The sequence below is a fragment of the Rhodococcus sp. p52 genome, from assembly GCF_000763325.2.
Taxonomy (GTDB): Bacteria; Actinomycetota; Actinomycetes; order Mycobacteriales; family Mycobacteriaceae; genus Rhodococcus; species Rhodococcus pyridinivorans.
Genome location: NZ_CP016819.1, coordinates 1,429,071 through 1,486,741, shown reverse-complemented (window position 1 = coordinate 1,486,741; position 57,671 = coordinate 1,429,071). Strand labels below are relative to the sequence as shown.

Genomic DNA, 57,671 nt, shown 5'->3' with positions numbered 1-57,671 from the left:
TGCGTCACGATGGTGGGGTGACCTCTCGGATCGCCCAGATACGCCGCTGGCGCGCCGGCGCTGCACTACGCAGCCGCCTGCGCGACCTGACCGGCGCCCTCGTCGTCGTCACCGGTGGTGGTAGCGGGATCGGCCGGGCCTCGGCGATCGCCTTCGCCGCCGAAGGTGCCATCGTCGTCGTGGCAGACAAGGATCTCGACAGCGCCCGCGAGACGGTGGCGCTCGTGAACGTCCCGGCTCCCGGTGCCGGAGGTTCCGAGGCCGTCTTCGGCGGCGCCGCTCACGCCTACGAACTCGACGTCTCCGACGAACAGCAGGTCCGGAAGTTCGCGCAGACCGTTCGCGAGCGGCACGGCGTCGCCGACGTGCTCGTCAACAACGCGGGCATCGGTGTCATCGGTGCCTTCGCCGACACTCCGCAGAGCGTCTTCCAGAACGTGATGGACGTGAACTTCTGGGGAGTGGTCTACGGCTGCCGCGCCTTCACGGAGCAGATGATCGAGGCCGGCACGGGCGGGCAGATCGTCAACGTCTCGTCGGCCGCGGCGTACATGCCGCAACGCAACCTCGCCGCCTACACGACGAGCAAGGCCGGGGTGTTCATGCTGTCGGAGTGCCTGCGCGCCGAACTGCTCGAACACGGGATCGGCGTGACCGTCGTGTGTCCCGACCTGGTGGACACCAACCTCACCCGGGCGACGGAGTACGTCGCGCCGAACAAGGAACTACGAGCAGCACGACGCACCCGCACCCTCGCGATGTACCGGCGCCTGCACATCGCGCCGGAGAAGGTGGCCAAGGCGATCGTCGGGGCGGTCCGTCACAACAAGCCTGTGGTGACGGTCGCCCCGGGCGCGAAGGTCCGCAAGTGGCTGATGCGCTTCGCGCCCCGTGTCATGCGTGTGGGCGCACGATTCGACATCGATTGATGGTCAGGCCTTCGAGGCGATCCAGTCGTGCAGCCACCGCGTGGCCGTCGTTCCGCGACCGTCGACCACGTAGTTCGAGTAGTCCTGGTGGATCTGCGACTCGTAGAAGGTTCGGATCTTCTGCTCGCGCAGCTCGTTCGCCTCGGGCGTGAGCTGTAGCTGCAGCATCGGGATGCCCCCGGCGGTCATGATGTCGTCGTAGAGCGCCGTCGCCTCGTCGCGGTAGTTCTCGAGTTGCTCGAACGGGCTGCCCGCCGAGATCGCGAGGAAGCCGGCCAGTCGCGTGACGAAGTCCTCCGGCGGCGTCGAGCAGTAGAGGTCGCCCACCGCGCAGATGGTGCGCACGTTGGGCGTTACGAATCCGAAGCCTCCCGCGCGGGCACCTCCCGCACCGGTGCCGGCGACGGGCGGACCGACGAACGGGTCGAGTTCGGAGCGGCGCGGATCGGACAGCAGACCCACCGCGACGAGGCGGTGCGGACCGATCACTCCCAGCCCGGTGCCGATCTCGGCGGCGAGATCGCCTGCGGCATCGGCACCCTGGCTGTAGCCGACGAGGGCGAAGTTCGTGAGGGGGCACCGCTCGGCGGTGGCCGCGATGATGCCGCGCGCGTTGTCGACGGCGCGATTGCGGGAGGCCGCGTACACGTCGCCCTCCCACGGAAAGGCCGTGGCGGGATACGCGACGTAGTCGACGCGGGCCCCGGCGGGAAGATTGGACGTGACCTGGGCGAGCATGCCGTTCCCACGGCCGGGGTCGGGGGTGTTCGAGGTCTCCCATGTTCCAGGCACAGCGACCACGTTCAGGGTCGGACATCCGGGCGGATTGGCTTTCGCCGCAGGCATTGCGGCGAATACTGCTGCACATGCCGCCACTGCGGCCACCGTTGCCGCCCACACTCTTCTCATAGCCATGTCCCCGCCCCGCTACTGTCCTGGTGCCGCGTCCCTCCCCGGCAGTATCGAGTAGAAGGATGACATATTCGTGAACCGGATGTGATGTATCCGAGTCCGGAACGTTGTCGGGAAACGACGGGGCCGGCGGATCAGCCGCGGACGACGGTCACCTGTCCCCCACCGATGTTCGTCACGAAGACGTTGCCCGTCCCGTAGTCGACCGCCGTTCCCGGAACCGGCCGCTCGACGACGCTCCCTTCGGCGGTCGAGGCGGGGTCCGCGACGACGATGTCGGGCCCGAAAAGGTTTGTCACATAAATGTTTCCGCTGAACGGATCGGTGACCACCGCGCCCGGCGGAGGCGGTGGCGGGGCCGGGAGCTCCGCCGGCGCGACGGCACGGTCGACGACCGTGACACCGCCCGTACCGACATTCGTGACGAAGACGCCGTCGGTTCCCGCGTCGAGGATCAGCTCCGGCATCCCGGGGAGCGGAGCCTGTGCAGGCCCCGCAACGGGCTCGGGCGTGACCTCCGTCCGGTGCACCGTGACCGCACCGGTACCGACATTGGTGACGGCGACGTTGCCGAGCCCGCCGTCGACCCGCATCTCCACGAGCGCGGTGGACACCTCGGTGCGTCCCGGGACACGCCCCTCGGGATGCGTGACGGTCACGGCGCCGGGACCCACGTTGGTGATGCATGCGTTGCCGACGCCGCCCTGGAGTCCGAGCAGGCGCGGACCGTCGAATCCGAAAACCGGTGGGACGGGCTCGGCGCCGTCGATCGTCACGAGCCCGCCACCGTTGCGGATGCACGCGTCCGCAGGGTCCGCGGTCGCGGCCGGAGCCGCCGCGACGGCAGCCACGACGGCACCCGCACCCATCACGACCGTCGCCAGTGCCCGTCTCGTAGCCGTCATGCGCAGAACCATAACGGGTGCGACGCCCGGCGACACGGAAATATCACAAGCGCAGCGCGTCCGGTGGTCCCTGTTGAGCGGATTTCTGTGGATCCACCCCCGGAAAGCAGGGGCAGCTCCACCGAAACCCGAGGAACGATGACCAAGCACCCCGCATGTAAGGGTAGGCATGCTTTACTTCCGCACGTGATGAACTCAGTGCGCCATTGGCCGGACCGTTTCGGCGATCACGCCGTCGCCGCCTTCCGCATCGCCGTCGGTTTCCTGTTCCTCTGCCACGGCACCACGAGCCTGTGGGCGTGGCCGGCGGAACCCTACGGCGGAACCACCGCACAACTCGGCGCATGGCCCGGCTGGTGGGGTGCGATCATCCAGGTCGTGTGCGGCACCGCCCTGATCGTCGGTCTCGGTACCCGGCTCGCGGCCTTCCTCGGCTCCGGATCGATGGCGTACGCCTACTTCTGGGGTCACCAGGCCGACGGCGCACTGCCCATCCAGAACGACGGTGAATCCGCCGCGCTGTTCTGCTGGGCGATGTTCGTCCTGATCTTCCTCGGCTCCGGATCGTGGGCCGTGGATCGCCTCCTCGCGCGGCGGCGCGAGGAGGCCACACCCGAACCGGCGCCGGCCACCGCAACCGACACCGATCCCGCGTCGCTCGTCGACGCCTGACCCCACCCACGAACGCCGCTCCCCGAACGCCACTGGGCCGCACACCTTCCGGTGTGCGGCCCAGTGGTCGTACCTCGTTCAGCGCTGCGGCATCGTGGTGGTCGCGATCGGCGCCGGCAACGCCGTCTCACCCTCGAGGAAGCGGTCCACCGCAGCGGCGCACGCGCGACCCTCGGCGATCGCCCAGACGATGAGCGACTGTCCGCGACCCATGTCGCCGGCGACGAAGACACCGTCGACGTTGGTGGACCACTCCGACGAACGGGCGACGTTGCCACGCTGGTCGAAGTCGACCCCGAGATCGGTGAGCAGACCCGGCTTCTCGGCACCGGTGAAGCCCATCGCGAGCAGCACCAGATCGGCCTCGAGTTCGAAGTCGCTTCCTTCGACCTTCTCGAAGCGACCGTCGACCATCTGTACCTCGTGCGCCTTCAGCGCGGTGACCTTGCCGTCCTTGCCGATGAATTCCTCGGTGTTGACGGAGAAGACGCGCTCGCCGCCCTCCTCGTGCGCCGACGAGACGCGGTACATGAGGGGGTAGGTCGGCCACGGGGTGGACTCGGCGCGCTGCTCCGGCGGCCGCGGCATGATCTCGAACTGGTGGACGCTCTCCGCACCCTGACGGTGCGAGGTGCCCAGGCAGTCGGCGCCGGTGTCACCACCGCCGATGATGACGACCTTCTTACCCTCGGCCGTGATGGTAGGGGCCGGCAGATCGCCGAGCTGCACGCGGTTGGCGATCGGCAGGAACTCCATCGCCTGGTGGATGCCGTCGAGCTCGCGTCCGGGGATCTGCAGGTCGCGGGCGACGGTCGCGCCGCCGGCGAGCACCACGGCGTCGAACTGCTCGCGCAGCTCATCGGCGGTGATGTCGACACCCACGTTCACGCCCGGCTTGAAGACGGTGCCCTCGGCCTCCATCTGCGCGAGACGGCGGTCGATGAAGCGCTTCTCCATCTTGAACTCGGGGATGCCGTAACGGAGAAGACCACCGATGCGGTCGGCCCGCTCGAACACCGTCACCGAGTGACCGGCACGCGTGAGCTGCTGTGCCGCAGCGAGACCGGCAGGCCCGGAGCCGACTACCGCGACCTTGCGGCCGGTGAGCTTCGACGGCGGAACCGGCTTGACGCGGCCGTCGTCGAAGGCCTTCTCGACCAGCTCGACCTCGACCTGCTTGATGGTCACCGGGTCCTGGTTGATGCCGAGCACGCACGACGCCTCACAGGGCGCCGGGCAGAGCCGGCCGGTGAACTCGGGGAAGTTGTTCGTGGCGTGGAGACGCTCGATCCCGTCCTCCCACTTACCCTTGTAGGCGAGGTCGTTCCACTCGGGGATGAGATTCCCGAGCGGGCAACCGTTGTGGCAAAAGGGGATACCGCAGTCCATGCAACGGCTTGCCTGGGTCCGGAGGGTGTCGAGCGGGAACGGCTCGTAGACCTCCTTCCAGTCGAGGAGTCGCAGCGGGACAGGCCGGCGGACCGGCGTCTCGCGGGAACCGTGCTTGAGGAAACCGGTGGGATCAGCCACGAGCAGCCTCCATGATCGCCTCGTCCACGTTCGCACCACGGATGGTGGCGTCCTTGATAGCCATGAGTACCTTCTTGTAATCGCGAGGCATGACCTTCGCGAAGTGGCTGACCTGTTGTGACCAGTCGGCCAGGATGCGGGCTGCGACCTCGGAGCCCGTTTCGTCACGATGCCGTTCGACGGCGCCCTTGAGCCACGCGAAGTCCTCGCCCTCGAGATCCTCGAGGTCGACCAGCTCGGTGTTCAGGTTGTTCTCGAAGTCCTTGTCCGGGTTGTACACGAACGCGACGCCACCGGACATGCCCGCACCGAAGTTGCGGCCGGTCTTGCCGAGGATGACGACCTTGCCACCCGTCATGTACTCGCAGCCGTGGTCGCCGACGCCTTCGACGACGGCCGTGGCTCCGGAGTTGCGGACCGCGAAGCGCTCACCCGCGATGCCACGGATGAGGACCTCACCCGAGGTGGCACCGAACAGGATGACGTTGCCGGCGATGATGTTGTCCTCGGGCACGAAACCCTCGGCCGCATTGTGCGGCGGGCGCACGATGATGCGACCACCCGACAGGCCCTTGCCGACGAAGTCGTTCGCGTCGCCGTTGAGCCGCATCGTGATGCCGCGCGGGACGAACGCACCGAAGCTGTTGCCGGCCGAACCTGCGAAGGTGATGTCGATCGTGTTGTCCGGCAACCCTTCCGCACCGTACTTCTTGGTGAGCTCGTGGCCGAGCATCGTGCCGACGGTGCGGTTGACGTTGGTGATCGGAGTGTCGAACGAGACCGACGTACCCGACTCGAGAGCGGGCTGCGCTTTCGCGATCAGCTCGTTGTCGAGTGCCTTGTCGAGAGCGTGGTACTGCTCCTTGGTGCAGTGCATGTCCTGCTCCCCGAAGATCGGGGAGGTGACCTTCTCGAGCAGCGGCGACAGGTCGAGCTTCGACGCGCGGTAGTGCTCGACGGCCTTGCGGGTGTCGAGGACGTCCACCTGGCCGATGGCCTCGTCGAGACTGCGGAAACCGAGTTCGGCGAGGTACTCGCGCACCTCTTCGGCGATGTACAGCATGAAGTTCTCGACGAACTCCGGCTTGCCGGTGAACCGCTTGCGCAGCACCGGGTTCTGCGTCGCGACACCCACGGGGCAGGTGTCGAGGTGGCACACACGCATCATGATGCAGCCCGAGACCACGAGCGGCGCGGTCGCGAAACCGTACTCCTCGGCGCCGAGGAGAGCGGCGACCACGACGTCGCGGCCGGTCTTCATCTGGCCGTCGACCTGCACGACGATGCGGTCGCGCAGACCGTTGAGCATCAGCGTCTGCTGGGTCTCGGCGAGACCGATCTCCCAGGGAGCACCCGCGTGCTTGAGGGAGGTCAGCGGCGACGCGCCGGTACCACCGTCGTGACCCGAGATGAGCACGACGTCGGCGTGTGCCTTCGACACACCCGCGGCGACCGTGCCGACACCGAGCTCGGAGACCAGCTTCACGTGGATGCGGGCCTTCGGGTTGGCGTTCTTCAGGTCGTGGATCAGCTGCGCGAGATCCTCGATCGAGTAGATGTCGTGGTGCGGCGGCGGCGAGATCAGGCCGACGCCGGGCGTCGAACCACGGACCTCGGCGACCCACGGGTACACCTTGTGCGGCGGCAGCTGGCCGCCCTCACCGGGCTTAGCGCCCTGCGCCATCTTGATCTGGATGTCGGTGCAGTTGCTCAGGTAGTGCGCGGTCACACCGAAGCGACCCGAGGCGACCTGCTTGATCGCCGAGCGCCGCCAGTCGCCGTTCTCGTCCGGGGTGAAACGGCTCGGATGCTCGCCGCCCTCACCGGAGTTCGAGCGGCCACCGAGACGGTTCATCGCGATCGCGAGGGTCTCGTGCGCCTCGGCCGAGATGGAGCCGTAGCTCATCGCACCGGTCGAGAAGCGCTTGACGATCTCGCTCGCCGGCTCGACCTCGTCGAGCGGCACCGGCGGGGGCACGCCCTTCTTGAACTCGAACAGACCGCGCAGCGACGCGAGTCGCTCCGACTGGTCGTCGACGAGCTTCGTGTACTCCTTGAAGATCGAGTACTGGCCGGTGCGGGTCGCGTGCTGGAGCTTGAACACCGTGTCCGGGTTGAACAGGTGGTACTCGCCCTCACGACGCCACTGGTACTCGCCACCCACCTCGAGCTCGCGGTGCGCGCGCTCGGACTGGCGGTCGAGGAAGGCCGTGCGGTGACGGGCCGCGACGTCCGCGGCGATCTCGTCGAGACCGACACCGCCGAGCTGCGACTGCAGACCGGTGAAGTACTCGTCGACGAGTTCCTGCGACAGGCCGATGACCTGGAACAACTGCGCACCGGTGTAGGAGGCGAGCGTGGAGATGCCCATCTTGGACATCACCTTGAGCACGCCCTTAGAGGCCGCCTTGATGTAGTTGGCGATGGCCTTGTCGAGGGTCATGCCCTCGGGCAGGTCGCCGTTCTGCAACAGCTCGTCGATGCTCTCGAACGCCATGTACGGGTTGACCACGGCCGCACCGAAACCGCACAGGGCGGCGATGTGGTGGACCTCGCGGGCGTCGCCGGCCTCGACGAGCAGACCGACCTTGGTGCGGGTCTTCTCGCGGACGAGGTGGTGGTGCACCGCGGAGGTGAGCAGCAGCGACGGGATCGGCGCCAGCTTCTCGTCGGACTCGCGGTCGGACAGCACGATCAGGCGTGCGCCCTTCTCGATGGCCTGCGAGACCTGCTCGCGGATCGAGGCGAGGGCGCGACGCAGACCCTCACCGCCCTCCGCGACCGGGTACAGGCCGCGGATGATGACGCTGTTGAAGCCGGGGAACTGCTTCTCGTCGTTGACGTGGATGAGCTTCTGCAGGTCGTCGTTGTCGATGACCGGCGCACCGATGAGAATCTGCCGGCACGACGCCTCGGTCGGGTTCAGCAGGTCGCCCTCGGGGCCGAGCATGCCGCCCATGCTGGTGACGATCTCCTCGCGGATCGCGTCGAGCGGCGGGTTGGTGACCTGGGCGAACAGCTGCGAGAAGAAGTCGAACAGCTGACGCGGACGCGACGACAGCACGGCGATCGGCGTGTCGGTGCCCATCGAGCCGAGCGCCTCGGCTCCGGAGGCCGCCATCGGCTTGACGAGGAGGGCGACCTCTTCGCGGGTGTAGCCGAATACCTGCTGCCGCAGCACGACACGCTCGTGCGACATGTAGGTGTACTTGCTCTCGGGCAGATCCTCGAGACGGGTGACGCCGCCTGCGACCCACTCCTCGTAGGGATGCTCGGCGGCGAGCTCGCGCTTGATCTCCTCGTCCTCGACGATGCGGCCCTTGGCCGTGTCGACGAGGAACATGCGGCCCGGCTGCAGGCGACGCTTGCTGACGATCTTCTCGGTGGGGATGTCGAGCACACCCACCTCGGAGGCCATGACGACGAGGCCGTCGTCGGTGACCCAGGCACGTGAGGGGCGCAGGCCGTTGCGGTCGAGCACGGCGCCGATGACGGTGCCGTCGGTGAAGCACACCGAGGCCGGTCCGTCCCACGGCTCCATGAGGGCCGCGTGGTACTCGTAGAACGCGCGACGGGCCGGATCCATCGAGTCGTGGCGCTCCCACGCCTCGGGGATCATCATGAGCACGGCGTGCGGCAGGCTGCGACCACCGAGGTGCAGCAGTTCGAGCACCTCGTCGAAACGCGCGGTGTCGGACGCACCCGGCGTGCAGACCGGGAAGATCTTCTCGAGCTTGTCGCGACCGCCGAAGACCTCGGTGTCGATGAGTGCCTCACGGGCGCGCATCCAGTTGGCATTGCCCGTGACGGTGTTGATCTCGCCGTTGTGCGCCACGCGGCGGAAGGGATGCGCGAGCGGCCACGACGGGAACGTGTTGGTGGAGAACCGCGAGTGCACGAGACCGAGGGCCGAGACGACGCGCTCGTCCTGCAGGTCGCGGTAGAAGCCCTTCATCTGGGGCGTGGTGAGCATGCCCTTGTAGACGAAGGTCGACGCCGACAGGCTCGGGAAGTAGACGGTCTCGCTGCCGGGACCGTCCTCGCCCGCGCCGTGGTGGCCGAGCTCGTGCTCGGTGCGCTTGCGCACGACGTACGCGCGGCGCTCGAGTTCGAGGCCGGTGAGCGCGCGGGCGCCGGAGGCGATGAAGATCTGCCGGAAGGTGGGCATGGCGTCCTTGGCCATGGAACCCAGCTCGGACTCGTCGATCGGCACCTCGCGCCAGCCGAGGACCTCGAGGCCCTCTTCGGCGACGATGCGGTCGACCTCGGCGGCCGCGGCGTCGGCCTTGGCGGTGTCCTTGGGCAGGAACGCGATACCGGTCGCGTATGCGCCTTCGGCGGGAAGATCGAAGTCGACGACCTCACGGAAGTAGGCGTCGGGGACCTGGATCAGGATGCCGGCGCCGTCGCCGGTGTTCTGTTCCGCTCCCGCTGCACCGCGGTGTTCGAGATTCACCAGGGCGGTGATCGCCTTCTCCACGATGTCGCGACTGCGACGACCATGCATGTCGACGACGAACGCGACGCCACAGGAGTCGTGCTCGTTCGCCGGGTGGTAGAGCCCTCGAGGCCCGGGGAGATGAGTCATACCTAGCCTTCGTTGATGCGATAGCACCGACGACCAGCAGCGCTGATGGCCATCTACTGCCGTAGACGGGTATCGGCCGGGTGCCCGATACCTTCGACATCGCCAGTATCCGCTCATCCGCGACGGTGCGGGTGCCTTTTCGGCAGCGCGAGCGTGGACCCGGCGACCGGTGGGACGTCGTGGTCCCACCGTCTTCGAAACGAACGATATGCCAGGTGGCGGGGGGTAATGCAAGCAAGCCTGCCCTATTCTTCCGCCCACCTGCGGAAACGCAGCCGTAACGCACCGGAATCGCGGGCGTCACCCTGCCGTGGAAAGCAGCATTCGCACCATTCGGGACACGCCGTCGCGCGGGTCCGGCCCGTCGTCCTGCGAGGTGCAGCGATGCAGGATCAGTCCGTCCAGGTAGTCGATGAGAACCCGCGCGGCGGTGGCGGAATCGTCGACGCCGAGGCCCGCGAGCACGGTCCCGATCCATCCGCGCAGTTCGCTGCGGCGGGGTTCGACCCCGGCACGCAGTTCGGGCGTCGCCATCGCCTCGACGAACATCGCGAAGCGTGCGCGGGTCCGCACGAGGTCGTCCCCCGTCACGAACATCACATATCCGTGCGCCAGGTCTTCGAGCTCACGTGCGTCCCCCGGCAACGCGGCGCCGATCGCCTCGAGCTGGACCCGGTCCCGCTCGAGGAGCCTGTCGAGCACCCCTTCGACGAGAGCCTGGCGGGTGCGGAAGTAGTTCGACGTGGAGCCGGCCGGCACACCGGCGATGGCATCCACGCGGCGGTGGGTGAGGGCGCGCAATCCTTCGGTCCCCACGAGTTCGATTGCGGCGTCGAGGACGGTGGCGCGTTTGTCGGTCACGAGAGACATTCTACGAGGATCACTACAGGGGTAGTGACTGTCCACTACATACGTAGTACCGTCATGACATGACCGTGAAGCCAGGCAGTGCGGCGATCCTCGGCGGCGGAATCGGAGGGTTCACCGCCGCGAACACCCTCCTCCGCCACGGATGGCACATCGACGTGTTCGAACGATCTCCGGAGCCTCCGCGCACCGGCACCGCGCTCGGGATGTGGCCTCCTGCCCTGGCCGCACTCGAAGTTGCCGGCGTCGGCGGACGGGTGGAACAACTCGGCGTGCCACAGCGCTCCGCGACGCTCAGACGCTGGGACGGTGTGGTGCTCGCCCACGTCGGGGACCTTCGCCGGGCACCGGTCATGGTTTCCCGGCCCGCCCTCCTCGACATCCTGCTGTCCGGCCTCCCCGACCACATCGTGAAGTTCGACGCCCCCGCGCCACCGCTCACGGCCCTCGCCGGATACGACGTGATGATCGGCGCGGACGGAATCGGCAGTGCGGTACGTGACGAGGTGTTCGGTCCGGCCTACCGGCCCGTGCACACCGGGTACGGAGCGTGGCGCGGCTGGGTCGGCGGCTCCACCACGAACCATGGAGAAACCTGGGGTCCCGGCGCGCTCTTCGGAATCACCGACCGCGACGGCGACCTCACCAACTGGTTCGCCGCCGTCCGCACCACCGAAGGCACCGGCGGCACCCTCGACGACCTGTACGGCCGCTTCCACGACTGGCACCCCGGCGTACGCGACATCCTCGGCCGCCTCGACCCCGACGACGTCATGTACCACGACCTGTACGAATCCCCCCGTCTCCCGTCGTACGTCCGCGGCAACACCGCACTGATCGGCGACGCGGCGCATGCGATGGCACCGAATCTCGGCCGCGGCGCATGCGAAGCAATCGTCGACGCCACGACACTCGCGACGCTGTTGTCCGAGCATCCGGTACCGATCGCTCTGCAGCGCTATGACCGTGCCCGTCGACGCCGCACCCAGCTCCTCGTGCCCGCGTCACGGGCGGTCGCCAGGATCGCGACCGCGTCCCGGCTGACATCTCTCCGCGACTCCTCCATCACAGCATTCGGCCGCATCGCCTGAAACGTTCCGAAAATCACCCGGTCGAGGGAACCGATCGTCACGCTGCTGCGTCCAACCCTGATGGAACGTCTGCCGGACAGGAGTTGGTGAGCTGATGTCAGCGCTGAAGGTCGACCCGGACTCGTTGAAGAGCCTGGCCCATGCCCTGGAGGGAGAAGCCGAGACCATCTACGCGTTGGAACCGTCCGCGGCGCTCGAGTCGGTAGCGGGCGCGATGCCATCCTCAGCGGTTGGTGGTGTCGCCGGACGCGCGGGAGCACCACTCGACACCGCCTACCGCGCTATGGCCAACTGCCTGCGACGCATGGCCGAGGCCACCGAAGCGGCCGCACGGAACTACGAGGTGGCCGAGGAGGAATTCAGCCGCCAACTCGCGGCCGTCGGATCCGACTTCGAAGGAACGGCCCGTAGGTGTTGTCTCCTTCCGCGATCCGCTCGCTCGATCCGGCTGCGCTCACCACGGCTGCCGACGCGGTCGAGTCCGCAAACAACACATTCCGGGAGTCGACCCACCGCGTCGACCGGAATGTGGACTCCGCATTCGGTGGATGGGACGGTGAAGGCGGGGCGGCCGCCGCGGCACGTGCGTGGAGTGACCGGGTGGCCGGCCAAGGCATCAGCCGCGCTGTCGACGAGCAGGTCGACGCCCTCCGCGACGCTGCGAACACGCTCATTCCCGCCCGCGCCACCGTCGTCGGAATCGTCGACAACGCGGTTGCAGCCGGCTTCACCGTCCACGACGACGCGCGGGTCGAGGCACCCCGAACCCACACGGGCGACGCGCAGACCGACCTCGTCGTGCAAGCGGGTCTCGACGACACCGCCATGAACTTCGAGGTCCAACTGAAATCGGCGGTGCGCACATTCGACGAACTGGATCGAGACGCCGCCGTCCGACTCGAGCAGGTCAGCATCCGGCTCTCCACGTTCGGCGGTGAATTCCGTTCCCAGAACACACATTCCATCGATGCTCCGGACGGTGCTGCCGACGCTGCGCTCCTAGCATCCGGGGCTGCACGCGATACCGATCTCGAACGCATCGGACGCACCCTGTCGCTACCGTCGGGTGCGAGCATCGAGTACCTCGACGCCTTCTACAACAGCCTCGACGAGGACGAACTGGCGAACCTGCACGAGACGTACAAGACATGGGAAGCCGAAGGCAACCCCGACGCGGCGCGCTGGGCCGACGGTCTCGGCAACGGTCTGCTCATCCTGTCGAATCCCGAATACGGCGGGTCGTGGGAGTCGGTGCCGCAGGACATCCGAGACACCATTCGATACGGCTACGAACCCGACCCGAACGCCGAGCACCCCGGTGAACCACTGGACCGGCTGGATCGACTCGGCGCGATACTCGGCGAGGCCAACCCTCAGTATCGACCCGGAACCGAGATGGGCATCGAGATGAGCCGGGTCGCCGGATATATGGCGGGCATCCCCACCTACGCCGATCCCCACATCATTCCCACCCCCGACCCTTCCTATTACGACCACACGGCAAGCACATTCCTCGACATCGCCACCCGGAACACCGACACGTCGTATCACCTGCTCACCGGCACCGACGTCGACGGCAGCCCTGCGGACTTCAGTAGGGACGAGGTGCTCGTTCCGCTGCTCACCCGCGAATGGGCCGACGACGGAGCAACTCTGGCCGGCCTTACGGATTGGATCGCTGCCGACGCGTTGCCCGCCGACCCGGGTGACCCCGTCGCAGTAATCCGAGCCGAACGTGCGGGCGAGGCAGCATTCGGTTTGGCCGAGGTGTTGTCTGCGCCGGAATCGGAGTGGAACTCCGACAACAACTTCAACCGTTTCCTCCATATGCCGGGTGCCTTCCGGGAGGAAACCGACCTGACCATAGGTGAAGTCAATCCTGTTGCTGTCCGTTCCTTCGCGACCGCCCTGTCACCGTTCGTCGGCGACATGGTCGGTTCCGTCGACGACGCCACCGCCACCAGCGGCTTCGGTGAACTCGGCCCCGTCCCGGCGACGCGCGTATTCACCCTCATGAACACCGACCCTGCGGCAGGGGCCCTTCTCAACGGTGCAGCAATCGCGCAGGCCACCGATTTCGACCGCCGGTTCGCTCTCGAACAACTCGACGGTGTGAACAAGTACAGCTACGGAACGTATTCGGGCCGGTTGCAAAGCCTCGTCGAGGTCGGTTTGAGCAGCACCTACGAGAACGAGAAGCTGGTCGAGCAGGCGGCGATCGACAACCGGAACCAGTCCAGAGCAGACGCGTATGCCGTGGCCCAAACCCTCGTCACCGGTGCGGTGACGGCGTTGCCGGGTGGCGTGGTCACGGGTCCGCTCGTGTACTCGACAGGGGTTCTGCTGCAATCCGAAATCGTCGATGCTGAAGGGCGATACGTGGGGCATCCGTCGGGGGTCGAGGGGTTCGATTCCGAAATGTATCTGACGGAGACGGGTGCTGAGAATACTCGGAGATACAACATGATCGGCGCGTTGGTCGATTCTGGCACAGTCGATCCGGCGAACCTCCCATTGGCATGGCACGAGAACGGCGTCCTCAAAGATCGCAACAACATCGGGGACGCTGCCTTGGCGAATATCGGGGATAACACGCTGGTCGAGTCAGGGATAGAACGGCATGCTATCGACGGCTATCTCCGTAGTTCCTTCTTGGGTCAGGGCGACCTCCGGAACATTGTCTACGCAGATCAAAGAGACGGTGAGGACAGTTTCCGCGACATTGTCGTGAACGATGTCGTTCCGCACGGAGGCGAACGCTGGAACTACGGTGCGTGATTTCGTGGCTGTATCTTCGTCGTCATCTTCACGAATACACGTTATCGAAAGGTCCGCAATGAATTATCCGCCGAGGCTATTCGTAGCGGTAATGAGTGCTCTTGCAATCGCTGCAACGGCATGTACAACCAACGAGATCACACCGGTCGAGACCAGCCGGCCTCCCGCCACGCCGACGATCTATCAGCCACCCGGACAGGTCCGAAACTCCACCTTCGTGTGGTCCGCAGAACCGGGAATCGACCTTGCGGATCAACGCAGCATCCTCACCCGAGCCGCGTACGAATCCATGATCATCGCCCACTACGGCGGACTCGATACCACCTATCCCGGGTTCGCCGGAGCACTCGTCCCTTCCTACGCACGCAAAGTCCCAACTGCGCTGGAAACGTCCCTCGTCGGAACATTTCGGGCGCACATCCTCCAGGTGCTCGATACGGCGGCTGGGGTCAAAGCAACCGTGTGCACCCAATGGTCGAAGGTGGGCATCAGGGTCCGAGACGGCGACTATCGCATCAACCAATTTTCCGGGCAGGAGGAATTTGTCGAGTTCACCCGTGACACCGAGGAACATCGGCTCGAAGGGCAACTCCACAGGCACGACCCGGAACCACCGACACCAAGCGATCAGTACCTGACTTCTCTCCCCACCACCGAGCACCAATGGTCCGCTCCTACGGAAGATCTGTTCACCGATACCGGACTCAGAATCGACTTCGGGGGCGACTTGGGCGAAACGATGTATCGATGCGAAGCATGGGGTCGCAGCATCGAACCCAGCTTGCCGCCCTACAGAAGTTCCGAAACCATCATCTCCCCCACCCCACCCGAAACCCTGCCCGCCTACCCGGGCTGGTGAGCACATGAACCGAATTATCTGCGCTGCAATAGCATTCCTTGTCGGATCATCCCTCCTTGCAAGCTGCACACCCGATCGAGCGCCGGCACCGGTTGCGCCCCAGACCATCATCACCGCCGAGTACGAACCACCCGGACAGGTCCGAAATACCACGTTCGTGTGGTCCGCAGAACCCGACGTCGACCTGTTCGATGAACGCGGCAGGCTGATTCGCGCAGCACAGGAATCGAAGATTATCGCCTACTACGCAGGAATCGATGTCACATACCCGGGCTTCGCCGAGGCGCTCGATCCACACTACGCAATCGGGATCAGTACAACACTGCAGACATCTCTCGCTGGCACCATCCGCGCACATATCCTCGAAATCAACGACATACACGAGGGATTCAAAGCGACCATCTGCAGTCAAGAATCGAATTTGGCCACACGAGTACGCGATGAGGACTATCGGATAAAGGTTTTCTCCGGCCGTGAAGAGTTTGTGGAATTCGGCCCGACAACCGAAGCGCACCGCCACGAAAAATGGATGCAACGGCACGAACCACCGCGCCCCGCGCCGGAAACACAATACTTGTCGGCGCTCCCCACCTCTGAGCATCGATGGTCTGCCCCAACGGAAGATCTGTTCACCGGAACGGGACTGACAGTCACCTTCGGCTCCGACCTCGGCGAGACGATGCATCGCTGCGAGGAGTGGGGTCGCAGTATCGAACCCGATGTGCCGGACAGAGGGTCCGAGCTCATCATCTCCCCCACCCCACCCGAAACTCTCCCCGCCTACCCGGGCTGGTGAGAAAGGAACCGTGTTGACGTATCCAGAAGAACTCTCTGTCACCGTCAGGCGTGTGCAGGACACGATCGAACGGATAGTAGGTAACGGATCGGTCCACGACATCCGTATCAGCGTCACCCCGACCGGCCGCATCGTCGCCCTCGAGATCCCGCCCGAGGCGTACAACTGGTCGCCGGACGTGCTCGCGACTCGCATTACCGCCGCCCACGACCTCGCATCCGCGGACGCCGACGAGCAGGCCCGCTACGCGCGCGTCGAGTTGGCCGGCGACCCGCGTATCCGGCGCATCGTCTCTGGGATCGGGCAGCGCTGACCTCGAGGTCAACGGCCCGTAAATAACAACTGGCCGCAGCGATAAGAATCAGCTGCGGCCAGAGGTAACGAAAGAATAACTTGGGGCACCCGAAACCGTAAGCCCGTCTCAGGTGAGGTCTGTCACAAAGTGTCTCGTTCCCACACCCGGTGGGTACCGAGCAGATCGAGCACCTGCGTAACCGCCGTCTGGGGATCGTCCGCGACGACGACACCCGGTGCCGCCAGACCCTCGAGTGCCGCAGCTCCCGGACCCCACGCCGCCAGCGTTTTCTGGTGGCGGAACGTCTCGTCCACGAGGATCTGCACCCTCTTATCTGCGGGTGCAGCGGCCAGAATGACCGCGTCGAACTCGATCGAGCGGGCCGTGAGGAAGGTGCGCGAGATCGGCACGACTCCCCCGAGCATCCCGCCGTGCGGGGCGACGACCAGCGGGACGCAGTCGGCCGCGTCCACGGCCTGCACGGCCGCGAGCACCTGATCGACGTCGGTGGTGTCGTCGGCGACGATGCCGATCAACCGGCCCTGCACGGGCCACGTCTTGCCGACCTGCGCCAGCGCGGGGCTCTGCGGGAGATCGGAGACCTCGACGGTCGGCTTCGGAGCGGGCAGACCGAGACCGGCCGCCACCTTCTCGCACAACCCGGTGTCGATGTTCGCCAGGATCTGCAGCTGCCGCTCCTTGATGGACTGCTCGTAGCACTTGCCCAGCTCGAAGGTGTAGGCGTAGGCCACGTGGTCCTGCTCTATCTCCGACAGGCTCAGGTAGAACTGGCGGACCTGCGTGTAGTGGTCGTCGAACGACCGGGAGACCTCACGCTCCTTCTTCGCCGCCGGTACCTCCACCGGCAGGTCGACGAAGGCACCCTCGGTGACACCGGCCATGAACGGGCATCCCGCGTCGAGCGAGTTCGGCTTGTACGGAGCGACACCGGTGTGGACGGCGTGCTGGTGGAAGCCGTCGCGGAACATGTCGTTGACGGGTGCGTGCGGACGGTTGATCGGGATCTGCCCGAAGTTCGGTCCACCGAGTCGCGTCAGCTGGGTGTCGAGGTACGAGAACAGGCGGCCCTGCAGCAGCGGATCGTCGGTGACGTCGATGCCCGGGACGAGATGGCCCGGGTGGAAGGCGACCTGCTCGGTCTCGGCGAAGAAATTGGTGGGGTTGGCATTGAGGACCATCGTGCCGATGATCTGCACGGGCGCGAGTTCCTCGGGGACGATCTTGGTGGGATCGAGCAGGTCGATGCCTTCGAAGACCTGCTCCGGGGTGTCCGGGAAGACCTGTACGCCGAGATCCCATTCGGGGTAGGCACCGGCCTCGATCGCGTCGGCGAGGTCGCGGCGGTGGAAGTCGGGATCGAAGCCGTTGATGAGCTGGGCTTCCTCCCACACCAGCGAATGCACGCCGAGCCGCGGCTTCCAGTGGAACTTCACCAGCGCGGTATCACCCTCGGCGTTGACCACACGGAAGGTGTGGACGCCGAAGCCCTCCATCATGCGGTAGGAGCGCGGGATGCCGCGGTCGGACATGTTCCACATCGTGTGCGCCGTGGCCTCGGTGTGGAGCGAGACGAAATCCCAGAACGTGTCGTGAGCGCTCTGTGCCTGCGGGATCTCGCGATCCGGGTGCGGTTTGGCCGCGTGGACGACGTCCGGGAACTTGATGGCGTCCTGGATGAAGAACACCGGGATGTTGTTGCCGACGAGGTCGAAAGTGCCTTCCTCGGTGTAGAACTTCGTCGCGAAGCCACGAGTGTCGCGCACCGTGTCGGCCGAGCCACGGGAACCGAGCACCGTCGAGAACCGCACGAACACCGGTGTCTCCACGTCCTTCTGGAGGAACTGGGCACGCGTGATCGAGCTTGCGGCACCCGTCGCGCGGAAGACGCCGTGGGCACCGGCGCCGCGGGCGTGCACCACGCGCTCCGGGATGCGTTCGTGGTCGAAGTGGGTGATCTTCTCGCGGAAGTGATGATCCTGCAACAGGATCGGCCCGCGCCGACCGGCCTTGAGCGAGTGGTCGGTATCCGTCAGCCGCGCCCCCTGAGCCGTCGTCAGGTACTCGCCCTGCTGGGCACGGCCGCGCGGCAGATCCGCGGGAGTGCCGGTGGCCGTCCTGACCTCGGGCTCCGCCTGATCGGGCTTGGGCTCGGGCGGAGTCGTGGGCGTCGTGGGTTCCTCCACGGGTGGCACGGTGGACGAGGGAACACCGGGGATCTTCGGGGTGTCGGCGGGCATGGGAACTCCGATTCGTGTGCTGTCGTCGGGGCTGGACACGTCTTTCCCACGGCTACCCGGAAGGACGGCGGCCAAACGCGGCGGCGGGGCCGTCGGGTCAGAAGTCCTCGTCGATGCAGGCGAGCCGGTCGCCGGCCTGTCCGGCCTCACCCGGTGCGGTCTTGGTGTGCTGTGCGTGGAGCACCACCGAGTTGGCTTCGCCGTCGCGGAACTCCCAGTCGACGGTCGTGGACGCCTCGGCGTTGCCCTGCGCGTCGGTGGTGATGTCGAGCCAGATCTCGTTCTGCGGATTGGCGTAGGCGGGATCGGTGGACGGGGAGTCGGGGTTCGCCGCCGGGTCGACCCGGTTCTGGTAGTGCGGCCCCGAATCGGACGGGTTCGGCCCGCACGGCCGGGTGTGGACGTGCGCCCCGAAGTCCCGATCGGGTTGCAGACCCATCACCCTGAGGGTGACGGTGGTCCGGCCGTTCTCCTCTTCGGATTCGACGTCGAAGGTCGCGCCGACCGGCACGGCCGCTTCGTCGTAGGTGAAGGCATTGTCGTCGTCGCCTCCCTCGTTCGGGAGCCCGAAGGCGTCGCCACTCATCCCGGGCAGTGGCGTGGGCATGGAATCGGTGGTGGTGGTCGTGAGCGAAGTGGGTGGGGTCTCGACGGTGGTCTCGGTGTCGGTGGACGAGTCGTCGCTGCTGCACCCGGCAGCCACGAGCGTGGCGACGGAGAAGCCCGCGACGAGACATGCGTGACGTGTGTTCATGACTTCGACGTACCCCGAGGGGCCGTCGGCGAACCTGACCGCAGGGAACGTGCCCGCGCCGGGGGCGCGCAGGTCCTGCCCGGTGTTACGACCCGGCCTCGCCGTCCTCGGCCTTCTGTGCCTCGACGATCGCGGCGAGATCCTCCGCGACCTTCTTCTCCACGGCGCTCTTGTTCACGCCGGCCGCCGAGAGCACGCCGTCGCCGTTCTCGAGTTCGAGGAGCGCGAGGAGGATGTGCTCGGTGCCGATGTAGTTGTGCCCGATTCGCAGGGCTTCGCGGAAGGTCAGCTCGAGGGCCTTGCGGGCACCCGCGTCGTACGGGATGAGTTCGGGGACGTCGCTCGACGGTTCGGGGAGCGTCGCCACGGCGGCCGAGCGCAGCGCCGCGAAGTCGACATCCTGGGCCGCGAGTGCGCGGGCGGCGAGCGACTCGGTGTCGACGAGCAGACCGAGAATCAGATGGACGGGCGTGATCTCGGGGCTTCCCGTGGCACGCGCTTCCTTCATCGACGCCATCACGGTGTTCTGCGCGCGCGGGGTGAATCGCGAGAACCCCTGCTCGGGGTCGAGGTCGTTGTCGCTCTTCGAGACGAACCGTTTCTGGGCTGCCTGCTTGGACACGCCCATGCTCTGCCCGATCTCGGACCACGACTTGCCGGACCGTCGGGCCTGGTCGACGAAGTGGCCGATCAGGTGATCGGCAACCTCACCGAGGTGGTCGGCCGCGATGACGGCATCGGAGAGTTGTTCGAGCGGATCGTCGTGGACCTTTTCGATCGCATCGATGAGGTCGTCGAGCCGGATGGGATGGGACGGCCGAATGGGTTCCATGCGTCAACTCTAAGTTGACGCATGGTTTCCGTCAACCTTGGGTTGACGATCAGGTTTGCGCGGTCGTCGTAGCGGAGAGCGAGACCTCGATGCGCGTGCCCTCGCCTCCCACGGCGAGCACGTCGCCGAAGCCCTCCACCAGCGACTCGACGAGGACGGGCAGGTCGGGGACGGCGGCGGAGTCTGCGTTGATTCCGATGCAGCAGTGGCTCGTGTGCGACATCAGCGTGATGTTGACGGCCGAACCGACGGTGGGAGCGAACGGGTAGTACCTCAGCACCTCCGCCCCGGCCATGTACAGCGGGATCGGGGAACCCGGAACGTTCGACGCGAGAAAGTCGATGTGCTCGAGGATCCCACCCAGCACACCGGCCGGGAGCACGTTCAGCACACCTGCGATGGCGGACGAGAGCGGCACGGCCGGTTCGTCCCGCCACGACCGGACGATCCGGTCCACCCGGTGCATCGACGCGACCGGATCGGCGACATCGAGGGGAAGAGCGAACCGCGCCAGGGTGATCCGGTTTCCCCCGATCGCGTCACTCTCGCGCCGGAGACTGATCGGCAGCGTCGCCCTCAGTTCGGCGACCTGCGCGCCGTGCCGGGAATGGTAGTGCTTCAGCCCCAACAGGATTCCGGCCAGGAAAGCGTCGTTGAGCGAGGAGTTCGCTGCCCGTCCGGCCTGTCGCAGAGCGTCGAGCGGCAGATCGAGGGCTGCGACCTCCCGGACGGTGCTGCGGCCGACCATCACCGGGGACAGCGTCGTGAACACCGGTTGCACGAACCGGGCCGTCGAGCGGGTCGTGTCCACCACGCTGCGCAGCGCCGCGACCGGATTCGTCACCGACCTCAGACCGGAACGCACGAGCCACGGCACACCCCTCCCCACCATCTCGCCGGCCGTCGAGAGGTACCAACCCACGGAATCGGCGAGGGCCGACGCCGGAGCCGAGGTCGGCGGATCCTCGGGCAGTGGCCCGCGGTCGGTACCGTCGCGCTCGAAGTCGACCATCTCGTTCGCGATCTGAATGCCGCCGATGCCGTCGGTGAGCGAGTGGTGCACCTTGAGAACGATCGCGGCGCGACCGTCGGCGAGGCCGTCGACGATCGTCGCCTCCCAGAGGGGACGGTCCTTGTCGAAGGCCGACATCGCCGCGGCGCGCACGAGCGGGAGCACGGCGTCCAGTCCCCCGGGATGCGGGAGCGCGATGCGCCGCAGATGCCAGGACAGGTCGAAGTCGGGGTCGTCCACCCATCGCGGTGGGGTCCGCCCGAACGGGGATTCGACGAGCTTGCGGCGGAAGCTCGGCACCGCACGTGTTCCGCGCTCCATCATCCGGACGAAGCGCTCCTGGTCGGGTGACCGGTCGAGCAGAGCCACCGCGACGATCGTGGACCGCAGGACGGGGTTCTTCTCCATCCGCCACGACATCAGATCCGGCTGCGACATGTGCCGACCGTCCGCACCCATGCGCACCACCTCCCGCCTCCGGTTCTCCTCGCACGGTAACCACCGCGATGTGCGGATACCGGCGCTATCGGCCCGCGAACAGCACCGATGGGCCGGATCGAGGACCTTTCGCTCATGCTGACGCAAACCCTGGTCCCCCGCCGACGGATCGCACAGGATCGGTGACGACTTCGACGCCGTCGAAGTTCGCTCCCCCATCGCCAGTACCGTGAGGAAGTCCATGCCCCGTCTACGTCGTGCCGGATCGACGGCCGTCATCGCGCTCCTTCTGACCGCGGTCGCGGCATGTAGCTCCGGTTCCTCGGGCGACGGCCTCGCTTCCGACAGCGCGCTGCCCACGGAGATCCCGGCGGGCACCAAGCTCGTCATCGCCGACCAGGGTGAGCGACAGCTGTCCCTCCTCACCGGTTCCGGACAACTCGACGCCCTGCCGTTCGAGTACGAGTTCGCGACCTTCCAGGGCGCGCCCGCGATCCTCGAGGCCTTCCGCGCCGACGCGGTCGACGTCGCGTGGGCCGGCGAGATCATGACCGTCCAGTCGCTGGTCGCCGGTGACGACGTGCAGGTCGTCGCGGCCATGCAGACGAACAACAGCCTCAACATGGGCATCGCCCCGAACGCTTCGGACATCACGACGCTCGCGGACCTGAAGGGCAAGCGCATCGGCTACGCCGAGGGCACCTCGCAGCAGGCCTTCGTGCTCCGCGGTCTCGACAAGGCCGGCCTGTCGGTCGACGACGTCGAGCTCGTGTCGATGTCACTGCCGGACTTCCCGGATGCACTGCGCTCCAACCAGATCGACGCCGCCCCGATGAGCGAGCCGGTCTTCTCCCGGTACATGCAGACCCCGGGTGCGACGTCGCTGCCGCGCCCCGAGATCGAGGACCTCAGCGAAGGCATCTCGTACCTCTACTCGAGCAAGAAGGCCCTGTCCGACCCGGCGACCGCCGCAGCGGTCCGCGCCTACGTCACCGCGTACATCACGTCCGTCGACTGGGCCGACAACAACCGCGACGCGTACATCGACACCTACTTCGTGAAGAGCCAGGGCCTGACGGCCGAGGCCGGCGAGCGCATCCTCGATACCTCCGGGATCACCACCTTCCCACACCTCGACGAGGAGCTCATCGCGACCCAGCAGCACACCATCGACGTGATCAATGCCGCCGGTGAACTGCCCAAGCCCGTCGACGCCGCCGACGCCTTCGATCTGCGCTTCGACGAGGTCGTCACCGAAGCGGTCGCCGAGACCGGCGCCTCCCACACCCGCAGCTGACCTTCCGAGGGGAATCCGACATGACGAACCGCCAACTCAACCTCAACGCCTTCATCTACCCGACCGGCCACCACGAGGCCTCGTGGCGCCATTCCGGCAGCGTGCCCGAGCGTCTCTACGACGTCACCTACTTCCAGGAACTCGCCCGCCTCGCGGAGAGCGCGAAACTCGACGCGGTGTTCTTCGCCGACGGTCCGGCTCTGCGCACCGAGGTGAAATACCGTCCGGACTACGGCCTCGAACCGATCACCACGCTGGTCGCGATGGCCACGGTCACCACGCATCTCGGGCTGATCGCCACGGCGTCGACCACCTACTACGAGCCCTACAACCTCGCCCGGTTGTTCTCCTCGCTCGATCACATCTCCGGTGGCCGCGCCGCCTGGAACATCGTCACCACCGCGACCGACGCAGCGGCAGCGAACTTCGGGTACACCGAACACCCTGACGTGCACGAACGATACGCCCGGGCACGCGAATTCGTCGACGCCGCGATCAAGCTGTGGGATTCGTGGGAGGACGACGCACTCGTCCTCGACAAGACCGCCGGCGTCTACGCCGACCCGGACAAGATCCACCGCATCGACGTCGAGGGTGACTACGTCAAGGTGCGCGGCCCGTTCGGTTCGGCCCGCTCGCCGCAAGGGCGCCCGGTGCTCGTGCAGGCCGGATCCTCCAACGACGGCCGCGATTTCGCGTCGACCTACGCCGAGGCGATCTTCACCGCGCACCAGCGCATCGAGGACGCCCAGGCCTTCTACACCGACATCAAGACCCGCGCAGCAGCATTCGGACGCAACCCCGATCACGTGAAGATCCTTCCCGGCCTGAGCCCGTTCATCGGCGCAACCGAGGCCGAAGCGAAGGAACTGCATCGCGAGTTCAACGAACTCACCATCGTCGAATACGGTCTCGGGCAGCTCCAGAAGATGGGCCGCATCGACGTGTCCCGGCTCGAGTTGGACGAGAAGGTGCCGGTCGATTTGTTCGCCGGCGCAGGCGACATCACCGACAACAACAACAGCCGCCGCCTGGTCTTCGCGAAGATCGTCGAGCGCGAACAGCCGACCCTGCGTCAGCTGCTGCACAAGCTCGCCGGCGCACGCGGCCACAACGTCGTCGCGGGCACGCCGGTGCAGATCGCCGACATCATCGAGGAGTGGTTCACCAACGGCGCCGCCGACGGCTTCAACATCATGCCGCCGCAGTACCCGCAGGGCCTCGAGGCGTTCGCTTCCCAGGTGGTGCCGATCCTGCAGGAGCGCAGCCTGTTCCGGACCGAGTACACCGGCACCACCCTGCGCGACCACTACGGCTTGCCGCGTCCGAAGAGCCAGTACGCACACGAACTCGCCCTGTCCGGTGCCACCGGTGATTTCGCACCGGGCGGCGCCACCGGCGACTTCGCACTGTCCGGCGTCTGATCGAACCGACGAAAGGACTGGAGCCATGAGCGTCTCCGTCGAACCCCGGCGTTTCGGCAGTGGCCTGGCCGGTGACGCCGACACCGACCAGAAGCCCGACTCCGGCGCGACGGCCGACCTGTCGCCGCGCACGACCCGCAGCCGCCTCGCTCCCGGCAAGCCGATCAAGTTCGGCCTGGCGATCGGCCCGGCGCTGCTGCTGGTGGCATGGATCGTCACCTCGGCCACCGGGGTACTCGATCCGAAGACCCTCTCGGCGCCGTGGACGGTCGTCACCACCGCATGGGAACTGATCGGCGACGGGCGACTGCAGTCGAACCTGTGGACCTCCGTCCAGCGCGCCCTGATCGGCGGGGGCATCGGCGTCGTCCTCGGACTGGTGCTCGCACTGGCCGCCGGCCTGTCGCGCATCGGTGAGGCGCTGATCGACGGACCGGTGCAGATCAAGCGCTCCATCCCCACCCTGGCGTTGATGCCGCTGGCGATCCTGTGGTTCGGCATCGGCGAGGAGATGAAGATCCTGCTCATCGCCCTATCGGTCTTCGTCCCCGTCTACATCAACACCTACTCGGCGCTGCGCGGCATCGACGCCCGCTACGTCGAACTGGCCGAGACGCTGGATCTGTCCCGCGCCCAGTTCGTCCGGCGCATCGCCCTGCCGGGGGCGCTGCCCGGTTTCTTCACCGGCCTGCGCCTGGCGGTGACCATCTCGTGGCTGGCCCTGGTGGTCGTCGAGCAGGTCAACGCTTCGAGCGGTATCGGCTACTTGATGTACCAGGCCCGCAATTACGGCATGACCGAGATCATCATCGTCGGACTGGTGGTCTACGCGATCCTCGGATTCGGCAGCGACCTGCTGGTCCGTGCGGCAGAGAGGAAGGCGCTGGCATGGCGCAGGACGATCGGCAACTGACCGTACGCACCCGGGGACTGAGCCGCGGCTTCGACGGACGCGCGGTGCTGAACAACATCGACCTCGAGATCGCCCCCGGCGAGTTCGTGGCACTGCTCGGCCGCAGCGGCTCGGGCAAGAGCACCCTGTTGCGTGCCCTGGCCGAACTCGACCACGGCGTGCCCGGTTCTGGCACCCTCGAGGTGCCGCAGAAGCGGGCGGTGGTCTTCCAGGACTCGCGACTGCTGCCCTGGGCGCGGGTGCTCGACAACGTGATCCTCGGCCTCGACGGCGACGACGCCGCCGAGCGCGGCCGCACGGCCCTGGCGGAGGTCGGGCTCGCCGGACGCGAGAAGGCCTGGCCCACCGAGCTGTCCGGGGGTGAACAGCAGCGGGTGTCGCTGGCGCGGTCGCTCGTGCGCGAACCCGAACTGTTGCTCGCCGACGAACCGTTCGGTGCCCTCGACGCACTGACGAAGATCAGGATGCACGGACTGCTGCAGGAACTGTGCGCCAAGCACCGGCCCGCGGTCCTGCTCGTCACCCACGACGTGGACGAGGCCATCGCTCTCGCCGACCGCGTGCTCGTGCTCGACCACGGCTCGTTCGCCGTCGAACTGACCATCGACCTGCCGCATCCGCGAGCCGATCACGTCGTCGAGATCGCGGAGTACCGCCGCACCCTGCTCGAGGCACTGGGGGTCGAGGTCGCCGTCTGAGCGATCCACGCTGTCTCCGATGGAGCGACCCCCCGCTCCGTCTCCGTCCGAGCGATCCGCTCCGGAGCGATCGATGAGAGAGAATCGAATCGTCGCTCCGGAGTCGCCGACGGGAGATGCATCGTGTGTGGACGCTATGCCAGCACCAGTACCCGTGGGGATCTGCTCGCGGCCTACGACGCCGTCGAGGCAGTGGGTGAGGAACTGCCCCCGTCGTACAACATCGCCCCCACCCAGCGCGTGAACGTCGTGCTCGAGCGGGCGCCACGCGAGGACCCGGATGCCGAGCCGATCCGCATCGTGTCCTCGCAGATCAAGTGGGGGCTCGTGCCGTTCTGGGCGAAGGACCCGAAGATCGGGTCGCGGATGATCAACGCCCGGTCCGAGACCATCACCCAGAAGCCGGCCTTCAAGGCGGCCGCGGCGAAGCGGCGGTGCGTGCTGCCGGCCGACGGATACTACGAGTGGATGAAGGGTGAGGACGGGAAGAAGATCCCGTTCTTCCTGCACGCGGACGGGCCGATCTCGATGGCCGGGCTCTACGAGCTGTGGCCGGACCCGGAGCTGCCGGAGGACCATCCCGACCGCTGGTTGTGGACGTGCACCGTGCTGACCCGTCCGGCGACCGACGCCGCCGGGCACATCCACGAACGGTCGCCGGTGATCCTGCCCGACACCTTCGTCGATCCGTGGCTCGATCCCGACCTGAAGAACCGCGACGACGTCGACGCCCTGCTGAATTCGATTCCCGAACCGACCCTCGAACCCTACGAGGTGAGCACGGCGGTCAATTCGCCGCGGAACAACAACCCCGACCTGCTGCGTCCTGTCGATTCGTGATATTTCGGCCGTATGGCGTTCCCCACGTCGGACCGGAACGAATATCGGAATTGACTAAAGTTGCCGGGTGCGACAATCACGGCTGACTCCGACCGGTTCGACGACGCCTCCGTTCCTCACCGGATCTCGCGGTATCGCCGTCGCGGTGATCGCGTCGCTCGTCTCCGCGGGTGTGCTCATCGCGATCCTCGTCAGAAGCGAACTCATCGACTTCCTGGTCTACCGGATGGGCGCGCGGGTCCTGCTCGACGGCGCCGACATCTACGGGCAGATGCCTCCGGTGACCGATGACTTCGCGTTGCCGTTCACCTACCCGCCGCTGTCGGCGATGCTCTTCGCTCCCCTGGCGCTGATCCCCGTGACGTTCGGCAAGATCGTCTTCACCCTCGTCTCGGTCGCCGCGCTCGTCGTCACCCTACGGGTCGTGCTGGACCGGCTCCGTCCGGACTTCGAGGCGCGGACGGCGTGGATCGTCACCGCGGTCGCGGTCGCCGGAGCACTGTTGCTCGAACCCGTGCGTGAGACGATCTCGTTCGGGCAGATCAACCTCGTCCTGATGGCGCTCGTCGCCCTCGACGTCCTGGTGAAGACCCCGAAGTGGCCGCGCGGAATGCTGATCGGACTGGCCGCCGCCGTCAAGCTCACGCCCATCGCGTTCCTGCTGCTGTTCCTGCTGCGGCGCGACCGGCGGACCAGTGCCATCATCATCGCGTCGACCTTCGGGTTCACCGCCCTCGCATTCGCCGTGATGCCCGCGACCTCCGCGAAGTACTGGCTGGACACCCTGCCCGACACCGGCCGGATCGGCGCGGCGTACTTCGCCACCAACCAGTCCTTCAAGGCCGTGATCTCCCGCTTCGGGCCGCCCGAACTCATGGCTTCCGTGCTGTGGCTGCTGGCCGTCGCGGTGATGCTGCTGGTCGCGGTGGTGGCCATCCGCCGTGCCCTCGAGCAGGGCGATCTCGTGCTCGCCCTGTTGGCGAACGCGACGGCCGTGCTGCTGGCGTCGCCGGTGTCGTGGTCGCACCACTGGGTGTGGGTCGCGCCGGCACTGCTGGCCCTCGCACTAGCGGCGGGGCGCGCAACCGATGCGCAGAGACTCACCGCGATCGCCGTCGGCGTCACGCTCGTTTTCCTGATCGGCCCGCACCACCTGTTCCCCACGGGAGGCGATCTCGAACTCGGCTGGGCCGCATGGCAGCACCTGCTCGGCACGCTCTACGTCACGGCCGGATTCGGATTCCTGCTCTGGCTCGCCTTCGGTCGGCGGACCGATCCGGACTCCGCCTCACCGAAACAACTGCCGAACGCGGAGACCGCGAGTTGATCGTGTAGACGGTGCGCCGGTTGTCGGGCATCCGGGTTGTTGTTCGCGAAAGGCCGACGAGAGCCCGGAAAGAACGTAATAGTGAGAGGATGTCGCCGCCGCACAGGACGGTCGACAACTCGATTACGAGAAAGCCCATCAACTGCATCCGAGGGGAGAACACCGTGACCGATGTTTCGTCGCAGGGCCCGGCCCGGAGAGACGACCGACGTGTGTTGACGAACCGCCAGGGCCATCCCGTATACGACAACCAGAATCAGAGGACGGTGGGCCCACGCGGACCCGCGACGCTGGAGAACTATCAGTTCCTCGAAAAGATCAGCCATTTCGATCGAGAACGCATTCCGGAAAGAGTGGTGCACGCGCGCGGTTTCGTCGCCTACGGATATTTCGAAGCCACCGGGAAATGGGGCGATGAACCCATCACGAACTACACGCGCGCAAAACTCTTCGCCGAGCCGGGGAAGCGGACCGACGTCGCCATCCGGCTCTCCACGGTCATCGGTGGACGCGACTCGTCGGAAACCGCCCGCGATCCACGAGGTTTCGCGGTCAAGTTCTACACCGAGGACGGTAACTGGGATCTTGTCGGAAACAACCTCGCGGTCTTCTTCATTCGCGACGCGATCAAGTTCCCCGACGTCATCCATTCGCTGAAGCCCGACCCCGTCACTTTCCGGCAGGAACCCGCACGCATCTTCGACTTCATGTCGCAGACCCCCGAAGCAATGCACATGCTGGTGAATCTGTTCAGTCCCCGGGGCATTCCGGCCAACTACCGGACTCAGCAGGGCTTCGGGGTCAACACCTACAAGTGGGTCAACGCCGAGGGCGTGACACACCTCGTGAAATACCATTGGATTCCGAAGATCGGTGTCAAGAGCCTGACCGAGGACGACGCGGCGGCCATTCAGGCGCACGATCTCGGGCATGCCAGCAAGGACATGTACGAGGCCATCGAGCGCGGTGACCATCCCGAATGGGAACTGCGCGTACAGATGATGAGCGACGACGACCATCCGGAGTTGAACTTCGACCCCCTGGACGACACGAAGGTCTGGCCGGAGAACGAATTCCCCGCCATGTCGGTCGGCAGGATGGTGATCGACCGCAACGTCGAGAACCACTTCCTCGAGAACGAACAGATCTCCTTCGGCACCGGCGTCCTCGTCGACGGACTCGACTTTTCCGACGACAAGATGCTCGTAGGACGCACGTTCTCCTATTCCGACACGCAGCGTTACCGGGTGGGTCCCAATTACCTGCAACTTCCGGTCAACTCGGCGAAGAACGCCCACGTGGCCACCAATCAGCAGGGCGGACCGATGGCATACGGCGTCGACGATGTCGGCGACAACCCGCACGTGAACTACGAACCGTCCATCACCGGCGGTCTGCGCGAGGCCGAGTTCCCGACCCACGACGATCAGGGGCCGGAGATCCGGGGTCGTCTCACGCGCAAACGTATTCCGCGTACCAACGACTACGAGCAGGCCGGTCAGCGCTACCAGCTCATGGAGCAGTGGGAGAAGGACGACCTGGTGAAGAACCTCGTCGACGGTATCGGTCAGGCCGTCCGCGACGTGCAGGAGCGGATGGTGTGGCACTTCTTCATGTGCGACGACGAGCTCGGACAACGCGTCGGCGACGGACTCGGTATCAGTGCCGACGACGTACGGGATCTACCTCCGTTGCAGAGCCAGACCCTCGACGAGGACGAACTGCAACGCGCAGCGAATCTCGGCAAGAACGGTCCCCGTGATGTGACCGGATTACAGATGACGCATTGCGTGCCCAACGAGCGCGAGGTCCACGCGTCCTCGTAGCGTCCGTCCGTCTCGGCCCGGTGGGCAGTCACTTGTCGAAGTGGCTGCCCACCGGTCGTTCTCCGGAACCGTTCTCAGGCAGTGACGTCGACGACCACCCGGCCGCGCACCTTGCCCGCGAGGATCTCCTCGGCTAGTCGTGGGACGTCCGAGAGCGGTTCGACCCGCGACAGCGAATCCAGGGTGCTCGCAGGCAGATCGCGGGCGAGACGATCCCATGCCGACCGGCGCAGCGGAGCCGGCGCCATCACCGAGTCGACGCCCAGCAAGGCGACGCCGCGCAGGATGTGCGGCATCACCGTGGCATCGGGCATCGACGGCGACTCCGTGAGACCGCACGCGGCGACGGCACCGCCGTAGCGGATCTGCGACAGCACGTTCACGAGCGTCGAACCGCCCACCGCGTCCACCGCGGCATCCCAGCGTTCCTTGCCCAGGGGCCGGCCCTTGCCCTGCAGTTCGGCGCGGTCGACGAACGACGACGCACCGAGTTCGCTCAGGAAGTCGTGGGTCTCGGGACGGCCGGTCGCGGCGACGACCGTGTGTCCCGCGGCAGCGGCGAGGGCGACGGCGATCGACCCGACGCCACCGGCCGCGCCGGTGACGAGCAGTTCCGCGTCCGATGCGATCCCGTACCGCTCGAGCGCGTCGAGGCACAGGGCGGACGTGTAGCCGGCGGTGCCGATGGCCATGGCGTCGCGGGTGGAGAAGGCGTCGGGGATGCGCACGAGCCATTCGGGCTTCACACGCTGGCGCCGGGTGTACCCGCCAGACTGGGTCTCGGACAGACCCCAGCCGTTGACGACGACGCGGTCGCCCGGCTTCCAGTCGGGATTGCTGCTCTCGAGGACGGTCCCGGCGAGATCGGCTCCGGCGACCAGCGGGGTGCGTCGCGCCATCTTCTGCGGTCCCGCGACCACGAGACCATCCTTGTAGTTCAGCGAGGAGTACTCGACCTCGACGAGGACGTCGTGGTCGGGAAGGTCGGTGTCGGTCAGTTCGCGGAACTGTGCCACCTGGCCGTCGTCGGTGTCGTCGACGACCAGGGCACGGAAGGAGGACTGCTGTGTCATGGATCCGATCCTGACAGGCCGTCCTCCTCCCTGCAGCCGAAAGCGGTCAGGCCGCGTGTGCGCGGAACCGTCGCAGTCGCAGGCTGTTGGAGACCACGAAGACCGACGAGAACGCCATCGCGGCACCGGCGAGCATCGGGTTCAGCAGGCCCGCGGCCGCCAGCGGCAGTGCCGCGACGTTGTATGCGAACGCCCAGAACAGGTTGCCCTTGATCGTCGTCAGCGTCCGGCGCGACAACCGGATGGCGTCGACCGCGACCATGAGGTCGCCGCGGACCAACGTCAGGTCGCTCGCCTCGATCGCGACGTCGGTGCCCGTGCCCATCGCCAGGCCCAGGTCGGCGCGGGCGAGCGCCGCGGCGTCGTTGACACCGTCGCCGACCATCGCGACCACCGCGCCTTCGCGCTGGAGTCGCTCGACCACGTCGACCTTGTCGGTGGGCAGCACGTCGGCGATCACGTCGGCCTCGTCGATGCCGACCTCGGCCGCCACGGTGTGCGCGACGGAGGCGTTGTCGCCGGTGAGCAGGATCGGACGCAGGCCGAGTTCCCGCAGTTCGGCGACGGCCTTCGCGGAGGTCGGCTTGACTGCGTCCGCCACGACGACGATGCCGCGGGCCTTTCCGTTCCAGCCGACGGCGATGGCCGTGCCACCGGACTTCTGGGCCTGCTCGAACGCCTGCTGCAGCTTCTCGGAGAGGTGCTGCGACCAGTCGGCCAGCAGCTTCGGGCGTCCCACCAGCACCGCGCGGCTGGTGTCGCCCTCGACGAGCACTCCCTGGACACCGAGACCCTCGACGTTCGTGAAGTCCTCGACCTGGGGCAGGCCGCCGAACCTGTCCGCAGCAGCATCGCTGACGGCACGTGCGATCGGGTGTTCCGACGCCGACTCGAGTGCCCCGGCGTACCGCAGCACCTCGTCGGCGTTCTCACCGTCGTCGGCGACGACCTCGCGCAGGGTCATCCGGCCGGTGGTGACCGTGCCGGTCTTGTCGAGGACCACGGTGTCGACCGAGCGGGTCGATTCGAGGACCTCGGGGCCCTTGATGAGGATGCCGAGCTGAGCGCCGCGACCGGTACCGACCATCAGCGCGGTCGGGGTGGCCAGGCCGAGGGCGCAGGGGCAGGCGATGATCAGCACGGCGACCGCCGCGGTGAAGGCCGCCGCGGGCCCGTTGCCGGTGCCGAGCCAGAAACCGAGGGTGCCGGCCGCGATCAGCAGGACGATCGGCACGAAGATGCCGGAGATCCGGTCGGCCAGACGCTGCACCTGGGCCTTGCCGTTCTGGGCGTCCTCCACCAGCTTCGCCATCTGCGCGAGCTGGGTGTCGGAGCCCACGCGGGTCGCGCGCACCACAAGTCGTCCACCGACGTCGACCGTTCCGCCGACGACACTGTCGCCCACACCGACCTCGACGGGAACCGATTCACCGGTCAGCATCGACGCGTCGACCGCCGACGTGCCCCGTTCGATCACACCGTCGGTGGCGATCTTCTCGCCCGGGCGCACGACGAACAGATCTCCGACCGCCAACTGATCCAACGGAATTCGGGTCTCGGTGGTCCCGTCCGGTCCGAGGACCGCGACGTCCTTGGCTCCGAGTTCGAGCAGGGCACGCAAGGCGGCGCCGGCACGTCGCTTCGACCGTTGCTCGAAGTAGCGCCCGGCGAGGATGAACGTCGTGACACCGGCCGCGGCCTCGAGATAGATGTTGCCGCTGCCGTCGCCCCGCGCGATGGTGAACTCGAACGGGTGGACCATCCCCGGTTCACCCGCCGTTCCCCAGAACAGGGCGTAGACCGACCACCCTAGGGCGGCAAGGGTTCCCAGCGACACGAGCGTGTCCATGGTGGACGTGCCATGACGCAGGTTGATCCACGCCGCCCGGTGGAAGGGCCAGGCACCCCACACCACGACCGGCGCGGCGAGGGTGAGCGAAAGCCACTGCCAGTTGGTGAACTGCAGAGCCGGGATCATCGCCATCGCGATCACCGGCACCGTCAGGATCGCCGAAACGACGAGCCTGTGACGAAGCGGCGCAACGGGATCGGATTCGGGCACGTCACCGGTCCGGCCGGTCGCCTGCGCGGACGGCGGCGGCAGTGCGGCGCCGTAGCCGGCCTGCTCGACGACCGTGACGAGATCCTCGGGTGTCACGTCGTCGGGGTAGCTGACCTTCGCCTTCTCCGTGGCGTAGTTGACGGTCGCGGTGACGCCGTCGAGCTTGTTGAGCTTGCGCTCGATGCGATTGGCGCAGGATGCGCAGGTCATGCCGGTGATGGCGAGCTCGATCGATTCGGCGGCGACCGGCTGACTCTGCGTGGTCATGTGCGTCTCCTCGGAAGAATGGGCCGTCAGCGGCCGGAATGGCTGTGGTCACCGTGTGCGCCGGACCCCGGCTGCACCTCGCCGGTGCCTCCGGCGGTGAGGGTGAAGGCCGCGGTGCGAACCACTCCGTCGTGCTGGAAGTCGAGATAGAGGTGATAGGTGCCGGCACTCGGGACGGAGGTGTGGAAGACGACCTCGGGACCGGGTCGTGTGGTGCCGTCGCCGGGTGTCCCGTCCGGATGGACGTGCAGATAGGCGAGGTCGCCGCCGCGCAGTGCCACCAGGTGTCCGTAGGCACCGAGATAGGGCTGCAGGTCGGTGAGCGGCCGTCCGTCCTTGCTCACCGTGAGGGTGAGCATCGCGTCGCTGCCCGACGACAGGTCGCCGTCGAGGGTGACCTCGTAGTCGTCGACGGTTGCGGTGCGGTTGTCGGCCTGCGGTGCGGCAGGAACGAATTCGCCTGCCACCGCGAGGTCGGTGCCCAACGTGAGCGGCTCTCCCCCGGTGGGTGTGAAGTCGGTGAAGACCCTCCACGTGCCGGGCGTGAGGTCGACGGCGACGGACCAGATGCCGGTGTTCTCGTCGAGCACGGGATGGACGTGCTGGAAACCGGTGAAGTCGCGTCGCACGGCGATCAGATGCAGCTCTTTGTCGTGGGTGACGTCGAAGTCGGTCACCGGCGCGCCGCCGGGACCGTTGATCGCGAATGTCAGGTTCCTGTCCTCGCCCGACCCGAGGTCGGTCTCGGCGAGTGCGAGGGCATAACCGTTCCGATACGTCATCAGTCCTCCCGGGATTTCTTCCACAGCAGGTGTTTCCGCGGCGTCGCCGCTGGCGGTGTCGTCACCGTGACCGGCATCGTGGGCGCTCGCGGCAGGATCCTCGGTCTGCTCCTCCACCGGGCCGACGGTCGCGCCGACGAGCAGCGCGATACCGAAGACCGCGGCTACGGCGGCGACGAAGCCGGTGAGCTTGGCCGGGGTGTTCATGTGAGGCTGTAACCGGCCTCCTCGACGGCGGCCGCGACGGCGGCATCGTCGAGGGACTCGGCGCTCGTGACGGTGACGGCACCGGTGGCCAGATCGACCGCGACGTTCTCGACGCCCGGGATCTCCTGGACCTCTTCGGTGACCGACGCGACGCAGTGCTCGCAGGTCATGCCGGTGACGGTGTAGGTGCTGGTCCGGCTCATGGGAACTCCTCGGATACGGGTCTGGACGATCAGGAACGGACGAGTCGCGCGATGGCGTCGCCGGCTTCCTTCAACTTGAGGTCGGCCTCGTCGCCGCCGGCGCGCACGGCACCGGCCACGCAGTGCGCCATGTGCTCGTCGAGCAGACCGAGCGCGACGGCCTCGAGGGCCTTCTTCATCGCCGCGATCTGCGTGAGGATGTCGATGCAGTACTTCTCTTCCTCGACCATCCGCTGCAGGCCGCGGGCCTGCCCCTCGATGCGACGCAGTCGCTTGAGGTAGTCGGCCTTGGTGTTGTTGGCGATATAGCTGTGCTGATGCGCGTCGTCGTGTGCGACGGCATCGGTGTGCACGGTCTCGCTCGGGGTATTCGGCATCGGAATCGTCCTTGTCGCGTCGGTCGTCCTGCTAGATACCATACCCCCCTAGGGTATGCACGGCAACCAACAGACTGCGCAGGCTATTTGCGCAGGTAGAGGCGCATGACATCGTGATGGCTGCAAGAGTGCCCAGCATCCCTCGAAAATGCGGGGCCGCTCCGAAGAGGTTCCGTAGCCGGTGGACGACATGCCCGAGCGCCTCACGAGGCGATCGAGCGCCTCGTAGCCGATTCGTCGCGGGACGTCACGGCACGTGCATCATCTTCCCGGCGAGGGTGAACAGCCGGCGGGAGAGCCGGATGACAGGGATACCCAGTGGGATCAGCAGGATCGTCACGCACAACACCGCACCCAGGAGCATCACCACGGCGGCGACGATCCCCAGAACGGTGCCGAGCAGGGCGGTGAGAAGTCCGAGCACGACATTCAGTAGGCCACTCAGAGCACGCATGACGACCTCCTACCCCCATCTCCCATTGTGCGCCGGTCTCGCGCTGTATCTCACCGGACCGCAACTCGCCGGCGCGCACGGCAATCGACGGACACGAGTACCCACCGGAGTGCCGGTACCGCGGAGTTGGTCGAGTGAGTAGCCGGATCGGGAAGGGCGCGGCCACCCTGCGCCCTTCCTTTCGCTCAGGGAAACCCGGTGCGGCGGCACACCAGCATGTGGTGGGCGCCCTTCTGGAATCGGTAGTCGACCTCCACGACCTCACCGTCGATGCCGTGTTCCCGGAGATCGGTGAGCAGTTCGTCCAGGTAGGGGCAGAGGACCGAGGTTCCGGACTCCACGAGCGGGAAGATGCGCAGTTCGTCCCGGGCGACACGCATCAGTTCCCGGATCGCGTCGAGGTGGAAGGTGCGGTCGAGTCGGTCGGCGTAGCTGAACAGCAGGTGCGAACTGAGCACGAGATCGAATGCCGCATCGGGGAACGGCAGGGACGGCAACCACCCGGCGACATATCGGTGCGGATGCCGACGGATGTCCTCGGCGAAATCCCGGACCGCCTGCCGCCGCACCCGTGCGTGTTCGTCGGGGTCGGCGAAGAACGTCCAGTCGTAGTTCTCGGCGTGGTCCCGGATGTACCGGTTCCCGCGCTCGGCCTCAGCAGCGGCAACGACGGTGAGGTGCTCAGCGTCGGAGTCGGAGTAGGCCGTGTCGCAGGCCGTCACGTCACCACCGAGGCGGTTCACCACGGCGGTGAAGCCCGCCGCGCCGGCCGGGCAGTCCAGGATCCTCCGCGACAGATCGTCGTCGGAGAGGTCGAACATCGACCGGTACTCGTCCAGGGAGCGCGAGCTGATGAGGATTGCGCCAATATCTGCCGTGTTGGGAGTCACCGGGCCATCACCGCCCCAGTAAAGCACGGCCGAAAAGGCATCGGATCGGGGCCGGACAAACGAAAACGAGGTCACGATCTCCGAAGAGTTCGTGACCTCGTCCGTCGCAGTTCGTGGAACTGCACACTGTGGGCGAAGGGGGACTTGAACCCCCACGTCCCGAAGGACACTGGCACCTGAAGCCAGCGCGTCTGCCATTCCGCCACTCGCCCGAGCAACGCCGAAAACAGTAACACACACCGGAGCCGAACAACTATTCGCCTGGTCAGAGGGCCGCGAACACTTCCGGCTCGATCGCCGAGCACATCCGGGCGAGACGTGCCGCATGCCTCAGGGTCGAATCCGGGGAAAAGTGGATACCATGCAGTGACGAGATCTGCATTGCGACACGCTGAGTACGGAAAGGGGGTCGCCATGGGCATCGCCCAGCGCTTCGAGCGCAAACTCCAGGCCGCGATCGGCGACGCTTTCGCCCGCGTGTTCGGCGGCGGCGTCGTGCCCCAGGAAGTCGAGGCGGCGCTGCAGCAGGAGGCAACGGACGGCGTCCGACAGCTCGATCGGGGCCACATGCTCGCCCCCAATCACTACGTCATCACGATCAGCGAAACCGATCACGACGCCCTCGCAGCGGATCGGGACTTGACTGTGAAGGCATTCTCCCGTCACCTTGAGGACTTCATCCGAGAACAGGGATGGCAGACATACGGTGAGATCCAAGTCGTCTTCGAGTCGTCGTCGGCACTGCACACCGGGCAGTTCCGGACTCGCGGCTCGGTAGATCCCGATGCGGGGCGCTCAGCGACGCGTGCTCCGTCACCGCGGAACCCGCAGAACCGCCCACCCGTGACCTCTGAACCAGGAGCTGGCCCAATGACGCAGACCCCCGGCTACGACCCCAGCCGTGACCCCGCCGAGGCGGAACCGCAGTACGCACGCAACGGTCACGCGCACGTCGGCCAGGAGCAGCGCTACAACCAGGGCTACGGCAACGCCGGCTACGACCAGGCTCCCGGCGGTTACGACCAGCAGGGCGGTTACGACCAGCAGGGCGGTTACGACCAGCAGGCGTACGGCCAGGCCTACAGCGAGCAGGACTACCAGCAGGGCGGTTACGACCAGCAGGGCGGTTACGACCAGCAGGGTGGCTACGACCAGCAGGCCTACGGCGCTCGAGGCGCCCAGCCGCAGGCGTACGGCCAGGACTACCCGCAGCAGGGCGGGTACGACCAGCAGGCGTACGGCCAGCAGGGTTACGCACAGCCCGGTTACGACCAGGCCTACCAGGACCAGGGCTACCAGCAGGGCGGCTACGACCAGCAGGCCTACGGCCAGCAGAGCTACGCACAGCCGGGTTACGACCAGCAGTACGGCGCGCAGCAGGGCGGTTACGACCAGGGCTACGCCGCCGCGGCCCCCGGCTACGACCAGGGTTACCAGCAGGCCGGCTACCAGTCCCCCGCCGCCGGCCGGGTGCTGACCGCAACGCTCCAGCTCGAGGACGGCAGCGGCCGCTACTACCAGCTCCGCGAGGGCAGCAACATCATCGGCCGCGGCCAGGACGCACAGTTCCGCTTGCCCGACACCGGCGTCTCGCGTCGCCACATCGACATCCGCTGGGACGGCCAGGTCGCGATGCTCTCCGATCTCGGGTCGACGAACGGCACGACGGTCAACGGCGCCTCGGTGCAGGACTGGCAGCTCGCCGATGGTGACGTGATTCGCGCCGGGCACTCCGAAATCCTCGTGCGCATCCTCTGATCAGCCGGTATCGAAAGACCTACCGGACCCGTTCATACCGTCCGACGCGTGTGACAGCGCGTCGGACGCTGCATGGAGTCGTCCGGTGTCCGTATTGTGAGTGACCGCACGACCTGGAATACGACCGGTCGACTACCCCGAAGGAGGATGCACCGTGCAGGGGCTGATTCTGCAGCTGACCCGAGCGGGATTCCTCCTCCTGCTGTGGTTGTTCGTATGGGCGGTGTTGCGCACGCTCCGGTCCGACATCTACGCCGGTGCCGCGCGACCGCTCCCGCGTTACTCGCCCAAGCAGTCGGTGCTGCCGACGCTGAGCCGTAACAAGACCGCCAAGTACCTGGTGGTCACGCAGGGCGCGCTGGCCGGCACGAGGATCACGCTCGGCACCCAGCCGGTTCTCATCGGCCGTGCCGACGACTCCACACTCGTGCTGACCGACGACTACGCATCCACGCGCCACGCACGCCTGTCGCCACGAGGTTCCGACTGGTACGTCGAAGACCTGGGGTCGACGAACGGCACGTATCTCGACCGCGCGAAGGTCACCACCGCTGTCCGTGTCCCGCTCGGAACCCCGGTCCGGGTGGGCAAGACCGTGATCGAGCTCCGCCCGTGACCCTCGTACTCCGATATGCCGCCCGCAGCGATCGCGGCCTCGTGCGCTCCAACAACGAGGACTCCGTCTACGCCGGTGCCCGCCTGCTCGCCCTCGCCGACGGCATGGGCGGCCACGCGGCCGGTGAGGTCGCCTCACAGCTGATGATCGCGGCGCTCGCCCACCTCGACGACGACGAGCCGGGCGGCGACCTCCTCGGTAAGCTCGCCGCGGCCGTCCGCGAAGGCAACGCCTCCATCGCCGACCAGGTCGAGGAAGAACCCGAGCTCGACGGCATGGGCACGACGCTCACGGCCATCCTGTTCGCAGGCAGCAAACTCGGACTCGCCCACATCGGCGATTCCCGCGCCTATCTGCTGCGCGACGACCAGCTCACCCAGATCACCCGCGACGACACCTTCGTGCAGTCGCTCGTGGACGAGGGCCGCATCACCCCCGAGCAGGCGCACACGCACCCGCAGCGGTCGTTGATCATGCGCGCCCTGACGGGCAGCGAGGTCGAACCGACCCTCACCGTGCGCGAGGCCCGCGCCGGCGACCGCTACCTCGTGTGCTCCGACGGTCTGTCCGACGTCGTCAGCGACGAGACGATCGCCGACACCATGCGGCAGGGCACGCACGACGAGTGCGCCGACCGGCTCATCGAGCTGGCGCTGCGCAGCGGCGGCCCCGACAACGTCACCGTGGTCGTCGCCGACGTGATCGATCTCGACTACGGCCAGTCGCATCCCATCGTCGCCGGAGCGGCATCCGCGGACGACGACGAGGACACTCCCCCGCCGAACACCGCAGCGGGTCGCGCCGCCGCGATGCGGCCACCGCGCGCCACCCCGAAGCGGGTCATCAACAAGGCCCCGGAACCGGCGCCGAAGAAGAAGCGCAGCCGCCTGTGGTGGCCGGTCGCCGCCGTCGTGATCATCGCGGTGCTGGTCGGTGGCCTGTTCGTCGGCCGCCAGCTGATCCGCAACAACTACTACGTCGGCGCCGACGACGGTCGCGTGACCGTGCTGCGCGGTATCCCCGGCGACGTCTTCGGTTACTCGCTGCAGGAGGCCGCGCGCGTCGGGTGCGTCACCGACGAGGGCGACCTCACGCTCGTCGATCCGAACAGCGCGTCGTGCCGGGTCATGCTCGTCGACGACCTGTGGCCCGCCGCTCGCGAGCAGGTCCGTGCCGGGCTTCCGTCGGGGTCGCTCGACGACACCCGCGAGCAGATGCAGCGGCTCGCCGAACTGGACCTGCTGCCGGTGTGCACCCCGGAGGAACCCGAGCCCGCTCCCGCACCGGCCCCCGGCCCGGGAGAGCCGACGCCGACGCCCGGACCGAACGGCACCCCGCCCACCGAGACACCCACGGTGCAGCCGCCGGCGTCCGGTGAGCCGCAGCCGGGCCAACCGGCACCGGCCTCCCAGCCCGGCGAACTGCTTCCCGGCGAACCGACTCCCGGCGAACCCGCTCCGAACACGGAGCCGGCTCCCGAGCCCGCGCCCCAGATCCCCGGTCAGAACTGCAGGGTGGGCGCCTGATGTCGGTGTCCCATGGTGTGGGGGACTTCCCGAGCCCTCCGGGAGGTTTCGCCCCGGCGCCCGTCCAGTCGACCCGGCGCAACACCGAACTGGCCCTGATCGTCGCGGCCATCGGTGTCACGACGGTGTCGCTCATGCTCGTCGAGGTCTCGATGGAGCAGGCGCTGACCCTCGACCTGCTCAAGTACGGGGTGACCTTCGCTGCGCTGTTCCTCGCCGCGCACCTCGCGGTCCGGCGCTTCGCGAAGTACGCCGATCCCCTGCTGTTGCCGATAGTCGCGCTGCTCAACGGTCTCGGACTCGTGCTCATCCACCGGCTCGACCTGTCCGATCAGGAGAACGCCCGTTACATGGGCCTGCCGCCGCCGTCGCCCGATGCGACGCAGCAGGTGCTGTGGACGGCGCTCGGCATCGCACTGTTCATCGTCGTGCTCGTGTTCCTGCACGATTACCGTCTGCTCGCGCGGTTCAGCTACACGCTCGGTCTCATCGGCCTGATCGCACTCGCGATCCCGGCCCTGCTGCCGAGCAGGTTCTCCGAGGTCAACGGCGCCAAGATCTGGATCCGGCTGCCCGGTTTCAGCATCCAGCCCGGCGAGTTCGCGAAGATCCTGCTGATCATCTTCTTCGCATCGGTCCTGGTGGCGAAGCGCGACCTGTTCACCACCGCAGGCAAGCACTTCCTGGGGATGGACTTCCCCCGCGCCCGCGATCTCGGCCCGATCCTGGCGGCCTGGATCATCTCGATCGGTGTGATGGTCTTCGAGAAGGACCTCGGCACGTCGCTGCTGCTGTTCACCACCGTGCTGGTGATGCTCTACATCGCGACCGAACGTGTCGGCTGGCTGATCATCGGATTCTCGTTGCTCGCCGTCGGCTTCTACGCGGCGTACCAGATGTTCGGTCACGTGCGGGTGCGCGTGGAGACCTGGCTCGATCCGCTCGCCGACTACAACAACACCGGCTACCAGATCTCCCAGTCGCTGTTCGGTCTCGCGACCGGCGGAGTCGCCGGCACCGGCCTGGGCAGCGGACGGCCGGGGCAGGTGCCGTTCGCGAAGACCGACTTCATCGTCGCCGCGATCGGTGAGGAACTCGGCCTGATCGGCCTGGCCGCCATCCTGCTGTTGTTCCTGATCCTCGTCGTCCGCGGCATGCGCACGGCGCTGGCGGTGCGCGACAGCTTCGGCAAGCTGCTCGCCGCCGGCCTGTCGTTCACCCTCGCCGTCCAACTTTTCGTGGTGGTCGGCGGTGTCACGAAGTTGATCCCCCTGACCGGCCTGACCACACCGTTCGTGTCCTACGGTGGTTCGTCGCTGCTCGCAAACTATCTGCTCCTGGCTCTGTTGATGAAGATCTCGCACGCTGCCCGCCAACCCGCGATCCCCCGTAAGAAAGCGCCCACGCCGATCGCCGAGGCCAAGACGGAAATGATGGGGCGCGAATGAACGGTCCGCTCCGCAAGGTCGCGATGGCCGTGATGTTCATGGTCGTCGCGCTGCTCGCAAACGCCACCTACGTGCAGGTCATCAAGGCCGACGATCTCCGTACCGATCCGCGCAACTCGCGTGTGCTGATCGACGAGTACTCCCGTCAGCGCGGACAGATCGTCGCGGCCGGTCAGGCTCTCGCGGTGTCGGTGCCCACCGACAGCCGCTACAAGTACCTGCGCGAATCCCCGGCGCCGCCGACCCAGCCGATGAGCCCGCTGGCCTACGCGCCGGTGACCGGCTTCTACTCGATGCAATACGGCAGCACCGGACTCGAACGGTCCGAGGATTCGCTGCTCAACGGTTCCGACAACCTGCTGTTCGGACGTCGACTGTTCGACCTGGTGTCGGGCCGCAACCCGCGCGGCGGAAACGTCGTGTCCACGATCGATCCGGTCGTTCAGCAGGTGGCCTACGACGAGCTGACCTCGAAGGGTTACACGGGCTCGGTGGTCGCGATCGAACCGAGCACCGGCAGGATCCTCGGGATGGTGAGCACGCCGAGTTACGACCCCAACCGGTTGTCGGGACACGACGGCGCCGCGACCTCGCAGGCCTGGGACGAGCTCAACGCCGATCCCGAGAAGCCGATGCTCAACCGCGCGATCTCCCAGACCTACCCTCCGGGCTCGACCTTCAAGGTCGTCGTGACGGCGGCCGCGCTCGAGAACGGCGTCACCCCCGACACGCAGTTCACCGCAGCGCCGCAGATCACCCTGCCCGACACCGCGACGACCCTCGAGAACTACGGCGGGGCCGCGTGCGGCGACGCATCGACGGTGACGCTGCGGGAGGCGTTCGCGCGGTCGTGCAACACGGCCTTCGTCGAGATGGGCATCGACGACGGACGCGAGGCCCTGGTCTCGCAGGCGGAGAAGCTCGGCATCGGCGAGACCCTCGACGTCCCGCTGCCCGTCGCGGCGAGCACCGTCGGCCCCATCCCGGACGGCGCGGCACTCGGCCAGTCGAGCATCGGCCAGCGGGATGTGGCCCTTACTCCGTTGCAGAACGCGTCGATCGCCGCGACCATCGCCAACGGCGGGGGGCGCATGAAGCCGTATCTCGTCGACCGTCGGCAGGGGCCCGACCTGACGGTGCTCGAGGAGACCAAGCCCGAATCGCTGGGCCAGGCGATCTCGCCGGAGGTCTCGGCGACCCTCACCGACCTGATGATCGGTGCCGAGAACAACGCCGGCGGTGGCGGTGCCATCCAGGGTGTGCAGATCGCGTCGAAGACGGGCACCGCGGAACACGGCAACGATCCGCGGAACACCCCGCCGCACACCTGGTACATCGCATTCGCACCTGCACAACAACCCCGCATCGCCGTCGCGGTGATCGTGGAGGACGGCGGCGACCGAGCACTCGCCGCGACCGGCGGTTCGGTGGCCGCCCCGATCGGACGGGCCGTCATCTCGGCCGGATTACAGGGAGGCTGACATGGCTCTGAGCAGCGGCGCCATGATCGCCGACCGTTACCGTCTCCAGCGACTCATCGCGACCGGCGGAATGGGTCAGGTGTGGGAAGGACTCGACACCCGGCTCGACCGGCGGGGCGCGGTGAAGGTCCTCAAGGCCGAGTTGTCCGGCGACGAGGACTTCCTCGCCCGGTTCCGTTTCGAGGCCCGCACCACCGCCCAGCTCAACCATCCCGGCATCGCCGGGGTGTTCGACTACGGCGAGACCACCGACGCCGAGGGCCAGTCCATCGCCTATCTCGTGATGGAACTCGTACACGGCGAACCGCTCAACGCCGTCCTGTCGCGGCTCGGACGCCTGTCGCTGCCGCACGCGCTCGACATGCTCGAGCAGACCGGACGCGCCCTGCAGGCGGCCCACAACGCCGGCGTGGTGCACCGCGACGTCAAGCCCGGCAACATCCTCATCACCCCGACGGGCCAGGTGAAGATCACCGACTTCGGTATCGCGAAGGCAGTCGACGCCTCCCCGGTCACCCGCACCGGCATGGTGATGGGCACCGCACAGTACATCGCTCCCGAGCAGGCACTGGGTCAGGAGGCGACGTCCGCGAGCGACGTGTACTCGCTGGCCGTCGTCGGCTACGAGGTGCTGTCGGGACGCCGTCCGTTCCTCGGCGACAGCGTCGTGACCGTCGCGATGAAGCATGTCCAGGAGACCCCGGCGCCGCTGCCGACGGATCTTCCGCCCGAGGTGCGCGAACTCATCGAGATCGCGATGTCGAAGGACCCGGCCTACCGCTATTCGAACGGTGGCGAATTCGCCAACGCCGTCGCTGCGGTGCGGTCCGGACGGCCCGTGCCCCCGCCCGGCAACGTGCCGCCGGTGACCAGCGCCAACCGCGTGCTTCCGCCCGGCGTGCCCGGCACGACGGCCCACACTTCTTCGACCCGTGCCCTGCACCCGACGCAGTACGACCAGACGGCCTATTCGTCGGTTCCCCGCTCGGCTCAGCCGCCGCCCGCCGGCCGTCCGCCGGTGGCAGGTCCGCCGACTACGGGAGTGCCCGCCGACGATGACGGACGACGGTCCCCGAGTCCCACAGCGCTGGCCTGGGCCGCAGGTGCGGCAGTGGTGCTCGCCCTCGTGACGCTGGGAATCGTGCTGTTGGGTGGCGACGACGAGGAGACCCCGCGCGCTCCGTCTCCGACGACGCAACTCACCACGACCCGCGCGACCACCACGACGACCCGTCCGCCGCTGACCACCACGACGACGTTCGTGCCGCTGCCGCCGCCCGTCGAGACGGAGACCTTCACGCCTCCTCCGACCACGACGACGACGCAGCCGCCGACGACCACGGTGGAGCCGACGACCGAGCCGACCACGACGCAACCGCCCACCACCACGACCGCCCCGACCACGACGACGACCACCACCACAGCGGAGGACACGGGTGGCGGCGACGGCGGCACGGGCGGCGCGGAGGGTAACGGCGACGACGAGACCGACCCCGAGGCCGCCGGTGGAGGGGACGACAATTCATCCGAAACCAGCAACGGTACGAACAACCAAGGAACGTCATGACCACACCCCGCAAGCTCTCCTCCCGCTACGAGCTGGGTGAGATCCTCGGCTTCGGCGGTATGTCCGAGGTGCACCTCGCGCGGGATCTGCGGCTCGGCCGGGATGTGGCCATCAAGGTGTTGCGCGCCGACCTCGCACGCGACCCCACGTTCTACCTGCGCTTTCGGCGCGAAGCGCAGAATGCCGCTGCGCTGAACCATCCGGCGATCGTCGCCGTCTACGACACCGGTGAGGCCGAGACCGAGGCCGGGTCGCTCCCGTACATCGTCATGGAGTACGTCGAGGGCGACACGCTGCGCGACATCGTGCGCGCCGACGGGCCGATGACCCCCAAGCGGGCGATGGAGATCATCGCCGACGTGTGCGCGGCCCTGGACTTCAGCCACCGCAACATGATCGTGCACCGCGACGTGAAGCCGGCCAACGTCATGATCAACAAGGCCGGCGCGGTGAAGGTCATGGACTTCGGCATCGCCCGGGCCATCTCCGACGCCGCGAGCCCGATGACGCAGACCGCCGCGGTGATCGGCACCGCGCAGTACCTCTCCCCGGAGCAGGCGCGCGGTGAACAGGTCGACGCCCGGTCCGACGTGTACTCGGTGGGCTGCGTCCTGTTCGAGATCCTCACCGGCGAGCCCCCCTTCAAAGGCGACTCGCCCGTCGCGGTGGCCTACCAGCACGTGCGGGAGGATCCGCCGCTGCCGTCATCGGTGAATTCGTCGGTGCCGCCCGAGCTCGACTCGGTGATCCTCAAGGCGATGGCGAAGAACCCCGCGAACCGCTACCAGTCGGCCGCGGAGATGCGCAGCGACCTGATCCGCGTGCTGAGCGGGCAGCGTCCGAGTGCGCCGATGGTGATGACCGACGAGGACCGCACGACGCTGATCGACTCCGTCGACAACAACACGGGGCGGCACGGCCGCGTCGCGGCCGCCGGTGCCGCCGGGGCACCCGCCGAGGATTCCGGCGGCGGCTCAGTTCTCAAAAAGGTGCTGCTCGGCATCGCCGCGCTCGCCGTGGTCGGTATCGTCGGCGTCTTCCTGTGGTCGCTCGGACCCGGTTCGACGGCCGCCCAGGTCACGGTGCCCGACGTCCGCAACGTCTCCGCCGAGCTCGCCGAGAGCCAGCTGCAGAACGCCGGCTTCCGGGTCTCGATCCAGCAGAAGAGCGATCCGGTCGTCGCGAACGGCAACGTCATCAACACCCGTCCCGTGCCCGGGAGCCAGGCCGAGGAGGGTTCGACCGTCACCCTCGAGGTCTCGACAGGACCGGAACAGGTGCAGATCCCGCGGCTCGAAGGCATGACGCAGGAACGCGCAGCCCAGGAGCTGTCCGCCGCCGGTCTCCGGCTCGACCCGAACGTCGGACGTGCTCCGTCGAATGCCGACGACGAGGACCTCGTCGTCGACCAGAGCCCCGGTGCGGGAGCCAGCGTCGACCGCGACAGCCCCATCACCATCACTTTGGGATCCGGCCCCGAACTGGTGCGCGTCCCCAACGTCGTGGGCCAAACCGTCGAGGTGGCGAGCGACAACATCGAGGGTGCCGGTTTCGAGGTCGTCGTCGAGAACATCGACTCCAGCGAGACCGAGGGCACCGTCGTGTCGACGAGTCCGGCCGGTGGCGCCTCCACCGAACAGGGGTCGACGGTGACGGTGCGGGTGTCCAACGGCGACCGCATCGAGATGCCCGTCGTCACCAACCGGTCGGTGTCGGATGCACTCGCCGCTCTGCGCGGCGCCGGCTGGACGGGCAACGCCTCTCAGCTCCAGCAGACGCGTGAGGCGACACTCGATGTCGATCTCGTCGGCACCGTGATCACGCAGGCCCAGCCGCCGGGTTCGGAGATCTCGAAAAACCAGCCCCTCACCGTGGGCGTCGGTGTGCTCGGCATCCGCTGAACGAGCTTTCGACGAAAGGCGCCGATCCTCGAAGGACCGGCGCCTTTCTCGTCGGAAATGGGTGCGTCAGGCGGCTCCGCCGTCGAGCGCGCGTGCCATCTGCGCCTCGAGGCGCGCGACGAGCGTCTCGTCCGGTGCCTCGCCGCAGGCCGGGAGCCAGTTCGCGAGCATGCGGTGACCGCCCTGGGTGAGCACCGATTCGGGGTGGAACTGCACACCGTGGATCGGCAGCTCGGCGTGACGCAGGGCCATGACGATGCCGGTCTCCGTGTGGCCGGTGGGCTCGAGTTCGGCGGGCATCGTCTCGGGCAGCACGGTCAGCGAGTGGTAGCGGGTCGCGGTGAACGGATCGGGCAGGCCCGCGAGCACACCGGCACCATTGTGACGAACCAGGCTGGTCTTGCCGTGCAGCAGCTCGGGGGCGCGATCGACGGTCGCGCCGAACGCGACACCGATGGACTGGTGGCCGAGGCACACACCGAGCAGCGGAGTGCTGCTGTCGGCACATGCCTTGACCAGATCGATGCTCGCCCCGGCGCGTTCGGGTGTGCCCGGCCCTGGGCTGAGGAGGATGCCGTCGTACTCCTTCGCGACCCGCGCGAGAGCACCCGGTGCGGTGAGCCGCTCGTCATCGTTGCGCCACACGTCGGCCGTCGTTCCGAGCTGCCCCAGATACTGGACCAGGTTGAAGACGAAGCTGTCGTAGTTGTCGACGACGAGAATGCGCATGAGACGAGGGTACTCAGTGGCCGGCAGAGGGCGACCCGCCCGGTGGCCGGTAGAGGGCGACCCGCCCGGTGGCCGGCAGAGGGCGACCCGCCCGGTGGCCGGCAGAGGGCGACCCGCCCGGTGGCCGGCAGAGGGCGACCCGCCCGGTGGCCGGCAGAGGGCGACCCGCCCGGTGGCCGGCAGAGGGCGACCCGCCCGGTGGCCCGATTCGGACAGTGCTCCCGGGCACCGCTCAGCGCGCGGACGAACTACCGGTGTAGGCGGGGACCGACAGATCCTCCGACGCCTGCTGCGTGTAGCCGAGTTGATAGCGGGCCGCGTACTGCTTGTAGATGCGGATACCGGGCTCGGCGTCGAGCGCGGCCTGCAGCCGTGCCGGGTCGCCGAGCGCGGTGACGACATAGGGCGGTGAGTAGGTGCGTCCGTGCAGCAGCAGCGTGTTGCCGATGCAGCGTGGTGCCGACGTCGCGACGATCCGCTGATCCTGCATGGCCACGGCCTCGGCACCGCCGGCCCACATCGCGTTGAGCACGCTCTGCACGTCCTGCTGGTGCACGACGAGATCGTCGGGTGAGGCACCGGACGGATAGCGCCCGTTGGCGTCGCGGGGTGCGTCGGTGAGAGTGACGGTCACACCCGGACCGCGGCGGGCCACGAGTCCGGCCGGGTCCTCGATCGCGGACAGGTCGTCGAGCACCGCGGCGACGTCCTCGTCGTTCACCGCGGCACGGTCCTGGAGTTCGTCGATGCGGGTAGTGAGATCGTCTCGGGTGGCGGCCAGTTCGTCGGCCTTCTCCTGCGCGGCCCGGACCAGATCGGACAGTCGCGGGGAGTCGCCGGCGCGCAGTTCGTCGCCTTCGGACACTCCGCGGGTGGTACCCACGAGCAGACCGGCCACGAGGCAGACGACGAGGGTCGCGACACCCCACACGGGCGCGCGCAGTCGTCGTTCCGACACGTCGTACCTCCGATCCTGGCCTTACGTTAGCGTGATCTCAACAGGTAGTTGACCGACCACTCCATCCGTGTACGACGGGTGGAGACGTGAGAACGAGGACACCATGCCCAAGTCGAAGGTTCGCAAGAAGGACGTCTCCGCGACCCGGACGGTGAGCCGCACACCGGTGAAGGTCAAGGGCACGCCGTCGAGCACGTTGTACGTGACGGTGATGCTCGCCCTGATGGTCATCGGGTTGCTGTGGCTGATCGTCTACTACCTCGCGGCCGAGCAGATCACATGGATGAACGATCTCGGTGCCTGGAACTTCCTGATCGGTTTCGGGTTCATGGTGGTCGGTCTGATCATGACGATGAACTGGCGCTGACCTCCACCCCGCTCGGGTTACACCGATGTTATTCATCCCCACCTGGGGATAACACTGTGCACAACCGGTGAGAGGTCCCCGGGGAACGGATCGGAAGAGGACGCAGATGCCCGACGAGACACCGCTGCGGTGGGCGACGCCGCCCGCCGCGATAGCGGCGTTGTCGGCCGCCGGTATCGCCTTGGCCGTGACCGCAGCGGTTGCGGTTCCCGACGCGGCCGGTCGCGTACTGGTGGGTTTCGCGGCGGTGCTCGTCCTCGTGATGGTCGCGCTCGCGCTGCGGCAGCGTCCGCGTCTCGAAGTGCTCCCCGGAGGAATGGGGATCGCGACGATGCGGTTGACGGGTCGTCGCGAGTTCCCGCGCGCGGCCCTGCACCGCGTGCGGATCGTCGAGTACCCGCGCTTCGGGCGGCGCGTGCCGATGCTCGAGATCGACACGATCGACCCCGCGACCGGCACGGAGAACCTGATGATCTTCGGCCGGTGGGATCTGGGCACCGACCCGCGGAACGTGCACGCCGCGCTGGCGATGCGCGATCTCGCGCCCGATCAGACACCCAGTTGATCGCGTAGCCGCACGACGGCGAGCACGATCGCGACCAGCGTCACCGCGACGACCGCGACCAGCGCGATCCATCCGGTGCGCACGATGCGGTCCCGGTCGGTGCCGGCACCGAGATACTGCGGGGCGTAGAGCAGGGCCGCTGTCGCGGCGGCACCGGCGACGAGACCGCCCAGGTGACCCCACAGGGAGATGCCCGGGACGGTGATGCTGATGATCACGTTGAGGCCGACGATGGTCAGCACGGGTGCCGGGCTGCGACGCAGGCGCAGCAGGATGACGGCCTGCGCGCCGAGCAGACCGAAGACCGCTCCCGACGCTCCGGCGGTGACCGCTCCGGTCTCCATGAACATCACTGCGGCGGACCCGCCGAGGATCGACACGAGGTAGACCGAGAGGTACCGGGCGCGTCCGAGCACGAGTTCGGTGTCGCGCCCGATCACCCACAGGGCGAACATGTTGACGGCCAGATGGAGCAGGCCGAAGTGCAGGAATCCGCTGCCGAGGATCCGGATGTACTCGCCGTGCGCGGCGATGATGGGCGGCCACAACGCCCAGTCGAGGAACAGCGCCGAGCCCTGCTCGTTGGTCATCACGCTGCCCGACTGCGCGGCGGTGATGCCGAAGACGAGCACATTCAGCGCGATGAGCACGTACGTCACGATCGGCGAGGGCCGATCGGAACGGACGGGTGCGCCGGCGATGGTGCGGGCCTGCGGTGTCGACCGTTCGGCCGCGGCGACGCAGTCGACGCAGTGCTGACCGACCGAGGCGGGACGCAGGCACTCGGGGCACGCGGGCCGGCCGCATCGGGAGCAGGCGAGAAGGGTCGGGCGGTCGGGATGGCGAACGCACCGCGGCTGGGGTTGCGGGCCACCACCCTCGGCCGCGGAGCCCCAGCCGGGGTTCGTCATGGGAACTCTCTCAGGAGATGGTGATGCTGTTGATCACGACGTCGTCGACCGGGCGATCGGCGCGGTCGGTGGCGGTGGTCGCGATCGCGTCGACGACCTTCTTCGACTCGGCGTCGACGACCTCACCGAAGATGGTGTGGCGACGGTTGAGGTGCGGGGTCGGGCCGACGGTGATGAAGAACTGCGAGCCGTTGGTGCCCGGGCCGGCGTTCGCCATCGCGAGCAGGTAGCCGCGGTCGAACTGCAGCTCGGGGTGGAACTCGTCGGCGAACTGGTAGCCCGGGCCGCCGCGGCCGGTGCCGGTGGGATCGCCACCCTGGATCATGAAGCCGTCGATGACGCGGTGGAAGACCGCGCCGTCGTAGAACGGACCGCTGGTCTCGCCCTTGGCGTTCTGGGTCTTGTACTCCTTGGTGCCCTGGGCCAGGCCGACGAAGTTCTCGACGGTCTTCGGCGCGTGGTTGCCGAAAAGCGCAATCGCGATGTCGCCGCGGTTCGTGTGGAGCGTGGCCGTTGCTGTCTGATGCGGTGAAGTCACCCCACCATGGTGCCATTGCCCGCTTCCCGGGCAGGACAGGCGGCGCGGGACACGCTCTCCGGTCACGACCACAGGTCCGGGCGGTATGGAAGAGTGGACGCATGAGCAAGCTGATTCATGCCGAGACCGACGACGTGTGGCTTCCGGCATTCGTGCGACGCCACGACGAATCCGGCAATCTCGCGGGTGCTCTCCGCGTGGCCGGCGAGGGCGCGGTAGCTCTCGCGCAGGGCTCGAGTGCGGCCGGACTGTTCGCAGCACGCAAGGGTCTGGACGTCGCGGGCGAACTGCTCTCGGTGGCCCGGCGGGGCGCGGCCGAGCGGGGTGCCGCGAAGTCGTCCTCTCGTCCGGAGCGCACGGGCAGGCGGTTCGGTCTCGTCGTCGCCGGCGCGGTTGCCGTCGTGGCCGCAGGCGGGGGCGTGTTCTACCGGCGACGACGGCCGGATCCCCCTCCGATCGCTCCGGAACCGCCGCGCGTGCGGCCCGCGGAGTCCGCCGAGACGACGACCGACGAGGCCGCCTCGACGCCGGTCTCCCCCGAGTCCACCGACACCTCGGAGGCCTGATCGCCGTCCGCGGTGCCGAATTCTCGTTCCGCCGATCGGATCTCGCGGTCGACGATGAGGCACGCCGCGAAGTAGAGCGCGCCGAGGAAAGTGAGCAGGACGGGGACGAAGGCCAGGAATTCCATGGCCACCTCCGTTCCGATCCGCGATGGGGATCGGCGAGTGACGGGCGGGGCACGTCGTCGGTGACGATTCGAGCGTAGGCGCGTCCGGGAGTCCCCGCACGTCCCCGCCGACTTCCGCGGTAGTGATCTAGTTCACATCCGACTGCTTCATGATCGACTCGGCCGAACCTGTGATAAGAGGCACATCCGGGTGCATACTCACCAGTAGGCACGCGACCCGGAGGCAGTCATGGCAGAGAGCGCCGATGCCCGAACCCCACAGGTCACCGAGCGGCAGGCTCGTGAAGTAGCGGAGCAGGCGCGCGAATCCGAGTGGAACAAGCCGTCCTTCGCGAAGGAACTGTTCCTCGGACGGCTCACCCTCGACCTCGTCCACCCCTTCCCGCGACCGACACCCGACGAGGACTCCCGTACCGAGGAGTTCCTCGCACGCCTGCGCGCCGCGTGCAGTTCGATGGACGGCGGCCGCATCGAACGCGACGCGCGGATACCCGACGAATACGTCCGCGAGCTGGCCGAACTCGGCTGCTTCGGCATGAAGATCCCGCAGGAGTACGGCGGCCTCGGGCTGTCGCAGGTCGCCTACAACCGGGCCCTGACGGTCGTCGCCTGCGTGCATCCCAGCATCGGCGCGCTGCTGTCGGCCCATCAGTCGATCGGTGTGCCGGAACCGCTCAAGCTCGCCGGCACCCCTGAGCAGAAGCAGCGCTTCCTGCCGCGATGCGCGCGCGGCGCCATCTCGGCTTTCCTGCTCACCGAACCCGACGTCGGGTCCGACCCCGCCCGACTCGCGTCCACCGCCATCCCGGTCGAGGACGGCAGTGCCTACGAACTCGAGGGCGTCAAGCTGTGGACGACCAACGGGGTGGTCGCCGAACTGCTCGTCGTCATGGCCCGCGTACCGAAGAGCGAGGGCCATCGCGGCGGGATCTCCGCCTTCGTCGTGGAAGCGGATTCACCCGGCATCACCGTCGAACGCCGCAACTCCTTCATGGGCCTGCGCGGCATCGAGAACGGCGTGACCCGACTGCACAAGGTGCGGGTTCCGAAGGAGAACCTCATCGGACGTGAGGGCGACGGGCTGAAGATCGCGTTGACGACGCTCAACGCCGGTCGCCTCGCCATCCCCGCGATGTGCTCGGGTGCCGGCAAGTGGGCGCTGAAGATCGCCCGCGAATGGTCGTCGGAGCGGGTGCAGTGGGGCAAGCCGGTCGGTGAGCACGAGGCCGTCGCCGCGAAGATCTCGTTCATCGCCGCGACCACCTACGCACTCGAGTCCGTCGTCGAACTGTCGGGCCAGATGAACGACGAACAGCGCAACGACATCCGCATCGAGGCGGCACTGGCGAAGTTGTGGGCGAGCGAGATGGGATGCCTCATCGCCGACGAACTCGTGCAGATCCGCGGCGGACGCGGCTACGAGACCGCCGAGTCGCTGGCGGCGCGCGGCGAACGGGCCGTTCCCGCAGAGCAACTCGTCCGCGACCTGCGGATCAACCGCATCTTCGAGGGGTCGAGCGAGATCATGCGTCTCCTCGTCGCCCGCGAGGCGGTCGACGCCCACCTGCGCGCAGCCGGCGAACTCGCCGACCCCGATTCGACGGGCAAGGAGAAGGCGCAGGCCGCGGTACGGGCGAGCGGGTTCTACGCCCGATGGCTCCCGAAACTCGTCACCGGCAAGGGACAGCTACCGCGGACCTACAACGAATTCGGTTTTCTGGCAACACATCTGAGGTACATCGAACGCAGCTCGCGCAAGCTCGCCCGCTCGACCTTCTACGGGATGGCCCGCTGGCAGGCCGGACTCGAGAAGCGGGAGAACTTCCTCGGACGGATCGTCGACATCGGAGCCGAGCTGTTCGCCGCGACCGCCGTGTGCGTGCGCGCCGAACGGCAACGCGTCGACGGGCACCCGGGAGCCGACACGGCTTTCGAACTGGCCGACGCGTTCTGCAAGCAGTCGCGGCTGCGCGTGGAGAAGTTGTTCGACGCCCTGTGGACGAACACCGACGCCGAGGATCGTCGCACCGCGGCCGGCGTTCTCGAGGGCAGATACGAGTGGCTCGAGCGCGGTGTGCTCGATCCGAGCGAGGGCACCGGTCCGTGGATCTCCCGCTGGGAACCGGGCCCGTCGACCGAGACGAACGTCGCGCGCCGGATCATCGACACCCGTCACTCGGTGTAGACCCCGCACACGAATCCGGCCCGCACCCCCGGAAGGGAGTGCGGGCCGGATCGATTGCGGATTCGAAGGAGCGTCAGAAGGCTCCACAGTTCGACGGTGCGGGCTCACCGCGCAGTCGCGCTTCGATGTACGCGACGGAGTCGGGCAGTCCGCCGATCATGGGCACCGCATGGTTGATGATGAAGCCGGGCAGGATCGGCGGCGTCGTGTTGGGCAGGAACTGCACCGTCGCGCCCTGATCGCACCAGTCCAGCGCCAGCTGACGGCCCTGACCGTAGGGGACCGTGTCGTCCTGCGTGCCGTGCTGGAGGAGGACGGGCACGGCAGGCGTGCGGTTGCCGATGCGCTGCTCCGCGAGGATCTTCTGGACCTGGGGCAGGCGGTCGAGCACGACATCGAGGGGCTCACCCGTGCGGGTGTAGTCGCCGGTGCGCTGGAATGCGAAATTCGCCACCGTCTCCGGGACGCACTGGTTCGCCACGGCCGCGAGCATCTTGCGGCCGCGATCACTGATCTCGGCGTCGATCTCGTCGCGGATCTCCGGGTAGGCGTCGGCCAGACCGTTGATCGTGTACCCGATGGCACCGGTGAGCAGCGTGCCGTCGATCTGCTTCAACGTGGCCACGAGGTCGGCGGGCGGAGCACCCACGTAGGCGCCGACGAGGTTCAGTTCGGGGGCGTACTCGGGAGCGAGCTCGGCCGCAGCGCCCGACGCGCCGCCGCCCTGCGAGTAACCGAAGAGGCCGACCGGGCTGTTCTCGGTCACCGACGCGTTCTCGAGCTTCAGCGCCGCGCGCACCGAGTCGAGCACCGCGTGGGCTTCGGCGGCGCGGTTCACGTAGGTGTGGTGCCCCGGCGTACCGAGACCGTCGTAGTCGGTGACGACCACGGCGATGCCGCGCAGCAGCAGCGCGTTGATCGACAGCACCTCGTACTCGGTGAAGAAGTCGAGGGGCGGATTATAGTTGACGAGCGCGCCGAGATTGCGGGACGGCGCGCACTGGTCACCCTGACCGTGGGTACCGACGGCCAGCGCGACGAGCGGCCGGTCGCCGGGACCGTTCCACGGCGTCGACGGCTCGATGTAGGTGCCGCTCACCGCGTTGGGTGCGCCCTTGGCGTCGTTGCTGCGGTACAGCAGCTTGGTGCCCTGACCCGGGAAGATGCCGTCGGCGACCGGTGCGCGCAATGCCAGATCGGACGGTGCCGTGCGCAGGACGTCGCCGGGAGCACCCGTCGGCAGTGGGTCGGGCGGGAGATAGAAGTCCGTCTCGGCTCCCGCTGTCGCCGCGGTTCCGAGAATTCCGCCGGCAAGGACGGTCGTCGTCACCGCCGCGGCCATCCACTTCCGAGCGCGCCCCACCATGTTGTTCCTCCACCTGGATCCACCGGAACCGTGTGTCCCTCGTCACGGCGGTACGGACTGTAACACGTACTTACCGGAAAGTAAGGTCGGCACTTCCCTCCCTGTCTGCCACAATCGTTCTTCGCGCCCGAAGCGGTGCATTTGTCCGGCGCACCCGGAGCGAGTCGGGTCCTCGGCAGCACGACGGACGAGCAGCCTCTCGAGGAAGGGAAGACATGGCAATCGGTGTCGGCCTCCGGATCGGGCGAGTCGTGTCCACGGCGGTCATCGCATCCAACGAACCCGGCACTCCCGACCCTGTCGTCCTCGCCCGCGACTCCGTCCTGCACGTCGACCACGACGGCAACACGTCGCTCGGCAGCGTGGCGCACGGGGACGAAGCACGCACGATCGCGGGCTTCCTCACGCGGGTCGGCGACGCCTCGGGCATCACCGCGAGCGACGGTCGCATGTACCGCGCCGAGGACGCGATGGCCACCGCCATCCACTGCCTGTTGCGGGAGTGCCACCCGTTGCCGACCTTCGGCGGCATGGACCGGGACAGCGACCCCGGCTACGCCGCCACCTACCCGTCGCACTGGGATCCGGACACCATCGCGACCTTGCGTGCCGCCCTGGACTACGCGAATCTGCGGCACGTGGATCTCGTGTCCGACGCGCAGGCGGCCGCCGCCTGGTACGCCTCCGAGATCTCCGAGACCCCTGGCCAACTCGTGGGGGTCTTCCATCTCGACGACGGCGGCTCGACCGTCACCCTCGTACGCTCGGGCGTGCCCGCCGGCAAGGCCTACCGCACCCCCGCCCAGGGCGCACCGTCCCCGGCGGCCCAACTCGCCACGGCCCTCGGATCGTTCGGCTGGATACCGGACAATCTCGAGGCCGTCGTCGTCATGGGCGACGGTCTCGTCGCACGAGATCGCACCCACATCCAGGAGATCGCGAACAGCCTCGCCACGAAGCTCACGGTGCGCAGCCTCGTCGGGCCGGGCCCGGAACAGACGGCGGCGCTCGGCGCCGCGATCCTCGCGGCCGGATTCACGCCGGCACGCGAGACCAACAAGACCCGGATCGGACTTCCACCTTCCTACGACGAAACCGACGTACTCACCGGCGGTTTCGCTCGGCTGCGCGAACTCGAGGAGAGACGTCTCGGGGCCGAGAGCACCGCCGAGAACCGCGGAGCCGCGAGGAAGGAGGCCACACCCGTTCCGGTGCTCACCACGGGCACCGCAGACGAGAACACCGGCAACACGAGAACGGTCGTCATCGGGGTGGTCGCCGTTCTCGTGCTGATCGCGATCCTCGCCGGCATGCTGCTCTGATCGATCTCCTGTCTCCGATCGACCCTGCTCAGTCCGCCGGGGTGCGGTCGGGAGCCGGAACCGCAGCGAGCGCGGCGGCGTCCTCGTCCCCGAAACGGTCCTCGAGCACGGCGGGAGCGAAGTCGAGATCGATCTCCTCCAGCGGGCGTCCGCGCGCGGATTCTATTGCGCCGAGCCGTCTCTGTGCCCGGTCGGCCGCATAGGAGATGAACTCGTCGTTGTCGAGACCGTAGGGCTGTTCGTCGAACTGCTCGTTCTGCCACTGGATCATTCCGGTCGCGAGGGGAAGCAACTCCTCCATCCGCTGCAACACGACGTTCCAGTTCGAGTCGTCCGCTGCCACATGCCGTCGGCAGGTGAACGTGCCCCAGGCCATGTGCCGGCGCTCGTCGGAGCCGATCCGCCGGATGATCTCCTGCATGCCCGGCAGGATCCCGTACTTGGTGCACACCTTCTGCCACGCGTAGTAGCCCGTCAGCGCGAGACTGCCCTCGATGACGTGGTTGTAGGTGACACTCGCGCGGACCTGATTGGCCGGGGACGGATCTCGATCGAGCACGCGCAGGCTGTGCGGCAGTTCCTCGTAGAACAGCCGCCGGTAGTAGGGATTCTCGGCAACGAACGGGTGCAGGTCGGATGTCAGTCCCACGGTGTCCATCCAGCGACGGAACACCTGCACGTGCTTGGCCTCCTCGTAGCAGAACTGGGTCAGGTACATCTCGTCACCCAACCGGCCCTCCGCTTCCATGGCGCGGAGGAACGGAAGGATGTCCTGCGTGACGGCCTCCTCGCCGGCGACGAACAACGCGACCAGATAGGTCGAACTGCGGCGTTGTTCCGAGTTGAGCGACGCCCAGTCCTCGGCGTCGTGGGAGAAGTCGATGTCCATCGGATCCCAGTGCGCTGCGTTGCCCTTCGCGAAGAGCCGGAGCGGGAAGGCGTCCCAGTTCAGGCCGCCTTCCCGCAGCGACGCGAAACCCTGACGTATCTGTGTAATCTCGGTCACACCCTCGAGGCTAGACCTCGATTCCACATACGTCGCGGTCTTGTCTCAGTCACCCAGCAAGGTGTCGCCGGGATACCCCTTCGGACCGAATCCCGGAGGGACGAGAAAGACCGCCGACCCGATCGGCGTGATCCACGGATTCAGCGCGTCGTGCTCGGCGAGGCGCTGCTGCACCGGGACGAACTGACGGTCCACGTCCACCTGGTAGGTGGCGAACAGCAATCCGGCGCCGTCCTGGTCGTCGTAGTTGTAACCCCGTCGCAGGAACTGCTCGTCGCCGGTGCGGGGACGTGCCCGCGCGACGTGCGATTCCGGCGGGATCACCGGGATACCGAACCGGTCGGTGGCCTCGAAGTCGGCGTCGTCGTGTTCCTCCGAACCCGTCAGCGGAGCACCGTTCGACAGTCGCCGGCCGACGGCGAGTTCCCGAGCGGGACGGTCCAGCTCGTCCCAGGTGTCGAGTGCCATGCGGATCCGGCGTAACACGAGCGAGGTGCCACCGGCCATCCACGGCGGGTCACCCGGATTCCACACCTGCCGGTCGAAGTCCGGGCTGTGCGGCGCGGGATTGACGGTGCCG

Annotated in this window: 49 protein-coding genes and 1 tRNA gene (1 of these 50 only partly in view); 26 read left to right on the top strand and 24 right to left on the bottom strand. The window is 67.5% G+C overall.

Annotated elements, in window-relative coordinates; genetic code table 11:
- Positions 1–17 precede the first annotated feature (17 nt).
- The gene (locus tag IM25_RS06835) at positions 18–929 is read left to right on the top strand and encodes an SDR family NAD(P)-dependent oxidoreductase (RefSeq protein WP_033098118.1); all 912 of its coding nucleotides are present in this window, start codon (positions 18–20) and stop codon (positions 927–929) included.
- Between the two features lie 3 nt (positions 930–932).
- On the opposite strand, the gene IM25_RS06830 is transcribed toward IM25_RS06835, so the two are convergent.
- On the bottom strand, positions 933–1,775 hold the full coding sequence (locus tag IM25_RS06830; RefSeq protein WP_084294976.1) for a cutinase family protein: 843 nt from the start codon (positions 1,773–1,775) through the stop codon (positions 933–935).
- Between the two features lie 200 nt (positions 1,776–1,975).
- Positions 1,976–2,746: a hypothetical protein gene (locus IM25_RS06825; protein ID WP_232333417.1), complete on the bottom strand. Its 771-nt coding sequence runs from the start codon at positions 2,744–2,746 to the stop codon at positions 1,976–1,978.
- Between the two features lie 189 nt (positions 2,747–2,935).
- Between IM25_RS06825 and IM25_RS06820 the strand changes: the two genes are divergently transcribed.
- Entirely contained in the window at positions 2,936–3,418 is a 483-nt protein-coding gene (locus IM25_RS06820) for a DoxX family protein (RefSeq protein WP_019290420.1), read from the top strand.
- A gap of 78 nt (positions 3,419–3,496) precedes the next feature.
- On the opposite strand, the gene IM25_RS06815 is transcribed toward IM25_RS06820, so the two are convergent.
- The 3 genes from IM25_RS06815 to IM25_RS06805 form a co-directional block, all read right to left on the bottom strand.
- The gene (locus IM25_RS06815; protein ID WP_006553332.1) at positions 3,497–4,948 is read right to left on the bottom strand and encodes a glutamate synthase subunit beta; all 1,452 of its coding nucleotides are present in this window, start codon (positions 4,946–4,948) and stop codon (positions 3,497–3,499) included.
- Positions 4,941–9,536 carry a glutamate synthase large subunit gene (gene gltB / locus IM25_RS06810; RefSeq protein WP_065995891.1) on the bottom strand — a complete coding sequence of 1,532 codons (4,596 nt, stop codon included), beginning with the start codon at positions 9,534–9,536 and terminating at the stop codon, positions 4,941–4,943. Before gltB ends, IM25_RS06815 begins: the two co-directional genes overlap by 8 nt.
- A 300-nt stretch (positions 9,537–9,836) precedes the next feature.
- The gene (locus IM25_RS06805) at positions 9,837–10,406 is read right to left on the bottom strand and encodes a TetR/AcrR family transcriptional regulator (protein ID WP_232333416.1); all 570 of its coding nucleotides are present in this window, start codon (positions 10,404–10,406) and stop codon (positions 9,837–9,839) included.
- Positions 10,407–10,465: 59 nt separating this feature from the next.
- On the opposite strand from IM25_RS06805, the gene IM25_RS06800 reads away from it, so the two are divergent.
- From IM25_RS06800 to IM25_RS06780, 5 genes are all read left to right on the top strand, one after another.
- Positions 10,466–11,494 (top strand): FAD-dependent monooxygenase, encoded by a 1,029-nt coding sequence (locus IM25_RS06800; RefSeq protein ID WP_033098115.1) that lies wholly within the window; start codon positions 10,466–10,468, stop codon positions 11,492–11,494.
- A 411-nt stretch (positions 11,495–11,905) separates the two neighbouring features.
- Entirely contained in the window at positions 11,906–14,272 is a 2,367-nt protein-coding gene (locus tag IM25_RS06795; RefSeq protein WP_033098114.1) for a TPR repeat region-containing protein, read from the top strand.
- Positions 14,273–14,363: 91 nt separating this feature from the next.
- Complete coding sequence (locus IM25_RS06790) at positions 14,364–15,131, top strand: hypothetical protein (RefSeq protein WP_232333415.1); 768 nt, start codon at positions 14,364–14,366, stop codon at positions 15,129–15,131.
- Positions 15,132–15,135: 4 nt separating this feature from the next.
- A complete protein-coding gene (locus tag IM25_RS06785; RefSeq protein WP_230826330.1) occupies positions 15,136–15,927 on the top strand; it encodes a hypothetical protein in 792 nt (263 codons plus the stop codon).
- 52 nt (positions 15,928–15,979) lie between these two features.
- On the top strand, positions 15,980–16,240 hold the full coding sequence (locus IM25_RS06780; RefSeq protein WP_033098113.1) for a YbaB/EbfC family nucleoid-associated protein: 261 nt from the start codon (positions 15,980–15,982) through the stop codon (positions 16,238–16,240).
- A 122-nt stretch (positions 16,241–16,362) separates the two neighbouring features.
- Here the strand turns inward: IM25_RS06780 and IM25_RS06775 are convergent, their stop codons facing one another.
- The 4 genes from IM25_RS06775 to IM25_RS06760 form a co-directional block, all read right to left on the bottom strand.
- A complete protein-coding gene (locus tag IM25_RS06775; protein ID WP_033098112.1) occupies positions 16,363–18,480 on the bottom strand; it encodes a catalase in 2,118 nt (705 codons plus the stop codon).
- A 97-nt stretch (positions 18,481–18,577) separates the two neighbouring features.
- Complete coding sequence (locus IM25_RS06770) at positions 18,578–19,234, bottom strand: superoxide dismutase family protein (RefSeq protein ID WP_033098111.1); 657 nt, start codon at positions 19,232–19,234, stop codon at positions 18,578–18,580.
- A gap of 85 nt (positions 19,235–19,319) precedes the next feature.
- A complete protein-coding gene (locus IM25_RS06765; protein ID WP_033098110.1) occupies positions 19,320–20,066 on the bottom strand; it encodes a Clp protease N-terminal domain-containing protein in 747 nt (248 codons plus the stop codon).
- Positions 20,067–20,115: 49 nt separating this feature from the next.
- Positions 20,116–21,537 carry a wax ester/triacylglycerol synthase domain-containing protein gene (locus tag IM25_RS06760; protein WP_033098109.1) on the bottom strand — a complete coding sequence of 474 codons (1,422 nt, stop codon included), beginning with the start codon at positions 21,535–21,537 and terminating at the stop codon, positions 20,116–20,118.
- A 220-nt stretch (positions 21,538–21,757) separates the two neighbouring features.
- On the opposite strand from IM25_RS06760, the gene IM25_RS06755 reads away from it, so the two are divergent.
- From IM25_RS06755 to IM25_RS06725, 7 genes are all read left to right on the top strand, one after another.
- A complete protein-coding gene (locus tag IM25_RS06755) occupies positions 21,758–22,813 on the top strand; it encodes an ABC transporter substrate-binding protein (RefSeq protein ID WP_033098136.1) in 1,056 nt (351 codons plus the stop codon).
- Positions 22,814–22,833: 20 nt separating this feature from the next.
- Positions 22,834–24,237, top strand: coding sequence for an LLM class flavin-dependent oxidoreductase (locus IM25_RS06750; protein WP_033098108.1), 1,404 nt, complete (start codon positions 22,834–22,836; stop codon positions 24,235–24,237).
- A gap of 25 nt (positions 24,238–24,262) precedes the next feature.
- The gene (locus IM25_RS06745) at positions 24,263–25,150 is read left to right on the top strand and encodes an ABC transporter permease (RefSeq protein WP_065995889.1); all 888 of its coding nucleotides are present in this window, start codon (positions 24,263–24,265) and stop codon (positions 25,148–25,150) included.
- Complete coding sequence (locus IM25_RS06740) at positions 25,126–25,848, top strand: ABC transporter ATP-binding protein (RefSeq protein WP_019290435.1); 723 nt, start codon at positions 25,126–25,128, stop codon at positions 25,846–25,848. The genes IM25_RS06745 and IM25_RS06740 overlap by 25 nt, the downstream gene beginning before the upstream one ends.
- A gap of 123 nt (positions 25,849–25,971) precedes the next feature.
- On the top strand, positions 25,972–26,688 hold the full coding sequence (locus IM25_RS06735; RefSeq protein ID WP_019290436.1) for an SOS response-associated peptidase: 717 nt from the start codon (positions 25,972–25,974) through the stop codon (positions 26,686–26,688).
- Between the two features lie 67 nt (positions 26,689–26,755).
- The gene (locus IM25_RS06730) at positions 26,756–28,015 is read left to right on the top strand and encodes a glycosyltransferase 87 family protein (protein ID WP_033098107.1); all 1,260 of its coding nucleotides are present in this window, start codon (positions 26,756–26,758) and stop codon (positions 28,013–28,015) included.
- 164 nt (positions 28,016–28,179) lie between these two features.
- The gene (locus IM25_RS06725) at positions 28,180–29,841 is read left to right on the top strand and encodes a catalase (RefSeq protein WP_033098106.1); all 1,662 of its coding nucleotides are present in this window, start codon (positions 28,180–28,182) and stop codon (positions 29,839–29,841) included.
- A gap of 74 nt (positions 29,842–29,915) precedes the next feature.
- Here IM25_RS06725 and IM25_RS06720 read toward each other — a convergent pair whose 3' ends face one another.
- From IM25_RS06720 to IM25_RS06685, 8 genes are all read right to left on the bottom strand, one after another.
- Positions 29,916–30,914 (bottom strand): MDR family oxidoreductase, encoded by a 999-nt coding sequence (locus tag IM25_RS06720; protein ID WP_019290439.1) that lies wholly within the window; start codon positions 30,912–30,914, stop codon positions 29,916–29,918.
- A 46-nt stretch (positions 30,915–30,960) separates the two neighbouring features.
- Positions 30,961–33,243 carry a heavy metal translocating P-type ATPase gene (locus IM25_RS06715; protein ID WP_033098105.1) on the bottom strand — a complete coding sequence of 761 codons (2,283 nt, stop codon included), beginning with the start codon at positions 33,241–33,243 and terminating at the stop codon, positions 30,961–30,963.
- 26 nt (positions 33,244–33,269) lie between these two features.
- A complete protein-coding gene (locus IM25_RS06710; RefSeq protein WP_033098104.1) occupies positions 33,270–34,232 on the bottom strand; it encodes a hypothetical protein in 963 nt (320 codons plus the stop codon).
- The gene (locus IM25_RS06705) at positions 34,229–34,435 is read right to left on the bottom strand and encodes a heavy-metal-associated domain-containing protein (protein ID WP_033098103.1); all 207 of its coding nucleotides are present in this window, start codon (positions 34,433–34,435) and stop codon (positions 34,229–34,231) included. The genes IM25_RS06710 and IM25_RS06705 overlap by 4 nt, the downstream gene beginning before the upstream one ends.
- Positions 34,436–34,464: 29 nt before the next feature.
- Positions 34,465–34,812, bottom strand: coding sequence for a metal-sensitive transcriptional regulator (locus tag IM25_RS06700; protein ID WP_033098102.1), 348 nt, complete (start codon positions 34,810–34,812; stop codon positions 34,465–34,467).
- A 247-nt stretch (positions 34,813–35,059) separates the two neighbouring features.
- Positions 35,060–35,266: a hypothetical protein gene (locus tag IM25_RS06695; protein WP_033098101.1), complete on the bottom strand. Its 207-nt coding sequence runs from the start codon at positions 35,264–35,266 to the stop codon at positions 35,060–35,062.
- 185 nt (positions 35,267–35,451) lie between these two features.
- Positions 35,452–36,156 (bottom strand): methyltransferase domain-containing protein, encoded by a 705-nt coding sequence (locus tag IM25_RS06690; RefSeq protein ID WP_006553306.1) that lies wholly within the window; start codon positions 36,154–36,156, stop codon positions 35,452–35,454.
- Positions 36,157–36,285: 129 nt separating this feature from the next.
- Positions 36,286–36,368, bottom strand: a tRNA-Leu gene (locus IM25_RS06685).
- Positions 36,369–36,570: 202 nt separating this feature from the next.
- Between IM25_RS06685 and IM25_RS06680 the strand changes: the two genes are divergently transcribed.
- From IM25_RS06680 to pknB, 7 genes are all read left to right on the top strand, one after another.
- Entirely contained in the window at positions 36,571–37,914 is a 1,344-nt protein-coding gene (locus tag IM25_RS06680; protein WP_065995888.1) for a DUF3662 and FHA domain-containing protein, read from the top strand.
- Between the two features lie 154 nt (positions 37,915–38,068).
- Positions 38,069–38,530 carry an FHA domain-containing protein FhaB/FipA gene (locus tag IM25_RS06675; protein WP_006550946.1) on the top strand — a complete coding sequence of 154 codons (462 nt, stop codon included), beginning with the start codon at positions 38,069–38,071 and terminating at the stop codon, positions 38,528–38,530.
- A complete protein-coding gene (locus IM25_RS06670) occupies positions 38,527–40,056 on the top strand; it encodes a PP2C family protein-serine/threonine phosphatase (protein ID WP_006550945.1) in 1,530 nt (509 codons plus the stop codon). The genes IM25_RS06675 and IM25_RS06670 overlap by 4 nt, the downstream gene beginning before the upstream one ends.
- Positions 40,056–41,504: an FtsW/RodA/SpoVE family cell cycle protein gene (locus IM25_RS06665; protein ID WP_006550944.1), complete on the top strand. Its 1,449-nt coding sequence runs from the start codon at positions 40,056–40,058 to the stop codon at positions 41,502–41,504. Before IM25_RS06670 ends, IM25_RS06665 begins: the two co-directional genes overlap by 1 nt.
- The gene (locus tag IM25_RS06660; RefSeq protein WP_065995887.1) at positions 41,501–42,985 is read left to right on the top strand and encodes a peptidoglycan D,D-transpeptidase FtsI family protein; all 1,485 of its coding nucleotides are present in this window, start codon (positions 41,501–41,503) and stop codon (positions 42,983–42,985) included. Before IM25_RS06665 ends, IM25_RS06660 begins: the two co-directional genes overlap by 4 nt.
- Position 42,986: 1 nt before the next feature.
- Positions 42,987–44,552, top strand: coding sequence for a serine/threonine-protein kinase (locus IM25_RS06655; protein WP_065995886.1), 1,566 nt, complete (start codon positions 42,987–42,989; stop codon positions 44,550–44,552).
- On the top strand, positions 44,549–46,453 hold the full coding sequence (pknB, locus tag IM25_RS06650) for a Stk1 family PASTA domain-containing Ser/Thr kinase (RefSeq protein WP_033098099.1): 1,905 nt from the start codon (positions 44,549–44,551) through the stop codon (positions 46,451–46,453). Before IM25_RS06655 ends, pknB begins: the two co-directional genes overlap by 4 nt.
- A gap of 66 nt (positions 46,454–46,519) precedes the next feature.
- On the opposite strand, the gene IM25_RS06645 is transcribed toward pknB, so the two are convergent.
- Complete coding sequence (locus IM25_RS06645; protein ID WP_065995885.1) at positions 46,520–47,182, bottom strand: aminodeoxychorismate/anthranilate synthase component II; 663 nt, start codon at positions 47,180–47,182, stop codon at positions 46,520–46,522.
- Positions 47,183–47,414: 232 nt separating this feature from the next.
- On the bottom strand, positions 47,415–48,140 hold the full coding sequence (locus IM25_RS06640) for a DUF881 domain-containing protein (protein ID WP_024102564.1): 726 nt from the start codon (positions 48,138–48,140) through the stop codon (positions 47,415–47,417).
- A 103-nt stretch (positions 48,141–48,243) separates the two neighbouring features.
- Here IM25_RS06640 and crgA point away from each other — a divergent pair, with 103 nt between their 5' ends.
- A complete protein-coding gene (crgA, locus tag IM25_RS06635; protein WP_006550938.1) occupies positions 48,244–48,507 on the top strand; it encodes a cell division protein CrgA in 264 nt (87 codons plus the stop codon).
- A 106-nt stretch (positions 48,508–48,613) separates the two neighbouring features.
- Positions 48,614–49,072 (top strand): PH domain-containing protein, encoded by a 459-nt coding sequence (locus IM25_RS06630; RefSeq protein WP_033098098.1) that lies wholly within the window; start codon positions 48,614–48,616, stop codon positions 49,070–49,072.
- Here the strand turns inward: IM25_RS06630 and IM25_RS06625 are convergent.
- Complete coding sequence (locus tag IM25_RS06625) at positions 49,057–49,983, bottom strand: rhomboid family intramembrane serine protease (RefSeq protein ID WP_006550936.1); 927 nt, start codon at positions 49,981–49,983, stop codon at positions 49,057–49,059. The two genes, IM25_RS06630 and IM25_RS06625, sit on opposite strands and share 16 nt — an antisense overlap.
- 10 nt (positions 49,984–49,993) lie before the next feature.
- Complete coding sequence (locus IM25_RS06620; RefSeq protein WP_024102562.1) at positions 49,994–50,521, bottom strand: peptidylprolyl isomerase; 528 nt, start codon at positions 50,519–50,521, stop codon at positions 49,994–49,996.
- Between the two features lie 101 nt (positions 50,522–50,622).
- On the opposite strand from IM25_RS06620, the gene IM25_RS06615 reads away from it, so the two are divergent.
- Complete coding sequence (locus IM25_RS06615) at positions 50,623–51,087, top strand: hypothetical protein (protein ID WP_065995884.1); 465 nt, start codon at positions 50,623–50,625, stop codon at positions 51,085–51,087.
- A 354-nt stretch (positions 51,088–51,441) separates the two neighbouring features.
- Positions 51,442–53,397 carry an acyl-CoA dehydrogenase family protein gene (locus IM25_RS06610; RefSeq protein WP_033098095.1) on the top strand — a complete coding sequence of 652 codons (1,956 nt, stop codon included), beginning with the start codon at positions 51,442–51,444 and terminating at the stop codon, positions 53,395–53,397.
- Positions 53,398–53,470: 73 nt separating this feature from the next.
- Here IM25_RS06610 and IM25_RS06605 read toward each other — a convergent pair whose 3' ends face one another.
- Positions 53,471–54,763 (bottom strand): lipase family protein, encoded by a 1,293-nt coding sequence (locus tag IM25_RS06605; RefSeq protein WP_033098094.1) that lies wholly within the window; start codon positions 54,761–54,763, stop codon positions 53,471–53,473.
- 215 nt (positions 54,764–54,978) lie between these two features.
- On the opposite strand from IM25_RS06605, the gene IM25_RS06600 reads away from it, so the two are divergent.
- A complete protein-coding gene (locus IM25_RS06600; RefSeq protein ID WP_006550931.1) occupies positions 54,979–56,085 on the top strand; it encodes a hypothetical protein in 1,107 nt (368 codons plus the stop codon).
- Between the two features lie 28 nt (positions 56,086–56,113).
- Here the strand turns inward: IM25_RS06600 and IM25_RS06595 are convergent, their stop codons facing one another.
- Both IM25_RS06595 and IM25_RS06590 read right to left on the bottom strand, forming a co-directional pair.
- The gene (locus tag IM25_RS06595; RefSeq protein WP_016931505.1) at positions 56,114–57,091 is read right to left on the bottom strand and encodes a R2-like ligand-binding oxidase; all 978 of its coding nucleotides are present in this window, start codon (positions 57,089–57,091) and stop codon (positions 56,114–56,116) included.
- A gap of 45 nt (positions 57,092–57,136) precedes the next feature.
- A protein-coding gene (locus IM25_RS06590; protein WP_033098093.1) for a Dyp-type peroxidase crosses the window boundary here: on the bottom strand, positions 57,137–57,671 show its 3' end. 641 nt of this gene lie beyond the right edge of the window; the window shows 535 of its 1,176 coding nt (coding positions 642–1,176); its start codon lies off the right edge, out of view — the gene reads right to left on this strand; it ends in the stop codon at positions 57,137–57,139.

Bases quoted from the DNA above. Each gene is read 5' to 3' on its own strand.
- IM25_RS06765 (WP_033098110.1), bottom strand. From the start codon at position 20,066: ATGGAACCCATTCGGCCGTCCCATCCCATCCGGCTCGACGACCTCATC.
- pknB (WP_033098099.1), top strand. From the start codon at position 44,549: ATGACCACACCCCGCAAGCTCTCCTCCCGCTACGAGCTGGGTGAGATC.
- IM25_RS06775 (WP_033098112.1), bottom strand. From the start codon at position 18,480: ATGCCCGCCGACACCCCGAAGATCCCCGGTGTTCCCTCGTCCACCGTG.
- IM25_RS06680 (WP_065995888.1), top strand. From the start codon at position 36,571: ATGGGCATCGCCCAGCGCTTCGAGCGCAAACTCCAGGCCGCGATCGGC.
- IM25_RS06645 (WP_065995885.1), bottom strand. From the start codon at position 47,182: ATGCGCATTCTCGTCGTCGACAACTACGACAGCTTCGTCTTCAACCTG.
- IM25_RS06755 (WP_033098136.1), top strand. From the start codon at position 21,758: ATGCCCCGTCTACGTCGTGCCGGATCGACGGCCGTCATCGCGCTCCTT.
- IM25_RS06660 (WP_065995887.1), top strand. From the start codon at position 41,501: ATGAACGGTCCGCTCCGCAAGGTCGCGATGGCCGTGATGTTCATGGTC.
- IM25_RS06740 (WP_019290435.1), top strand. From the start codon at position 25,126: ATGGCGCAGGACGATCGGCAACTGACCGTACGCACCCGGGGACTGAGC.
- IM25_RS06705 (WP_033098103.1), bottom strand. From the start codon at position 34,435: ATGAGCCGGACCAGCACCTACACCGTCACCGGCATGACCTGCGAGCAC.
- IM25_RS06600 (WP_006550931.1), top strand. From the start codon at position 54,979: ATGGCAATCGGTGTCGGCCTCCGGATCGGGCGAGTCGTGTCCACGGCG.
- gltB (WP_065995891.1), bottom strand. From the start codon at position 9,536: ATGACTCATCTCCCCGGGCCTCGAGGGCTCTACCACCCGGCGAACGAG.
- IM25_RS06615 (WP_065995884.1), top strand. From the start codon at position 50,623: ATGAGCAAGCTGATTCATGCCGAGACCGACGACGTGTGGCTTCCGGCA.
- IM25_RS06710 (WP_033098104.1), bottom strand. From the start codon at position 34,232: ATGAACACCCCGGCCAAGCTCACCGGCTTCGTCGCCGCCGTAGCCGCG.
- IM25_RS06750 (WP_033098108.1), top strand. From the start codon at position 22,834: ATGACGAACCGCCAACTCAACCTCAACGCCTTCATCTACCCGACCGGC.
- IM25_RS06625 (WP_006550936.1), bottom strand. From the start codon at position 49,983: ATGACGAACCCCGGCTGGGGCTCCGCGGCCGAGGGTGGTGGCCCGCAA.
- IM25_RS06655 (WP_065995886.1), top strand. From the start codon at position 42,987: ATGGCTCTGAGCAGCGGCGCCATGATCGCCGACCGTTACCGTCTCCAG.
- IM25_RS06745 (WP_065995889.1), top strand. From the start codon at position 24,263: ATGAGCGTCTCCGTCGAACCCCGGCGTTTCGGCAGTGGCCTGGCCGGT.
- IM25_RS06695 (WP_033098101.1), bottom strand. From the start codon at position 35,266: ATGCGTGCTCTGAGTGGCCTACTGAATGTCGTGCTCGGACTTCTCACC.
- IM25_RS06820 (WP_019290420.1), top strand. From the start codon at position 2,936: ATGAACTCAGTGCGCCATTGGCCGGACCGTTTCGGCGATCACGCCGTC.
- IM25_RS06785 (WP_230826330.1), top strand. From the start codon at position 15,136: ATGAACCGAATTATCTGCGCTGCAATAGCATTCCTTGTCGGATCATCC.
- IM25_RS06605 (WP_033098094.1), bottom strand. From the start codon at position 54,763: ATGGTGGGGCGCGCTCGGAAGTGGATGGCCGCGGCGGTGACGACGACC.
- IM25_RS06720 (WP_019290439.1), bottom strand. From the start codon at position 30,914: ATGACACAGCAGTCCTCCTTCCGTGCCCTGGTCGTCGACGACACCGAC.
- IM25_RS06715 (WP_033098105.1), bottom strand. From the start codon at position 33,243: ATGACCACGCAGAGTCAGCCGGTCGCCGCCGAATCGATCGAGCTCGCC.
- crgA (WP_006550938.1), top strand. From the start codon at position 48,244: ATGCCCAAGTCGAAGGTTCGCAAGAAGGACGTCTCCGCGACCCGGACG.
- IM25_RS06830 (WP_084294976.1), bottom strand. From the start codon at position 1,775: ATGCCTGCGGCGAAAGCCAATCCGCCCGGATGTCCGACCCTGAACGTG.
- IM25_RS06610 (WP_033098095.1), top strand. From the start codon at position 51,442: ATGGCAGAGAGCGCCGATGCCCGAACCCCACAGGTCACCGAGCGGCAG.
- IM25_RS06805 (WP_232333416.1), bottom strand. From the start codon at position 10,406: ATGTCTCTCGTGACCGACAAACGCGCCACCGTCCTCGACGCCGCAATC.
- IM25_RS06825 (WP_232333417.1), bottom strand. From the start codon at position 2,746: ATGACGGCTACGAGACGGGCACTGGCGACGGTCGTGATGGGTGCGGGT.
- IM25_RS06790 (WP_232333415.1), top strand. From the start codon at position 14,364: ATGAGTGCTCTTGCAATCGCTGCAACGGCATGTACAACCAACGAGATC.
- IM25_RS06630 (WP_033098098.1), top strand. From the start codon at position 48,614: ATGCCCGACGAGACACCGCTGCGGTGGGCGACGCCGCCCGCCGCGATA.
- IM25_RS06800 (WP_033098115.1), top strand. From the start codon at position 10,466: ATGACCGTGAAGCCAGGCAGTGCGGCGATCCTCGGCGGCGGAATCGGA.
- IM25_RS06700 (WP_033098102.1), bottom strand. From the start codon at position 34,812: ATGCCGAATACCCCGAGCGAGACCGTGCACACCGATGCCGTCGCACAC.
- IM25_RS06770 (WP_033098111.1), bottom strand. From the start codon at position 19,234: ATGAACACACGTCACGCATGTCTCGTCGCGGGCTTCTCCGTCGCCACG.
- IM25_RS06760 (WP_033098109.1), bottom strand. From the start codon at position 21,537: ATGGGTGCGGACGGTCGGCACATGTCGCAGCCGGATCTGATGTCGTGG.
- IM25_RS06665 (WP_006550944.1), top strand. From the start codon at position 40,056: ATGTCGGTGTCCCATGGTGTGGGGGACTTCCCGAGCCCTCCGGGAGGT.